Source organism: Demequina sp. TMPB413 (genome assembly GCF_020447105.2).
Taxonomy (GTDB): domain Bacteria; phylum Actinomycetota; class Actinomycetes; order Actinomycetales; family Demequinaceae; genus Demequina.
Map to the genome: position 1 here is coordinate 1189061 of NZ_CP096184.1, position 57671 is coordinate 1246731.

Here is a 57671-nt window from a genome sequence, read left to right on the forward strand (position 1 = left end):
CCTAGCGGCACGCCCTTGTGGTGCATGAGGGCCATGAAGGCCTCCATGGTCTCGTCCGCCGTACGAAGATCGGTGCCGTCCATGAGTTCAGACAACATCGAAGCAGAGGCTTGAGAAATTGAGCAGCCTTGCCCCTCCCATGACACCGACGCGATGCGGTCGCCGTCAAGGCCAACGCGCAGCGTGATCTCGTCCCCGCACGTCGTGTTGACCTGGTGCGATTCCCCCACCGATGGCGCATCTGGGGTCACGAGACCGCTTCCTCGCCTCGTCTTCGCATAGTCAAGCATGACCTGCTGATACATCTGCTCAAGGTCGCTCATGAGTTCACTCCAAAGAACGTCCTGACGGTACCAAGGACGTCAACAAAGGCCCTCGCCTCGTCCTCGGTCGTGTACACGTGTGCGCTCGCGCGGGTCGAGCTGACCACGCCGAAGCGCCGATGCAATGGCTGGTTGCAGTGGTGACCGACGCGCACGGCGATACCGGCATCGTCGAGGATCTGCCCCACGTCGTGGGCGTGGACGCCCTCAACCACGACGGCGGCGAGGCCGAGGACGTCGGCCTTGTCGACGTCCCCCACGGGTCCAAGCAGGCGCACCCCTGGCAACTCGGACACGCCCTCCCGCAAAATCTGCGCGAGCCGCGACTCGTGCCTGGCCACTTTGTCCATGCCGAAGTCCATGAGGTATTCGGCGGCGGCGCCCAAGCCAACGGCCTGCGCGACCGGCTGTGACCCCGACTCGAAGCGGTGGGGGGCGGCTAGCCACGTGGTGTCTTCCATCGTGACGGTCTTCACGCTGCCGCCGCCAAAGACGACGGGGGGAAGCGCGTCGAGCAAGTCTCCCCTGCCCCACAGCGCGCCGATGCCGGTGGGGCCGAGCATCTTGTGTCCAGAGAAGGCGGCGAAGTCGACGCCGAGCCTCTGGACGTCGACGGGCAGGTGCGGCACCGCCTGGCAGGCATCGAGCACGGTGAGAGCGCCCACCTCTCGCGCCCTGGCAACAATCGGAGCCACGTCGGTGACGATGCCGGTCACGTTGCTGGCCGCGGTGAACGCGACCACCTTGGTGGAGTCGTCGATCACGCTGGCGATGGACTCTGGCCGCATGCGGCCGTCGTCGTCCACCTCGATCCACGTGAGGGTCGCGCCCGTGCGGGCACACAACTGCTGCCACGGCACCAGGTTCGCGTGGTGCTCCGTCTCCGTCACCACAATCGTGTCGCCTGGGCCGACGCGGAACCGCGCCGACTCCGTGCCGCCGATGCCCGCTGAGGCATTGGCGATGCCGCCCGCCACAAGGTTGATGGACTGCGTCGCGTTGCCCGTCCAGACGATCTCTGCTGGTGCCGCAGCGTTCACCAAACGGGCGACGCTTGAGCGCGCGCCCTCGAAGGCCTCTGTGGCCTCTTCCGCGATCAGGTGCGCTCCGCGCTGGACAGCGCCGTTGTGGGCGCGCTCGAACTCCGCGACGGCCTCGAGCACCTGGCGGGGTCGCTGCGAGGTCGCTGCGGAATCGAGGTACACCAAGGGCTTCCCGTTTCTCACCGTGCGGCTGAGAATCGGGAAGTCGCCCCTGACGCCAGTCAGCGTGTCCATGACGGTGGTTACGCCTCCACCACGTAGCGGTCGTAGCCTTCGGCCTCGAGGCGCTCGGCCAACTCGGGGCCGCCCTCTTCCGCCACCTTGCCGTTGACGAACACGTGCACGAAGTCAGGCGTGATGTAGTTCAGGATCCGCGTGTAGTGCGTGATGAGCATGACGCCAAGACCGGTGTCTTCCTTCACTCGGTTGACGCCTTCTGAGACGATGCGCAAGGCATCGACGTCGAGGCCGGAGTCGGTCTCGTCAAGAATCGCGATCTTGGGGCTCAGCAGTTCCATCTGGAGGATCTCGTGGCGCTTCTTCTCGCCACCGGAGAAGCCCTCGTTGACGTTGCGCTCCGCAAACGCCGGGTCCATACGAAGCTTCTCCATTGACGTCTTGACGTCCTTGACCCAGTGACGCAGCTTGGGAGCCTCGCCTTCGATCGCGGTCTTCGCCGTGCGCAAGAAGTTGGACACCGAGACGCCAGGGACCTCGACGGGGTACTGCATCGCGAGGAACAGACCGGCACGCGCCCGCTCGTCAACGGTCATCTCGAGCACGTCTTCGCCATCGAGGGTGACGGTGCCTTCCGTCACGGTGTACTTGGGGTGGCCGGCGATCGAATAGGCGAGCGTCGACTTACCGGAGCCGTTGGGGCCCATGATGGCGTGGGTCTCGCCGGAAGAGATCGTGAGGTCGACCCCCTTGAGGATCTCCTTCACCCCCTCTGGCGTCTCGACGGTGACATGCAGGTTCTTGATCTCGAGGGTGCTCATGCGTTCTCCTTCACGGGAAGTCGGGGGTGATCGACGTCGACGAGCACGCGCTCGCCATCGATGGTGACGGGGTAGGAATCGACGGGGTCTATCGCTGGCAGCTCGGTGACGGCTCCATTGCGCACGTCGAAGCGGGCGCCGTGAGCCCAGCACTCGACCTCACAACCCTCCATCTCGCCCTCTGACAGCGGCACCTCGCCGTGGCTGCATACGTCGTTGATGGCGTAGAACTCTCCGTCATCGGTGCGTGCGAGAGCGACGGGAACCTCGACGCCGTCTGCGCGCGTCAGGAAGACCTGCAACAGGGAGCCAGGCTCCAGGTCGGCGACGGCGCACGCGAACTGTTCGCTCGACATCAGGCATCGCCCTCCTCGATCTGTGCGAGCTCAAGGTCGATCGCCCGCATGAGGCCCTCTTCCACCTCGGCCACGCCGATCTGGTGAACCAGGTCGGCAAAGAAGCCGCGGACCACAAGCTTGCGGGCTGCGTCTTCAGTGATGCCGCGAGAGCGCAAGTAGAACATCTGCTCCTCGTCGAAACGGCCGGTCGCGGAAGCGTGTCCCGCTCCCTCGATCTCGCCCGTCTCAATCTCGAGGTTCGGCACGGAGTCGGCGCGAGCGCCGTCCGTCAGCACCAGGTTGCGGTTCAGTTCGTACGTGTCAGTACCTTCTGCGGCGGCACGGATCAGCACATCGCCAATCCACACCGTGCGCGCCGTCTTGCCAGCGAGCGCGCCCTTGTAGGTCACGCGCGAGCGGCATCGCGGCGCGGCGTGGTCCACAAAGAGCTGGTGCTCTTGGTGCTGGCCAGAGTCCGCAAAGTACAGACCGTAGAGGTCAACGGAAGCGCCCTCTCCTGCCAGCGCTGCTGAGGTGTTCAGGCGCACCACCTTGCCGCCGAGAGTGACGACAGATTGGCGCAAGCGAGCGTCGCGACCGAGCCTAGCCACCACCTCGCCCACGTGGATGGCGTCGGCGTCCCAATCCTGGATCAGGACGAGGTTGAGTGAGGCGTTTTCCGCCACGTCGACCGAGATGAACTCGCCGACGACGGCTGAGCCCTTGCGCTCGATGATGACGGTCGCTTCAGCGTTCGCGCCTACCTCGAGCGCGATGGCCTCGCGCGCCGACTGGCCGCTGCCGGTCACGCTCAGGCGCAGTGGTTCGGCGAGGACGGTGCCTCGCGCGATGGTCAGGGCCATGGCACCGTCCGCACGGGCAGCCGCGACGGCGCTCGCCCTGTCTCCTGGCGCGCGCACCGCCCGCTCGCGGAATTGCGTGGGGTCAAGCGACGTGACGCTCACACCCGCTGGCAACTCCGGCAACAGCGTGTCGAGGCTCTCACCTGTCTGCTCGTCCACCAGCAGCGCGGAGATGTCCCGCATGGGCGAGAACCGCCAGTTTTCTTCGCGGCCCGTCGGCATTCCGAAGGCGTCGGCGTCGAATGACTGAAGCCTGTCGGCGCGCGACTTGTCCGGAACGGTCGTGCCGTTGTACTGGTGGCCGTGCGCCGCGTCGGCGGTGGCCTGACTGTGGTCTGTCGTGATGCTCAACCGACGGATCCTTCCATCTGCATTTCAATGAGGCGGTTCAGTTCGAGCGCGTACTCCATAGGGAGTTCGCGAGCGATGGGCTCGACGAATCCGCGCACGATCATCGCCATGGCTTCTGTCTCCTCGAGTCCCCTCGACATGAGGTAGAACAGCTGGTCTTCGCTCACGCGGGAGACCGTGGCCTCGTGACCCATGCTGACGTCGTCTTCGCGCACGTCGACGTAGGGGTAGGTGTCGGAGCGGGAGATCTGGTCGACCAACAACGCGTCGCACAGGACGTTCGACTTGGAGCCCTTGGCCCCTTCGAGCACTTGGACGAGCCCTCGGTAAGAGGTGCGCCCACCGCCGCGGGCCACGGACTTGGACACGATCGACGACGACGTGTGTGGGGCGGCGTGCACCATCTTGGCGCCGGCGTCCTGGTGCTGGCCCTCGCCCGCGAAGGCGATCGACAGGGTCTCGCCCTTGGCGTGCTCGCCCATCAGGTAGATCGCCGGGTACTTCATGGTGACCTTGGAGCCGATGTTGCCGTCGACCCACTCCATGGTGGCGCCCTCGGCGGCCGTGGCGCGCTTGGTGACCAGGTTGTACACGTTGTTCGACCAGTTCTGGATGGTCGTGTACCGCACGCGAGCGTTCTTCTTCACGATGATCTCAACCACTGCGGAGTGAAGCGAGTCCGACTTGTAGATCGGGGCGGTGCAGCCCTCGACGTAGTGCACGTACGAGCCCTCGTCGGCGATGATCAGGGTGCGCTCGAACTGGCCCATGTTCTCCGTGTTGATGCGGAAGTAGGCCTGCAGCGGGATGTCCACGTGGACGCCTGGCGGCACGTAGACGAAGGACCCGCCTGACCACACGGCCGTGTTGAGCGAGGCGAACTTGTTGTCGCCCGCGGGGATCACGGTGCCGAAGTACTCCTCGAAGAACTCGGGGTGCTCGCGCAGCGCGGTGTCGGTGTCCATGAAGATGACGCCCTGCTGCTCGAGGTCCTCGCGGATCTGGTGGTACACCACCTCTGATTCGTACTGGGCCGCGACGCCGGAGACCAGGCGCTGCTTCTCGGCCTCTGGGATGCCGAGCCTGTCGTAGGTCTTCCTGATGTCCTCAGGCAGGTCCTCCCAGCTGGTGGCCTGCTTCTCAGTCGAGCGCACAAAGTACTTGATGTTGTCGAAGTCGATGCCGGTGAGGTCTGAACCCCAGGTGGGCATGGGCTTCTTGCCGAAGAGCTTGAGCGACTTGAGGCGGAGCTTGAGCATCCACTCTGGCTCGTTCTTGAGCGTGGAGATGCCGCGAACGACGTCCTCGCTCAGCCCGCGCTTCGCGATGGCTCCGGCAGCGTCGGCGTCGTGCCAACCGAACTCGTAATTGCCCAACGACGCGATGGTCTCGTCTTGGGTCATGGGGACGTTGTCAGTGGGAGTGCTCATCGTCATCCTTCCTTGAGGGCCGGGGTGAGCGGGATGGTGGTCGTGCACACGTGCGCCCCCTGGGCGAGCGTGGACAGTCTTTGGACATGGACGTTGAGAACTGAAGAGAATGCCCTGGCTTCCGCCTCGCACCACTCCGGCGCGACTTGGGCGATTTCTTGGACGGGACAGTGGCCTTGGCACAGTTGGATGGTGTGGCCGCCTGGGCCTGGGCGCACCGACGTCGCGTAGCCGAGGTCGGCGAGCGCCGACGACAGCGCCTCCACCCTGTCGGCGATCGGGGCTTGGTGGTCGACGACGCCGGCAAGTGAGGCCTCTAGCCTCGCCGCGTGCGCTTCCACAAAGTCGGTCAGGTCGCCGCGATCACGCAAATAGTTGACGGCCTCCCTGGCAACCTCGGAGTACGCGGACTGCAAGGCTCGCTGGCCCTCGGAGGTGGCAACAAATGACCTGGCTGGCCTGCCCCTGCCGCGGTCCGCAAGGTGGGGAAGCTCGTGGTCGGCGATCAAGCCGTCGTCAATGAGGGCGCCGAGGTGTCGCCGCACGGCGGCCGACGTCAGGCTCAGCTTCTCGGCGAGCGCGGCGGCGGTGATCGGCCCTGCGGAAGCGATGAGGCTCAGGATGCGCTCCCTCGTGGTGTCTTTGCCCACGTGTGCCTCCTTCCGCCGCTTCTGAATGCCGCCCGTGTGGGCATCAGATAATTAAACAACAGTGTCGTGCCGAAAATGCCCGAGCGCAAGCAAGGCGGACCTAACTAGACCGCCCCTCCCCCCAGCAGACGTCGGTTGCTTTTCGCGCCCACGCATAAACTGTGGGCGTGACCACCGAAGCACCCGCGCCAGCGACCCGCAACCCTCTCCAGCGACTTCGCCGCTTCACGGCGCGTCACGGTCGGGGCCTCACCGTCGCGAACATCTTCACTCAAGGCGGCATCATCGTCACCGGCGGCGCGGTGCGGCTCACGGGATCAGGCCTCGGCTGCTCGACATGGCCTCAATGCGAGCCGGGAACGTTCGTTCCCGAACTGCGCAGCGAGCTCGGAATCCACCCCTACATCGAGTTCGGCAACAGGACCCTGACGTTCGTTCTGCTCATTGTGGCGATCGGCGTCGCGCTTGCCTTGTGGGACACCAGGCCCGACCTCAAGTGGTGGGGGCTCGTGCCTGTGCTCGGCGTCGTCGGCCAGGCCATCGTCGGCGGTATCACCGTCCTCGCCGACCTGAACCCCGTGATCGTCGCGCCGCACCTCTTGCTGTCGATGGGCTTGGTATGGCAAGCCGTGTGGCTCGCCCTCAAATACCGGGAGGCGCCACGCCGCGAGGGCCGGTGCGTCAAGACTCCCCTGCGCGTCAGTTCAGTGCTGCTCGTGGGACTGCTCGTGCTGGGCACCGTCACCACCGGTGCCGGACCACACTCGGGGGACGCCGAGGCGACCGAGCGGCTCGGCATCGACTTGGACACCGCAGCGCGCGCACACGCGCTCGTGGTCTGGGCCTTCGTCGCCATCGTCGCGTACCTCGTGTTCAGAGTGCGCAACGACCGCTCGTATGGCAACGTCGACGAGGTCGGGAAGGCGTGGAAGGTCCTCGTCGGCGTGACGCTGGCCCAAGGCGTCATCGGGTACGTGCAGTACTTCAACGACCTACCCGAACTCATCGTGGGTGCCCACCTCGCGGGAGCCGCGGTGCTCACCGCCGCCCATTCAGCGGCCTTCTACCTGCTCAAGAGGGATCGCTCACGCGTCATGGCCGAGGCGGCCGTCGCGGGCAACAACTAGGCCCCGGCGAGCCGCCTGTTGTCAGGCGGTAGCAGCCACGGCGCGTCGGCCGGCCGCAGCGTTGACCACCCGGAGAGCCTGGCCCTATCGGCCGCCATGGCACCTACTACCAGCGACGATGAATGCACCCTTCCGGCGGTGACCGCGTCGAGCACCTCTGCAAGCGGCACCCAGGCGCCGACCATGTCGCGCTCCTCTTCGGTACGCGTGTGCTGGTCCGCCGCTGGCACTGCAGAGAGGTCGCGCGCAAGAAACACGCGGACGGCCTCAGAGCTCCCGCCGCCCGACGGGTAGTAGTCGGCGAGCGCGTGCCACGTGGTGGCCGTGAGGTCAGCCTCCTCGTGCAGTTCGCGCTTGGCGGCGTCGACGGGTGCCTCCCCCGCAAAATCCATGAGGCCTGCTGGCGGCTCCCAGCATTCGACTCCTACAGGGTGGCGGTACTGGCGCACCAAGTAGATCTCGTCGGCGTCGTTGAGCGCGACGATGACGACGGCGCCGGTGTGCTGGATGAAGTCGCGGGTGACCGTGGCATGTTCCAGGTCGACCTCGTCGCTCACCACGTTCCACACTCGTCCGGTGAAACGCTCGTGCCTCGCGAGAATCGGCCGCGGCGCGGCGATGTCGGTGAGCACAGCGTCGTCGAAAGAGGGGGCGCCGTCCTCCGTCACGACGCGCGGGTGCTTGCCGCCGTGGCAGAGGCCACCGCGCCTGCTTGCTGAGCGTCAGAATCCTGCTCGCCTTCTGCAGAGGCGTGCTGACGCTCGATCGCGGCGCCAATCAGACCAGCGAACAGCGGGTGAGCCTTGGTGGGCCTCGACAGGAACTCGGGGTGCGCCTGCGTCGCCACGTAATACGGGTGAGCGGCTCTTGGCAGTTCGATGAACTCCACCAACTGGCGGTCGGGAGACTCACCTGAGACCACCAAGCCCGCCTCTTCCAGTTGTGGGCGGTACGCGTTGTTGACCTCGTAGCGGTGGCGGTGACGCTCGCCCACGGTCGCAGCACCATACGTCTGCTCGACCACGGAACCAGGCGTCAACACCGCGCGGTACTCGCCGAGTCGCATCGTGCCGCCCAGATCGCCCTTGCCCTCGACGAACTCGAGTTGCTCCTCCATCGTCGCGATGACGGGGTGGGCGGTGTCGGGGTCGAACTCGGAGCTGGACGCGCCGTCGAGGTCAAGCATCGTGCGGGCGTACTCCATGACCATGACCTGAAGGCCGAGACAGATTCCGAGCGTGGGCACTTTGTTCTCGCGCGCCCACCGAGAGGCGCCAATCTTGCCGTCGACTCCTCGCACGCCAAAGCCCCCAGGGATGAGCACGGCATCCACCCCGCCGAGCGCCTTCTGGGCCCCCTCACGCGTCTGGCACGTGTCGGAGGCGACCCACCGGATGTTGACGCGCGCGTTGTGGTGAAAACCGCCCGCGCGCAGCGCCTCTCCCACGGATAGGTAGGCATCGGGCAAGTCGACATACTTGCCAACGAGCGCTACTTCGACCGACTCCGCAGGGTGGTGGACGCGACGCAACACGTCGTCCCAGGCACCCCATTGCACGTCGTGGAACGGCAAGTCGAGCCGCCTCACCACGTAGGCGTCGAGTCCCTCGGAGTGCAGCACCTTGGGAATGTCGTAAATGCTGGGCGCATCCTTCGCGGTGACGACGGCTTGCGGCTCGACGTCGCACATCAGCGCGATCTTGTTCTTGACCGACGCCGGGATATCCCTGTCGGCGCGGCACACGATCGCGTCCGGCTGGATTCCGATGCTGCGCAGCGCGGCCACCGAGTGCTGCGTGGGCTTGGTCTTGAGTTCGCCGGAGGGGCCGATGTACGGCACGAGCGAAACGTGGAGGAAGAAGACGTTGTCGCGGCCGACGTCGTGGCGCACCTGGCGTGCTGCCTCGATGAACGGTTGGCTTTCGATGTCGCCGACGGTGCCGCCGATTTCGGTGATGATGACGTCGACGTCGGGGCCAGCTTGCGCGCGCATGCGGCGTTTGATCTCGTCCGTAATGTGAGGGATGACCTGCACCGTGTCGCCCAAGTACTCACCGCGGCGCTCCTTCGCGATCACCTGTGAGTAGACCTGGCCGGTGGTGACGTTGGCGTCCCCGGAGAGCTTGACGTCGAGGAAGCGCTCGTAGTGGCCGATGTCGAGGTCGGTCTCGGCGCCGTCCTCCGTGACATAGACCTCTCCGTGCTGGAACGGGTTCATCGTTCCCGGGTCAACATTGAGGTAGGGGTCGAGCTTCTGCATGGTCACGCGGATGCCGCGAGAGCGAAGCAATCGGCCGAGGCTGGAAGCCGTCAGGCCCTTTCCCAGGGAGGACACGACGCCCCCTGTGACAAAGATGTGCCGGGTGACATGGTCCGCACGGGACTCAAAACGAGATCTCTCCACGGACTTCAACAGTAACAGTCTTCGCGGGTCATCACGGTTGCTCGCGGGTCACGGTTGTGCAATGAGATCCAGATTTTCCGCGATTCCGTAGCTTCCTGCGCCACCATCGAGCTGTTCCACGACGGCCAACACCACTTGCGCGTCCACGAGTGAAGGCTCCGTCGCCACGACGACGCTGGGGCGAGCGTCGGCCGCGAGAGCCTCGCCTTGGGAGATGGCGTCCGTGGCGACCGAAGGGGCGGTTGCGGAGCCGAAGGTCACGATCAAGGTCGCCGGCACGTAGTTCTCCCACGCGCCTGCCGCCACCGCTGCAATGGTGCCAGCGCCTTCCGGACCGTCGGCGGTGACCACCACGAGTGCGGAAACTGGCGCCTCTGCGGCCCTGTCCACCGTGAGCAAGCCCGAGCGGGTCAACACCTCGAGCAGCACTTCCGCACCGTCGGCGGCGACGACGCCCTCGCCTGGCTCCGCCTGGACGTCACCTTGGCCGGCAACGTCTGCCGGCACGGCGCCGGGCACCAACGCCTGGATGATCGCGTGCTGGAGCAGTTCTGTGGAACTCAGGCCCTCTGCGCCGACGACGGACTGGGCGACTTGGTCTGCGATCTCGCCGCGGAAGGAGGCCAGCTCAGGTGTCCACCATTCGGCACTCAGCGACGCCTCGAGGCCCACCTGGGCCCCCGCGCTCTTGAGCGCCTGCGTGACGGCCTCGACGTCCTCAGCCTCGGCACCATCGGCCACGAGAACTCCCACCGACACGCCGTCGAGCCTGCCAGCAATAGCCGCGGCCGAGACGTTCATGAGCCAGTCCTCGAGTACGGCGACTTGCGCGAGTGCCTCGTCAGCAGCCTGGCCCCCCGTGGACGTCACGCGCGTCGCCTCCTGATCACGCGGAGTCGCGGTGCCTGCGACAAAGCCCACCGCAAGCGCCATCACGATCAACGCGGCAAAGACCAACCGTGCCGACATCACTCGGTACCCGTGAGGCGCGTGACAAGGTCTTGGACTTCTGGATGCAACGCCAACGCAGAGGCGAGCGCGAGAGCCGCGAAGGCCACTACCAGCCACCCTTGCAAGCGCGACCATCGCGACCTGTGGAGCCTCGCGAGCACGCGACCGTCAATCCAGGCCGGCCCCGCAGCGACCCTGGCCAACAGCGCCGACGCCCCGCGCGCCGAGTCCACCAGGTCAGGGATCGAGGTGTCGATGCCGACGGTCGCGATGAGCTTTGCTCCTGCCGTCGCTGCGAGGGCAACCGCAAGGTCAGCCGATTCGAGCCGCGAATCACTACTCACGTGCCTCACGCCCAAGGCCCCCAGGCGGGTGGTCGCCACAGCGTTCGACTCGCCGTGGACCACCACGCGCGAGGCGTGCGCCAAGACGTCGTCGGTGACGGCCTCGATGGGTCCGACGATCACGTCGATCCGATACTGCTCGGCCACGGTGTTCGCGGCATCCCCCGTCACGATCACGATGGGGTGGAGATCTCGAACCGCGCGCTTGAGCGCGGCCGCCTGGTGGCCGAAGCCTTGCCCGGCAGCGATCACGAGCACGTCTTTGTCTGCGAGGTCGAGGTCCAGGTGCGGAACTGCTTCACCGTCCACGAGCGCGGGCCCATCTCGCTGCACCAGATCAAGTGCGCTCGCCGTGAGCCTCGGCACACGGGACGCGGTGGCAGTGACGGCCTCCGCCAAGCGCTCATCGATCATCTCGGCGTCAACGACTCGGCACTCGACGGTTTCCTTGCCGAGCAACACCAGTGCTCGCGCGCCGTCGGCTCCAGGGTCGACCGTGAAATCGATAGTCGCTTCTTCACCGTCTGCTGCAGCGATGAGCGTGCGCTCGGCCGCGTCAAGCAGGGGAACGGAACGTGAGATAAGGGTCGACGCACCGCGTGCCTGGAACCGCCCCGTCAGGCTGGGCGCCACGTTGATGATGCACGCTGGCTCCCTGTCGGCAAGCAACTCCGCGGACGCTGCGTCCAGGTCGGCCCTGTCGATTACGGCGATTTCGCCGCGCCGCAAAGAACGCGCGAGTACCCGCGGATCGTGGCCCACGCGCACGCGTGCTGACAGGGTGGTGGGTGTGCTGGCCTTGGAAGAACGCCTCATCCCGTCATGGTGCCACGTGTGCGTTCTCCAAGAGCTCTACGGCATGCGCACGCGCCGAAGCAGAGTCTTCCTCTCCTGACAACAGGCGTGCCAGTTCCGTCACGCGATCCTCGCCATCGACTTCCCTCACGTGCGACACGGTGACGGCACCCTCCGACGATTTGGAGACCACCACGTGGTGCGCGGCGCAAGCGGCCACTTGGGCGAGGTGGGTCACCACGATGACCTGATGGGTGCGGGCGAGCGCAGCGAGCCGCTGGCCGACGGCTTGCGCAGCCTTCCCTCCGACGCCGGCATCGACCTCGTCAAAGACGAACGTGTGGGAAGGGCCCCCGGACTCGGCGAGCGCGACTTCGATGGCGAGCATGATGCGCGAGAGTTCGCCGCCAGAGGCCGCTTCCGTGACCGGTCGCGCAGGAGCGCCGGGGTGCGCGGCCAACAGCAGTGAGACTGAATCCGCACCGAAGGGACCTGGCTCGCGCGGTTCAACGAGAATCTGCACCGTGGCGTCTGGCATGGCCAGCATCGCCAACTCCTTCTCGACGTGGTCTGCGAGGCGCTTGGCGGCCTCGTGGCGTCCCTCGGAGACTTGTTGGGCGCGTTCTCGCATCACGGCCCGTGCGGCGTCGTGAGCGGCCCTCGCGGCGGCGACGCGGTCTTCCCAGTCGGCGTCTCCCCCGAGTTCCTGTTCGATCGACTGCCGGAGCGGTTCAAGCTCGTCAGCGGCGCGCCCAAAGCGGCGTTCGGCTGTGCTGATGGTGGAAAGGCGCTGATGCATGGCGTCGAGCCTGGCCGGGTCGGCTTCGAGTCGATCGAGGTAGGACGCGAGCTCTTGAGCCACGTCGGTGGCTCCATACAGGTAGTCGGCGACTCGCGTGGCGAGAGGCTGAAGGGAAGGGTCATGGCCTGCGGCATCGCCCAGGGCCTTGCGCGCTACCTCAAGCGACACGGCCGCGGTGAACTCCGACTCCCCCGCCAAAGCGTCGTGCGCCGTCACGCTCAACTCGCGCAAGGACTCCGCGTGCGCGAGAACCCTTCCCGTGGCCTCTAGTTGTGCGCGCTCGCCCGGTTGGACCCCCGCCTCCTCCAAGGCGGCCAGGTCGTCCCGCAGTCTGGTGATGCGGGCACGCTCCGCGTCCTCAGACTCGACCATCCGCTCAAGCGTCTTGGCCGCTTCGCTCCAGTCGGCCCACGCCTGCCTGTACTGCCCCAACGCCACACCGTGTTGCGGGCCGGCGTAGGCGTCGAGCAATTGACGTTGGCGTGCAGGGGTGCGAAGGCGCACCTGATCGGCCTGCCCGTGAACGGTCACGAGTTCTTCGCCCACTTGTGCGAGCAGTGCCTGGGGCACCGTCCTTCCGCCCAAGATGGATCGAGACCTCGTGGTCGAGCCGACGGTCCGCACCACCGTCACCGTGCCGTCGTCATCGATCACTGCGCCAGCCTCAACGGCCAGCGCGCGTCCCTCCGAAGACTCCGGAAGATCGTAGATCGCCTCGGCAACCGCCTCTTCTGCTCCGACGCGCACGGCGTCCGGCGTGGGCTTGCCACCAAGAATGAGGCCGAGCCCGGTGAGCACCATGGTCTTGCCCGCGCCGGTTTCACCTGTCACGACCGTGAGCCCAGGGCGCAACGGCATCCGCGCCGCCGAGATCACGCCGAGCGAGCTGATCGACAGTTCGTGGAGCATCGCTACTCCTTTGGCGTCCGGTTCGCCCCGCGCCAACCTTCGGTGTCGAGGCCAAACTTGCGAACCAGCCGATCGGTGAAGGGGGCATCGGACGTGCGCGCCAGCCGGACTCGTTCAGCACCAAGGCGCACCTCAATCCGCGCTCCGCGCCGCACCGCGATGGTCTCAGCGCCGTCGAGAACCAGAAGCCCGTCAGCGGGAGATCGGTCCAAGACCTCAACAGCGAACTTCGAACGAGGGCCGACCACGAGAGGCCTGGCGAAGAGCGCGTGAGCGGCGAGTGGCACCATCAACAGTGCCTCGACATCTGGCCACACCACGGGCCCGCCACCCGAGAACGCGTGGGCCGTCGAGCCCGTTGGCGTCGCGATCACAATGCCGTCGCAGCCGAAGCTCGCCAGTGGCCTGCCATCGACCTCAACAGCGACGTCGAGCGTTCGCAGCAACTCAGAGCGTTCGATCGCCACCTCATTGAGCGCCCAACCGTTCTCCACGGTGCCGTCCGGTTGCCGCACCACCACCTCGACGGTGCGGCGCTCCTCGACATCGAATTCGCCGTCCGCAAGGCACGTCACCGCGTGGGCCACGTCACCACGCTCAAGCTCGGCGAGGAAACCGACGTGACCCATGTTGACCCCCAGGAGTGGTGCACCGGTGCCTTGCACTTCCCGCGCAGCTCGGAGCATGGTGCCATCGCCTCCGAAGACCATGACGGCGTCAACGGCTCCCTCGCCGGTGTCAGCGCACACGGCGATGCCGCGCCGCTCGAGTTCCGCGCGCGCCACGTCGGCGGCTTGGAGCGTCTCGGGGCGATTCGGATTCGCGACGATGAGAATTCGGCGGGTCATGGAGTTCCTTCGACGAGCGTGGAAATTGCTGCACTCAAGGCATCACCAGCGAGCACGCGCTCCTGAGCCGCACCCCTAGCCTGCCATGTCTGGCTGAGCCAGACGAAGAATTCCACATTGCCGCTCGGACCAGGCAGGCTGCTGCGCTCCAGCGCGCGCACCACAAGACCCTGGCGCTGCGCGCTCTCGCACACCGCTGCGACCGCCTTGGCGCGTAGCGTCGGCGAAGAGACGACTCCGTGCTTGTCGAGCCCCGACTTGCCCACTTCGAACTGAGGCTTGACCATCAGGACGAAGTCGGCGTCATGAGCGACGACGGCCCGCAGGGTGCCGACCACCATGGTGAGCGAAATGAACGAGAGATCGGCGACCACGACCTGGGCGCCAGTGCCGGGCGAGCCTGGCTCCATGTCTCGCACGTTGAGGCCCTCGACGACCGACACCCGTGGGTCCTTCGCGAGCTCGGGAGCGATTTGCCCGTGGCCAACGTCAACGGCCGTCACGCGGTCCACCCCTCTCTCAAGGAGCACCTGTGTGAACCCACCAGTGGAGGCGCCGACGTCGAGAGCGTGTTTGCCTTCTACCGCGAGTCCGAGGGGACCGAAGGCGTCGAGCGCGCCGACGAGCTTGTGCGCGGCGCGAGACACGTAGTGGTCTGCCTCTCCGCTCAGGGTGATGACGGAGTCGGCATCGACCGTGCGGCTTGGCTTTGTTTCTGGCTCCCCGTCAACCAGCACCCCGCCCTTGGCGATGAGGTCTTGGGCGTGCGAGCGCGAGCGCGCGAGGGCGCGCGCGTAGACGGCTTGATCAAGCCGCATGGAAGTCGAGGCTCAGGATTCCTCGCGCAGGCGCGAGGCGAGCGAATCCTGGATCTTGTCGAAGAACTCGGCTTGCTCGTCCGCGTCCTCAGGGACCTCACTGACGGCCTTCAGCGCCTGCTCCACCTCTGGCGGGTAGTGCACCTCACCGAGTGGCTCACGGACTTCCTCAAACTTGCTCATGTCACGACCCTACTCCGAAGTCGGGGATGCTTCCACCATCGACAGGCTCCCCCGCGTCGGCTGCAGCCCATGACGCGGCACACGCGGCGCGCACCGCGTCGATCCCTGTCCCCTTGACGATGAGCTTCCCTGCATCGACCGACGCAGAGGCGGCGCCGACGTTCCACGTCGAGCCGTCCCTTCTGGGCTTGGGATGCGGTTGGGCGAGACATCCGAGGTCCTCGCCGACGTACGTGGGGCGTTGATCCCGTGGCGCCAAGACGGCGTCGGCGGGCGCAGAGACGCCAGTGAACACGAGCAACCCTGGCATCCCCGCGGCCCTTGCCCCTTTGAGGTCGGTATCGAGCCGATCGCCGATGGCCAGCGGACGCTCCGAGGAGACGGACGCGGCGGCGAGGTGGAAGAGCGTCGGCTCAGGCTTGCCGGCGGCAGTGGGAGCGACTCCCGTCGCGTTGACGACCGCTCCCACGAGAGAGCCATTACCAGGGGCGATGCCCCTCTCGTTCGGAAGAGTCAGGTCAAGGTTGGAGGCGAAGTACCTCGCTCCGCCTTGGACGGCGTATGCCGCTTCAGCGAGGTCTCGCCAGGAAATGTCGGGGACGAATCCTTGAGCGACGGCATCCGGGTTGTCCTGCGCAGATGCGACGAGGGAGAAACCCAGTTCCACGAGAGCGGTCCTCAGGCCCTTGCCACCGACGGCGAGCACCGTCGCTCCCGGCTCGAGGTCCGCTGCCATCAGGCGTGCTAGCGCTTGGGCGGCCGTCAAGACCTCGTCGGCCTCTGTGGGGATTCCAAGACTGCTGAGGTGCTCTGCGACCTCGTGGGGTTCACGGCTCGCGTTGTTCGTCACAAACACGAGGCCCATGCCCGCTTCCCGAGCGTCCTGCAACGCTGGCGGTGCCGTGGGGATGGCGTGCGGGCCACGATAGGCGACGCCATCAAGATCCACGAGGGCCGCGTCAAAAACATCCTGGAGGGGGCTCTCGCTCCCCTTGAGCATGGACTCAGGCATCGGGCTCTTCCTCGAGGTCGTAGACAATCACTTCCTCGTCGTCAACGCCTGGTAGAGCCTGGAGTTCCACGTCAGGCGCGGGCGCCCCTTGGCCGAAGGCCGCCTCAGCATCTGGGAGCGTGCCGAGCCCAGCCGCGGCGCGGATGGTCGCCCTAGCTTCGTCGACGCGTGCAGCCTGATCGCTATCGACAGCGACGATGCGGTCGAGCACCAGGAATGCGGCGTCGAACTCCTTGAGGTCCGCACGAGCGCCCGCCACGACCAATTCGAGCTCCGCCGTACCAGCCTTGTCGAGGCCTTTGGCTTCGGGACCGGAGGCGATCTCCAGGGCGCGAGCGGGTCTGCCGAGCCCGCGCTCACAGTCAGCGACAAGCGCGAGGTGCTCGTGAGACCCGCTCAAGCGGGTCACTGTACGAAACTCCCGCAGCGCCTCGGCATAGCGACCCGTGGCATAGGCGGTCAGCGCCGCTGCCTCACGCACGACGTCGACTCGCCCTCCGCGGGCCAGTGCAACCTGGGCGTGGCGGTAGGCGAGTTCAGGGTCATCGTCAAGAAGCCGACCGGCCATCACGAGATGCCTGGCGACATCCTCGGCGTTGTCCTTGCTTAAGGTGCGAAGTCTGCCGTGCGCGTCTCTATCGAGATCGCCACCAGTGACACCCTCTGGTACATCAGGAACGTCAAGACGCGTCTGGGAGGGACGCGCCTCACCACCGTCCCGCTCTCGACGGGGAACTCGCGCCTCGCGGTCCCCGGCATGGCCGGCGCCGCGGGAGCCTCCCCTTGAGGGCGCCCCAGCACCGCGCGCTCCCGCATTCGAAGGGCCTCCCTCACGACGGGGGCCGCCATCACGACGCGGACCTCCTTCACGACGGGGGCCACCATCCCGGCCAGACGCGCCATCACGACGCGGGGCCCCGCCGCGAGACGAACCCCCGCTTGCGCTGGAACCGTTGCGTTCTGAGTTTCCGCTCCCGCTTGAACCTGCGCGGTAGGGCCGCCGCTCGCCGCGCTGTTCGCGCCCACGTCCGTCTAGGGGCCCTGAGTCGTTGTCGGCCACGAGTTCACCTTTCACATCGCCGTTCGAAAACTGTACGCGCACCTGGAACGACACGCATTCGGGAACGCAAAAAATGCGCGAAGGGGCCGCCCATCATTGGGCGGCCCCTCGCGAATGAATGTCCGGCAGCGTCCTACTCTCCCACACCATCTCCAGTGCAGTACCATCGGCGCTGAGAGGCTTAGCTTCCGGGTTCGGAATGGAACCGGGCGTTTCCCTCTCGCTATGACTGCCGAAACTCTATGGAGTTACTTTCGGTTTCCCGACCGTAATTCGGGAACCGCACAGTGGACGCGTAGCAATGCATTTGAAATCTTGAGTGTAATCAAGTTATCGGCCTATTAGTACCGGTCAGCTTCAAGAGTCGTTAGTCCTCTCTTCCACATCCGGCCTATCAACCCAGTGGTCTTCTGGGGGCCTCTCGGACCGAAGTCCATGGAAACCTCATCTTGAAACGGGCTTCCCGCTTAGATGCTTTCAGCGGTTATCCCTTCCCAACGTAGCTAACCAGCCGTGCTCCTGGCGGAACAACTGGCACACCAGAGGTTGGTCCACCCCGGTCCTCTCGTACTAGGGGCAGCCTTTCTCAAGTTTCCTGCGCGCGCAGCGGATAGGGACCGAACTGTCTCACGACGTTCTAAACCCAGCTCGCGTACCGCTTTAATGGGCGAACAGCCCAACCCTTGGGACCGACTTCAGCCCCAGGATGCGACGAGCCGACATCGAGGTGCCAAACCATCCCGTCGATATGGACTCTTGGGGAGGATCAGCCTGTTATCCCCGGGGTACCTTTTATCCGTTGAGCGCTGGCGCTTCCACTTGCCACCAGCGGGTCACTAGTCCCGACTTTCGTCCCTGCTCGACCTGTCAGTCTCACAGTCAAGCTCCCTTGTACACTTGCACTCGACACCTGATTGCCAACCAGGCTGAGGGAACCTTTGGGCGCCTCCGTTACTCTTTGGGAGGCAACCGCCCCAGTTAAACTACCCACCAGGCACTGTCCCTGATCCGGATTACGGACCGAAGTTAGATATCCAGAGCGATCAGAGTGGTATTTCAACAATGACTCCACCAATACTGGCGTATCAGCTTCAAAGTCTCCCACCTATCCTACACAAACCGCACCGAATACCAATACCAAGCTATAGTAAAGGTCCCGGGGTCTTTCCGTCCTGCTGCGCGTAACGAGCATCTTTACTCGTAATGCAATTTCGCCGAGTTTATGGTGGAGACAGCGGAGAAGTCGTTACGCCATTCGTGCAGGTCGGAACTTACCCGACAAGGAATTTCGCTACCTTAGGATGGTTATAGTTACCACCGCCGTTTACTGGGGCTTAAATTCGAAGCTTCGCCTTGCGGCTGACCTCTCCTCTTAACCTTCCAGCACCGGGCAGGCGTCAGTCCGTATACATCGTCTTGCGACTTCGCACGGACCTGTGTTTTTAGTAAACAGTCGCTTCTCCCTGGTCTCTGCGGCCCTCAAACGCTCCGGCAGCAAGTGCCTTCACGCATCAGGCCCCCCTTCTCCCGAAGTTACGGGGGTATTTTGCCGAGTTCCTTCACCATAATTATCTCGATCGCCTTAGTATTCTCTACCTGATCACCTGAGTCGGTTTGGGGTACGGGCGGCTAGAACCTCGCGCCGAGGTTTTTCTAGGCAGCATAGGATCACCGATTTCCCGCTTACGCGGTTACCATCGGGTCTCAGGCTATATGAGCTGCGGATTTGCCTACAGCTCGCCCTACACCCTTAGACGTGGACAACCATCGCCACGCTCGGCTACCTTCCTGCGTCACCCCTGTTAATACGCTTGCCTACTACGGGTTTGGGTCGCGCGCTACTCCACCGCTCCCCGAAGGGTTAAGTGGCATCGGGCGCTTAGCATTACCTGATTCGGCATTGGCGGTTCTTCGCCGGTACGGGAATATCAACCCGTTGTCCATCGACTACGCCTGTCGGCCTCGCCTTAGGTCCCGACTTACCCAGGGCGGATTAACCTGGCCCTGGAACCCTTGATCATTCGGCGGACGGGTTTCTCACCCGTCTTTCGCTACTCATGCCTGCATTCTCACTCGTGTGGCGTCCACGGCTGGATCACTCCGCCGCTTCACTCGCCACACGACGCTCCCCTACCCATCCACACGCTTGGATCCGAAGACCAGGCAATATGTGAATGACACAACTTCGGTGGTGTACTTGAGCCCCGCTACATTGTCGGCGCGGAATCACTTGACCAGTGAGCTATTACGCACTCTTTCAAGGGTGGCTGCTTCTAAGCCAACCTCCTGGTTGTCTGGGCAACTCCACATCCTTTCCCACTTAGCACACGCTTAGGGACCTTAGTTGGTGTTCTGGGCTGTTTCCCTCTCGACTATGAAGCTTATCCCCCACAGTCTCACTGCTGCGCTCTCACTTACCGGCATTCGGAGTTTGGCTGACGTCAGTAACCTTGTAGGGCCCATCGGCCATCCAGTAGCTCTACCTCCGGCAAGAAACACGCAACGCTGCACCTAAATGCATTTCGGGGAGAACCAGCTATCACGAAGTTTGATTGGCCTTTCACCCCTATCCACAGCTCATCCCCTCGGTTTTCAACCCAAGTGGGTTCGGTCCTCCACGCGGTCTTACCCGCGCTTCAACCTGGCCATGGATAGATCACTTCGCTTCGGGTCTAGACCCAGCGACTCAATCGCCCTATTCGGACTCGCTTTCGCTACGGCTTCCCCACACGGGTTAACCTTGCCACTGAGCACTAACTCGCAGGCTCATTCTTCAAAAGGCACGCCGTCACCCCTGCTAGGGAGGCTCCGACGGATTGTAAGCACACGGTTTCAGGTACTATTTCACTCCCCTCTCGGGGTACTTTTCACCTTTCCCTCACGGTACTTTTCCGCTATCGGTCAGTAGGTAGTATTTAGGCTTATAGAGTGGTCTCTACGGATTCACACGGGATTTCTCGGGCCCCGTGCTACTTGGGATGACTCTCGAGAGTATGCGCCATTTCGTCTACGGGGGTTGCACCCTCTGTGCCGGGCCTTTCAATGCCCTTCGACTATGACGCATATTTCTGACTCTCTGCTGGATCGGCAGATCCAACTGAAAGGTCCCACAACCCCGCTAACGCAACGCCTGCCGGCTATCACACGCTAACGGTTTGGCCTTTTCCGCTTTCGCTCGCCACTACTCACGGAATATCTCTTCCTGTCGGTACTGAGATGTTTCACTTCCCGACGTTCCCTCCACGCGCCCTATGTGTTCAGGCGTGGGTCACTGGACATGACTCCAGCGGGGTTTCCCCATTCGGACATCCTCGGATCAAAGCTTGTTTACCAGCTCCCCGAGGCTTATCGCAGGTTACTACGTCCTTCTTCGGCTCCTACTGCCAAGGCATCCACCATGTGCTCTTAAAAACTTGATTACAGAAATCAAAGATGCTCGCGTCCACTGTGCAGTTCTCAAGTTACGGGCGGGCCCATCTTCCACCTGCGCCTACGTCGCAATAGCGACGGGGTTCGTCAGGATTCGATGGTCCGGCCGGCCGGTCTTTCGACCTGGCCTGAGGTGGGGCTTACGCCCGATCCCTCAGGACCCAACAGTGTGCCATGTAGTGATGTTCTTTCGCGGGAGCGTTCCAGCCCTAAGGCGTACTTGCTCTCGACGCTGTCTGCGTCGCTACCACGTCGATGTTCCATCCGTGAGCTCTCGCCGTTCTACGTATGAGAACGATGCGAGGCCTTGGACGCTCCGAAGAGCGCCAAGTGCTCCTTAGAAAGGAGGTGATCCAGCCGCACCTTCCGGTACGGCTACCTTGTTACGACTTAGTCCCAATCGCCAATCCCACCTTAGACGGCTCCTTCCCAAAAGGGTTAGGCCACCGGCTTCGGGTGTTACCGACTTTCGTGACTTGACGGGCGGTGTGTACAAGGCCCGGGAACGTATTCACCGCAGCGTTGCTGATCTGCGATTACTAGCGACTCCGACTTCATGAGGTCGAGTTGCAGACCTCAATCCGAACTGAGACCGGCTTTTTGGGATTCGCTCCACCTTACGGTATCGCAGCCCTTTGTACCGGCCATTGTAGCATGCGTGAAGCCCAAGACATAAGGGGCATGATGATTTGACGTCATCCCCACCTTCCTCCGAGTTGACCCCGGCAGTCTCCTATGAGTCCCCGCCATTACGCGCTGGCAACATAGAACGAGGGTTGCGCTCGTTGCGGGACTTAACCCAACATCTCACGACACGAGCTGACGACAACCATGCACCACCTGTATACGGCGCCGAAGCACTCCCTATCTCTAGGGATAGACCGTATATGTCAAGCCTTGGTAAGGTTCTTCGCGTTGCATCGAATTAATCCGCATGCTCCGCCGCTTGTGCGGGCCCCCGTCAATTCCTTTGAGTTTTAGCCTTGCGGCCGTACTCCCCAGGCGGGGCACTTAATGCGTTAGCTGCGACGCGGAACTCATGGAAAGAGCCCCACATCTAGTGCCCACCGTTTACGGCGTGGACTACCAGGGTATCTAATCCTGTTTGCTACCCACGCTTTCGCTCCTCAGCGTCAGTTGTGGCCCAGAGACCTGCCTTCGCCATTGGTGTTCCTCCTGATATCTGCGCATTCCACCGCTACACCAGGAATTCCAGTCTCCCCTACCACACTCTAGTCTGCCCGTACCCACTGCAGATCCGAGGTTGAGCCTCGGACTTTCACAGCAGACGCGACAAACCGCCTACGAGCTCTTTACGCCCAATAATTCCGGACAACGCTTGCGCCCTACGTATTACCGCGGCTGCTGGCACGTAGTTAGCCGGCGCTTTTTCTGCAGGTACCGTCACTTTCGCTTCTTCCCTGCTAAAAGGGGTTTACAACCCGAAGGCCTTCATCCCCCACGCGGCGTTGCTGCATCAGGCTTGCGCCCATTGTGCAATATTCCCCACTGCTGCCTCCCGTAGGAGTCTGGACCGTGTCTCAGTTCCAGTGTGGCCGGTCGCCCTCTCAGGCCGGCTACCCGTCGTCGCCTTGGTGAGCCATTACCTCACCAACTAGCTGATAGGCCGCGAGTCCATCCCAGACCGATAAATCTTTCCAGACGATGACCATGCGGTCTCGTCTCATATCCGGTATTAGCACCGGTTTCCCGGTGTTATCCCAGAGTCTGGGGCAGGTTACTCACGTGTTACTCACCCGTTCGCCACTGATCGCCCGGAGCAAGCTCCAGGGTCACCGTTCGACTTGCATGTGTTAAGCACGCCGCCAGCGTTCGTCCTGAGCCAGGATCAAACTCTCCGTAAATGTTTGATAGCAATCCGCCGAAGCGGGTTACAGTCTTACGAAGCGGTTCTCGAAAGAACCAGTTTAATCTCTAGCAAATGAACAAAATGTCACTGACATTTGTTTCGTTTACCAAAGGAATCCAACATCGATCAGGCGGAAGCCTTCACGACGCCGGAGGTTTTGGCATCGACATGTGGCACACTGTTGAGTTCTCAAGGTTCGGACGCGCACCGCATCCACGCTCTTTCGAGTTGGATTTGGGGCAACCCTTCTAACTTACTCCCCCCGAGCCTCCCTGTCAACTCGCCTCATCGGCGTGTCTCCGGTTTGGAGGGGGGTTCCCATCGTACCTCGTTCCGGGCGCTAGCGCGACCAGAATCTGATCCGATAAGAGGTGGCTGCCTGATGAAGTTCGCGGGGCCTTTTCAGTCCTCCGCGTGTTCGCTCCGTCTTCGGCAACAGGTGAAACATTACGGGCTGGTTAACCCCAAGTCAAATCGCCTGTATCTCGGGCGTGTCGCGCTCATCGTGCCTGGTAGACACCAAGTTGGGTACGCCCGAGGCGTCCCCCTCAGGAAGACGGCCGCACAAGTCCGATGGTCTTTTTTCCGCGCCTCAGCACGAACCATCCGCCTGCCAAGGCGCCGTCAGCTGCGAGGACCGCATCGGCGTCGCCGACCTTGACGTTGTTGACGTAGGCGCCACCTTCCGCAACGGCCCGTCGCGCTGCCGATTTCGACTCCACCACGCCGGACTGAACCAGGGCGTCGACCACCATCACACCGGCAGGCACCGCCACGCCGCCGAGCTCCTTCGCGCAGCCCTCAATGGTGGCGTCGTCGAGGGCGCTCAACTCCCCCCGCCCGAAGAGCGCGGCCGACGCATCGACCGCCCCCTGCGCCGCGGTCTCACCGTGCACGAGTGCGGTCACTTCCCATGCGAGGGCACGTTGGGCCTCGCGTGCGAAGGGCCTGTCCTGAACGGCCGACTCCAGTTCCGTGATTTGGGCGCGCGTGAGGAACGTGAACACCTTGAGGTAAGGGATCACGTCAGCATCGGCCTGATTGAGCCAGAACTGGTAGAAGGCGTAGGGACTCGTCAACTCCGGATCGAGCCACACCGTCCCAGACTCTGTCTTGCCGAACTTGGTGCCGTCGGCCTTGGTGATGAGAGGCGTCGCGAGCGCGTGGACGGACACGCCCTCTGCCTTGCGGATGAGTTCGGTGCCCGCAGTGAGGTTCCCCCACTGATCGGAACCACCTGTCTGCAACGTGCAGCCGTAGCGCCTGTACAGCTCGAGGTAGTCCATGCCCTGCAGCACTTGGTAGCTGAACTCGGTGTAGGAAATGCCGTCCTCCGAGTTGAGGCGCCGCGCCACGGTGTCCTTGGCCAGCATGGTGCCTAGCCGGAAGTACTTGCCCACATCCCGGAGCAGCCCGATCGCGCTGAGATCCTTGGTCCAGTCATAGTTGTTGACCATGCGCGCGGGGTTGTCCCCCTCGAACTCCATGAAGGGCTCGATCTGACGTCTGATGCGCTCCACCCACTCGTGCGCCACGTCCACGGGGTTGAGCGTGCGCTCACCCGCCATCTTGGGGTCGCCGATCAGACCGGTCGCGCCTCCCACGAGCATGAGCGGCCTATTGCCCGCGTTCTGGAGCCGGCGCTGCGTGAGGATCTGCACCAGGTTGCCTATATGCAGACTTGGCGCCGTCGGGTCGAACCCGCAATACATCGTGATGGGCCCTGCATCCAACGCCGCGCGAAGTTCATCGTCGCCAGTGGTTTGGGAGATCAGCCCACGCCAAGCGAGCTCGTCCAGGATGTGTTCCGCCGCAGCGTTGTCAGGAGCCATAATGCGGCCATTCTGCCAGCAGGCGCCGTGCACCAGCGATCACCCGCCGACGCTACGGCGAGTTCACAGCGGCAGGTCAACGCTCGCGACGGTCGCTGCGGCGAGGCGGGAAGGGTCGGGGACGGCCGCGAGCCCCGGTGACTCCGGGATCATGATGTGGCCGTCGACCAGATCGAAGGGCTCGGTGATGTCCTCCTTGTAGAAGCGTCCGGAAGCGGAAATGTCTCCTGTGAGGGTGAATCCAGGAAGGCCCGCGAGCGCCGCGTTCGCCGCGCGTCCGATGCCCGTCTCGAGCATTCCTCCACACCACACCGCCACGCCGTGCGCGCGCGAGATGTCATGGATCCGCCTGGCCTCTAGGTAGCCACCTACGCGCGAAGGCTTGATGTTGATGACCTGAGCGGCGCCCAGCTGGATGGCATCGGCCGCCTTGGTGGCCGACGTCACGGACTCGTCGAGGCACATCGGCGTGCGCATCCGGCGGGCGAGTTCGGCATGCTGGCGCATGTCGTCCTCTCCTAACGGTTGTTCGATGAGCAGCAGGTTGAACTCGTCGAGCCTCGCCAAGTGCGCCGCGTCGGCGAGCGTGTAGGCGGCGTTCGCGTCCACCTGGAGTGGAACGTCTGGGTGCGCGTCGCGAACTGCCCGCACCGGCGCGATGTCCCAGCCCGGTTGGATCTTGAGTTTGATGCGCTGGTAGCCCTCGGCGAGGTACGCGTCGACCGCGTCCATCAGTCGCGGGATCGAGTCCTGAATTCCGACGGAGACGCCGGAGGGCACCCTGTCAACGGTGACGCCCAGGTAGTCCTTGAAGCTGAGACCCGCCGCGCGCAACTGGGCGTCGAGCACCGCCATCTCCAACATTGCCTTGGCCATCCTGTGGCCCACGATCTTCTCCAGGTGCTCGGAGACCGTCTCCGCTGTCAGCGGTCCGACCGCCGACGCGGCCACGAGTCGCGGCAGCAGGTGCCTCGCGGTCACGTCGATCACGCCCTCGGTGTACTCCTCTGAATAGACGGGCTCGCTCAGCGCACCGCACTCCGCCCAACCCGTCACCTCTTGACCGTCAACGGCGGCCGTCAACTCCATGACCAGGACTCGTCGCTCCGTCTGGGTGGAGAAGGACGTGGTGAACGGCGTCACGAGTGGAAGCGCAAGGGTGTGCAATTGGACGCGGCGGATTCTCACAGTGCCTCCATCAGGTAGCGGCCATCCCGGCCGACGGCGGTGGGGCGCCAGCCTGCGGCCCACCTTTCCACCATGGCCTCTCGCAAGGCCATTCTCCAGCGGGCGGCCAACTCGAGGTGGTCGCGACGCATGGCTTCGATATCGGCTGGCACAACCACAGACACGGCCGACGCGCCGGATGGGACGGGGCCGACGACGGGTTCGAGGGCCTCGCCGACGCTCAGAATGGCTGGCGCTGGCTGGGGGTCGCGGGGCGCGGGGGGCAGGGGCGCGTCGAGCGCCCACCGCGCGAGGATGCGATCGGATCCCTGGCCTGCGTTCACACCGTCTGTCATCGCACCGTAGAAATCGACTAAGTACTCGTCGAGCGTCGCACCGAGCCTGCGCACATTGAACGCCGCGTTGCGCGCCACGAGGGGGTCAAAGGTCCACGTGACAGTCCCCACGTCGCGGTCTAGGCACCACGCGCGTTGGTGGAGCTTCATCGCCGTGCCGACGCCAGTACCTGCGAGGCCAGGGACGACGCCAGCCACGTGAGAGTGCATCGCGGCGTGCGCCGGTGGCCCAAAGAATCCTGCGGTCGCTCCGACGATGCGTTCGCCGACGAAGGCGCCGGCGACGTAGCCGCCCGCGTGAGACAGCGCAGTGAGCAGGTGGCGCTCCATCACCGGCTCGTTCCACACCGCGCGCCACACCTCAGTGGCTCGTTCCAACTCGCTTCCCGCGAGCACGCGCGCCTCGACGCCCGCCGCCGTCGCGGCCTCGTCGTAGTCCGCCCACGCGTCGACGCTCATGACGATTCCCCGGCGAGTAGGTCAGCCACCAGCAGGGCCAGCAGCGCGGTGCGAGGGACGATATGGTCAATCAAGACGTGTTCGTCGTCCGCGTGAGCGCCTCCGCCAACGGCACCCAGCCCGTCGAGCGTCGGCACCCCCAGGCCGGCCGTGAAGTTGCCGTCAGATGCGCCCCCCACCGCGATCTCGCCCAGGGCCTGTATCCCGACCGCTGGGGCAAGTGCCGCAGCCTTCGAATAGAGGGCGGCCGCGCTCGCCCGCTCCATGACCGGCCTGTTGATGCCGCCGGTGACTCGGAGCTGCGCGCCAGGCAGCACGGGAACGAGGGCGCTCATCGCGTCATCGACGCGGCGTTGCTCCGCCGCCGTCGTCGCCCGCACGTCCACGTCAACACGGGCGTGTGCCGGCACGGTGTTGACCGTCGTGTCAGCCATCAACCTGGTGGGAGTGACCGTTGTGCCCCGAGCGGCATCGGCCAGTGCCGCAATGAGCGGAATCTGATGCGCGATTTCGATGGTCGCGTTGACGCCCTTCTCTGGTTCGAGTCCAGCGTGAGCGGCGGCGCCCATCGCTTCCACCGAGTACAGGGAGACGCCCTTGCGCGCCGTTTTGAGTGCGCCTCCCGGGCCCGCCGCCTCAAGCACCAGGACCGCTTCGCAACCCGCCGCCTCCGCCTCGAGTAGAGCGCGCGACGTGACAGAGCCAATTTCCTCGTCACCCGTCACCAGCAGCGTCACGCCGTCCACAGCGTGCGCGCCGCTCGTCTCGACCAGCGCGCACAGCGCATGAACGGCCTGCAACAGCCCCACGATCATGTCGAAGCAGCCCGGCCCACGCATCACGCCGTCGCTCACGGTGAACGGCAAGCGTTCCAGGGTGCCGAGCGGCCACACCGTGTCGTGGTGGGCCAACAGCAGTACCCGTGCTGGTCCGTCGCCCCACCGCCACCGCACGTGGGGGCAACCGTCGACCACGATGCGCTCGGCGTCGGCCGCGATGCCCGCTTGGGCGAAGCGCTCCCCCACCACCCTGGCCACCACGTCGGCGCTTGCCAGGACCGCCTTGCGATCGTCGGAGGGAGACTCCTGCCTGATCAGCGTCCCCGCATCGTCAAGCAACGGGCCTAGGCGCGCGATGCTGGCGTCGACGATGCTCACCCTGCCATCGTGGCACGGCCCGGTTTCGGGCGGGTTACCAGGCGTCAGGAAGCCGCGTGTCACCGCTCACCACGGCGTCGGCGGCGTGCTCGGTTCCCTCCTCATACAGAAACTCGTCCTCCGCCTGGTGCCACGCCTCCCAATGGGGACGCAGTGCCTCGCCGTCGCGCTCGATGCCGCGACGAAGCCGCTCGGGCCACGGCGCGTCGACATAGATGAGCATGCTCGCGTACTGTCGCGCGGCGCGCTGGCCCACGCCGACCCCCTCGATGATGATGTACGGGCGTTGCGGGACGCGGATTGTGTGGGTGCGTTCCTCAAGCGACCAGTCCCACATCGCGAACTCGCCGCCCACCCCTCTCGACAGCGGTTCGAGGATCTGGTCGACCAAGACGCGGTCGAGGATGGGAAGCCCTCCCCAGCCCTCGTACATGTCATCGCCGTGGATGATCTGGACCGGCGCCGAGGCCGGGGTGCGGTGGTCAGGATCGTAGGTTCCCGAGCCCGCCGACTCCGCACCACCGAGTGCCACAGACAGCCGATTTGCCAGCGTCGTCTTGCCGCTTCCTGCAGGCCCGTCGATGAGGACGACGCGGGTGCCGCCAATCAAGGGTTCGCGGCGTAGCAGCAGGGATACCAGGTCCGACAAGGATGGCTGGGACATAGCAGCAGGCTAGCGCGCGGAGCGCTTTCGGGCGCGAGATAGGTGGGGCGTGATGCGTGCCTTCCGCCGCCGGTATCGCTACGTTGGTCGCATGAAGCCGGAGTCGCATCCCAAGGTCCAGCAGGTTCAAGCTGCGCTCCATGCCGGCGGCGTCGATGTCACGGTGCGCGAGATCGACAAGGCGACGCCCACGGCGCTCGCCGCCGCGGAGTACTTGGGTTGCGAGGTGGGCGCTATCGCGAATTCACTCGTGTTCCTGGCCGACGGTTCGCCGATTCTGGTGCTCACGTCAGGGGCGCACCGGGTCGATACCGCTGCGCTGGCCGGCCGCATTGGCGCCGACGCGATCACCAGGGCGACGCCGGACGACGTGCGGGCGGCGACGGGTCAGGTCATCGGCGGCGTGGCACCGGTGGGACATCCTTCCCCAGTGCGTACCTATCTTGACGTGGCGCTCAAGGCGTACGACGAGGTGTGGGCGGCGGCGGGCATCCCTGCGTCGCTATTTCCCATCTCGTATGCAGACTTGCTTCGGGTGACAGGGGCGACCGAGGTCGAGGTCGACTAGCCCGCGCGGGCGCGTGGCTTCAGTGACCTAAGCGGACGCCCACGGGCGGAAGTGACGCACCCGAGCACGCGCGGCCTTGCCCTGCTCCACCACCTGCTTGGGGGCCGTGCCCCCAGCGCCGTCGCGCGCGGCCAGCGAACCCTCGACGGTGAGCACCTCGAGCACGCCCTCGTTGAGCGCCTCGTGGATGCCAGTCATCTCGTCCAGGGTCATCTCGTGCAGTTCCTTGCCGCGCTTCTCGCACAGCCGCACGCACGCGCCTGCCACCTCATGGGCCTCTCGGAACGGCACTCCCTGCTTGACGAGCCACTCCGCCACGTCAGTAGCCAGCGAGAATCCGGCAGGGGCCAGGGCCGCCATGCGCTCCGGGTGGAACACGAGCGTGCGGACCATCCCGCTGAACGCAGGCAGCACGGTCTCCAAGGTGTCGACGGCGTCGAGCGCAGGCTCGTGCACCTCTTGAATGTCCCTGTTGTAGGCGAGCGGCAGCCCCTTGAGCGTGGTGAGGAGGCCTGTGAGGTCGCCGATGAGCCGGCCGGCCTTGCCTCGCGCCAGTTCCGCGATGTCGGGGTTCTTTTTCTGCGGCATGATCGACGACCCTGTCGAGTACGCGTCGTCAAGCGAGGCGAAACCGAACTCAACGGTGGCCCACAGGATGATCTCTTCCGACAGCCGCGACAGGTCGACGCCAATCATGGCCGCCACCCAGGAGAACTCGGCGATCACGTCGCGAGCCGCGGTGGCATCGATGGAGTTCTCGGTGGGCCCGGCAAAGCCCAACTCCGCCGCGACGGCTACGGGATCGAGCCCGAGCGTGGAGCCCGCGAGCGCGCCGGCTCCATAGGGCGACCATGCCGCCCGCGAATCCCAGTCGGTCAGCCGCTCGACGTCGCGCAGCAGCGGCCAGGCGTGAGCCATCAGGTGGTGGCCAAGGGTGACCGGCTGAGCGTGCTGCATGTGGGTGCGGCCGGGCATCGGGTCGTCAAGATGACGGTCGGCCTGCTCCAACAGGGCCTCCACCACGTCCAGCACCTGAGAGGCGATCGTGCGGGCGTGCCGGCGCAAGTACATCCGCGGCAGGGTCGCGATCTGGTCGTTACGCGAGCGGCCAGCCCGCAGCTTGCCGCCCAGATCGGCGCCGACGCGGTCGATCAGCAGCCGCTCGAGCGCACCGTGGACGTCCTCGTCGGCAGGCGACGGCTCGACCTTCCCGGCGGCCACGTCGGTACGCAGCTTGGTGAGCGCTTCGACCATGGAAGAGGTCTCCGCATCGCTCAGCAATCCCGCTCGCTGCAGAGCGTGAGCGTGGGCGATCGAGGCGGCCAGGTCGTCGTCCGCGTACCGCCAGTCAAAGTGTGTGGACACGCTCAACTTGGCGAGGGCCTCTGAGGGTCCCCCACTGAATCGCCCGCCCCATAGAGCGCCCTCGTTGGTGCCTTCAGCCTTTGCCATCGCCGTCCCCTTCGTTACACATCACGAGTGTGCCAGGAACCCGCCGCCGGATGCGCGGCGGCGGGTTCCTGGCATCGAGTTTCTTAAGAGTTGGCGACCCTCGCCGCGCGCGCCGCCGCCTGCTTGGCTGCGAGTCCGTAGATCTCGATGAAGCCACGCGCCGCGCTCTGATCGAAGGTGTCGCCCTCGTCGTACGTCGCGAGGTTGAAGTCGTACAGGCCGACGTCTGAGCGGCGGCCGGTCACGGTCACCTTGCCGCCGTGCAGCACGATGCGGATGTCGCCGGTCACGTATTGCTGGGTGTCCTCGATGAACGCGTCGAGCGACTTCTTGAGCGGCGAGGACCACATGCCGTCGTAGACAAGGTCGGTCCACTCCTGCTGGATGACGCGCTTGTAGCGGGCCTGCTCGCGTTCGAGCGTGACGTTCTCCATCTCGCGGTGCGCCTCGATCAGCGCGATCGCGCCAGGAGCCTCGTACACCTCACGGCTCTTGATGCCAACGAGGCGGTCCTCCACGATGTCGAGGCGGCCAACGCCGTGCGCACCCGCGCGGCGGTTCATCTCCTGAATGGCCTGCAGCGGCGTGACCTTCTGCCCGTCGATCGCGACGGGAATGCCCTTCTCGAACGAGATGATTACCTCGTCAGGCACCGGCGGGAACGCGGGGTCGTCCGTGTACTCGTAGACGTCCTTGGTGGGTGCGTTCCAGATGTCCTCGAGGAAGCCCGTCTCCACCGCGCGGCCCCACACGTTCTGGTCGATCGAGAAGGGGTTCTTCTTCGTGGTCGCGATGGGCAGGTTGTTGCGCTCCGCGTAGTCGATCGCCTTGTCGCGAGTGAGTGCGAGGTCGCGCACCGGTGCAATGCACTTGAGGTCGGGTGCGAGCGAGGCGATGCCCACCTCGAAGCGCACCTGGTCATTGCCCTTGCCCGTGCAGCCGTGAGCCATCGTCGTGGCACCAAACTCCCTGGCCGCCTGCACGATGTGCTTCACGATGACCGGGCGGCTGAGCGCCGAGACAAGCGGGTACTTGTCGTGGTACAGCGCGTTCGCCTTGAGTGCCGGCATGCAGTACTCCTCGGCGAACTCGTCGCGAGCGTCTGCCACGTAGGCCTCCACGGCGCCACAATCGAGCGCGCGCTGGCGGATCACCTCGAGGTCTTCCCCACCCTGGCCCACGTCGACGGCGACGGCCACGACCTCCGCGCCGGTCGCGTCGGCGATCCAACCAATGGCGACGGAAGTGTCGAGTCCGCCGGAGTAGGCAAGGACGATGCGTTCTTTCATGTGAGTGTCTCTCCTGGGTGTGAGTCGTGCACCGTGCCTGAGGCGCGGTCGAGGAACTTTTGGGCAAGGGCAGGGCCGCCGTCGACGTCCCTGGAAATTACAAACACGGTGTCGTCTCCGGCCACGGTGCCGACGACGTCAGGATCGTCATGTCCGTCGATCGCTGAGGCGAAGTACTGCGCGCCGCCCGAGGGCGTTCGCAGGATCGCGATGTTGGCCGAGCCAACCGCCGAATACAGCAACTCTGCGCACAGCCTGTTGAGCCGCCCGCCGGTGTCTCCTGAGGCCTCGAGCGAGGACTGCGTCGTGTAGACCATGTGACCAGAGGCGCCACGCACCTTGAGCGCGCCGATGTCGAGCAAGTCGCGAGACAGCGTCGCCTGGGTGACCGTGATGCCTTGAGACTCGAGTCTGATGGCGAGGTCGCCTTGAGACCTGATCTCTTCCGACTCGATGAGCCGCGCGATGAAGGCCTGACGAGCCGACTTGGTGGCTGGGATCGCTTGGCTCATCACGAGTCCTTGCCCGAATGGGCGGCCAGCCACGTCAGCAGTGCCTTCTGGGCGTGCAGACGGTACTCAGCCTCGAGCCACACGATGCTCTGCGGACCATCGAGCACTTCTGCCGTGATCTCCTTGCCGCGGTAGGCCGGAAGGCAGTGCAGCACCTGGGCACCAGGCGCAGCGATCTCGAGGCTGTGCGCATTGACCTGGTAGGACTCGAACTGACCGGCGCGCACGCCGAACTCGTTCTCATCGCCCATGGAGATCCAGGTGTCGGTCGCGATGATGTCGGCGCCACGCACCGCGTCGTCATGATCAGTCGTGACGGTGACGGAGCCGCCGTGTTCGGCCGCGAGAGCCTTCGCGTCAAGTACCACCGCCTCCGAGGGCATGTAGTCCTCTGGAGCGCCCACGCGCACGTGCATTCCCGCGAGCGCCCCACCCAGCAGGTAACTGTGCGCCATGTTGTTGGCGCCGTCGCCGACGTAGGCCAGCGTGAGGCCTGCGAGCGCGTCGACCCCGCCGCGTGCGTCGGCGACGGCCGCGAGGTCCGCAAGGATCTGGCACGGGTGGAAGTCGTCGGTGAGCGCGTTGACGACCGGGACACCCGAGAACTCGGCCATGTCCTCGACGCGATCCTGGCCAAAGGTGCGCCATACGATCGCGCTGACCTGGCGGCCGAGCACGCGTGCAGTGTCGGCGACCGACTCGCCGCGACCCATTTGCGAAGAGCCAGCGTCAAGCACCAGCGGGTAGCCGCCCAGTTCGGCGATGCCCGCCGAGAACGACACCCTGGTGCGGGTCGAGGGCTTGTCAAACAGGACGGCGACGGCTTGCGGCCCCTCGAAGGGACGGTGCAGATAACGGTTCTTGCGGAACGCGAGCGCGAGCTCGAGGACTTCGCGCTGCTCAGCGGCCGTGAGGTCGTCGTCACGCAAGAAGTGACGCACCATCAGGACTCCTTGGGTGAAACGCCGGTGGCGGCCAAGTGGTCGGCGAGCCATCGAACGAAGGGCTCGGCCTCGGCCTGCGTGAGGGTGAGCGATGGTGCGAGCCTGATGGTGTCTGGGCTGGGCGGGTTGATGATGAAGCCACCCTCGATAGCCGCCGCCGCAACGGCAGCCGAGATCTCCGCCTCGAGCTTGATGCCGAGCAGCAGCCCCTCGCCTCTCACCTCGACCACGCCAGGCAGCGCGCCGATGGTGGCCTTGAGCCACTCCCCCATGACCTTGACGTGCGCGAGCAGGTCGCGGGACTCGATAGCGTCAATGGTCGCGAGGGCCGCGGCCGACGCGAGGGCGTTGCCGCCGAACGTCGTGCCGTGCTGGCCTGCCGTGAGCAGCGTCGCGGCCGTTGTGCCGTACGCGACGACAGCGCCAACAGGGAAGCCTCCTCCGAGGCCCTTGGCGAGCGTCACGACGTCGGGCATGATGCCGTGGGCCTGCATGGCGAGCCAGGTCCCCGTGCGGCCGATGCCGGTCTGGACCTCGTCCGCGATCAGTAGGACGCCGTGGGCGTCGCACTCGTGGCGGACGGCCGCGAGGTACTCGTGGGTGAGAGGCTTCACGCCCGCCTCTCCCTGGATGGGCTCGATGAAGATCGCGGCGACGTCGTCCGACATGGCCGCTACTAGCGCGCCGATGTCATTGGGTTCGATGAACTCGACGCCTGGGGCGAGCGGGGCGAAGGGGGCGCGATACGCCTCCTTGTGGGTCAGCGTGAGCGCGCCAGTCGAGCGCCCGTGGAACGATCCAGTCAGCGCGAGCAGTCGGGTCCGACCGGTGCGGCGCGACATCTTGAAGGCCGCCTCGTTGGCCTCGGTGCCGGAGTTGGTCAGGAAGACCCGCGAGCCCTCGGGGGCGCCGCAAATGTCCAACAGCCGCTCCGCGAGCGCGATCTGGGGTTCGGTCGCGAAGAAGTTGGAGACATGGGTGAGCGTGCCCGCCTGAGCCGCGATGGCGGCGACCCATTCGGGGTCGGCGTGACCGAGGGCGTTCACCGCGATGCCGCCCAGCAAGTCGAGGTAACGCTGACCGTCGGCGTCCCAGACGTAGGAGCCCTCGCCCTTGGTCAGCACCCGAAGCGGGCGCCCGAAGGTGCCCATGAGGGCGGACTGGTAGCGGTCGAGTCCCTGCTCGCCCAGCACGTGGGCGCCTTGCGGGCCGGTCATCCCCACAGCTCCACGTCATCCGGCCGGACCATCGTGCCGGAACCGGACGAGGTGAAGATCTCCGTGAGGATCGAGTGCGCCTCGCGGCCGTCGATGATGTGGGCCTGGCTCACGCCTCCACGCACGGCGCGCAGGCACGCCTCCATCTTGGGCACCATTCCCGACATGAGGCTGGGAAGCAGCTTCTCCACGTCAGTGGCGTGGATGCGTCGCACGAGAGAGGAGCGGTCTGGCCAGTTGGCGTACAGCCCCTCCACGTCCGTCAGCACGATGAGCTTGCGGGCGCGAAGCGCCACCGCGATGGACGCGGCCGCCGTGTCCGCGTTGACGTTGAGCACCGTGGTGGGATCGTCGAGGTCAGGGGCGACCGTGCTCACCACGGGGATGCGGCCGGCCCCGATGATGTCCTGGATGGCGGCGGGGTTGACCTTGACCACGTCGCCTACCTGGCCGACGTCGACCTTCTTGCCGTCGACCATCGCGTGGCGGCGCTTGGCCTGAAGCAGCCCAGCGTCCTCGCCTGAAAGGCCAACGCCGAGCGGGCCGTGGTCGTTGATGAGCCCCACGAGCTCGCGAGACACCTGGCCCGTGAGCACCATGCGCACCACGTCCATCGCCTCAGGGGTGGTGACGCGCAGGCCGCCCTTGAACTCGGACTCGATGCCGAGCCTGCCGAGCATGTCGGTGATCTGCGGGCCGCCTCCGTGCACCACCACGGGCTTCAGGCCCAATAGCCGCAAGTGCACGATGTCTTGGGCAAAGGCGCGCTTGAGCGTCTCGTCCACCATCGCGTTGCCGCCGTATTTGATGACGACGACGGCGCCCTTGAACTCCTCAATCCACGGCATCGCGTCGATGAGGACGCTGACCTTCTGTTGAGGGTTGAGGTCGGGAGTATCTATCAGTTCGCTCATGAGCTATACGCGCTGTTCTCGTGGACGTAGTCGTGGGTCAGGTCGTTGGTCCAGATGGTCGCGGTGGCATCTCCCGCGTGCAGGTCGATGACGATGTCTACCTCGCGGCCGCTCAGGTCGACGCCCTCGCGTGGTTCGCCCACGCCCGCGGCCTTGCAGACCTGGACGCCGTTGATGTGGACATCGATGAGGCTCGCATCGAAAGGAGCGACGTCCTCCGGCACCGTGCCCGCTGCGGAAATGATGCGGCCCCAGTTAGGGTCGCGGCCGAATATTGCCGCTTTGAAGAGGTTGGAGCGTGCCACAGCGCGGCCAATGGCCTCTGCTGCATCCTCGGTGGTGGCACGCACGACGGTGATCGCGATGTCGTGCTCGGCCCCCTCCGCGTCGGTCAGCAGTTGCTGCGCCAAGTCGTGGCATGCGCCCGTCAGCGCCTCCTGGAACGCGGCAAGGTCAGGCTTGACTCCCGACGCGCCGGAGGCCATCAGCAGCACGGTGTCGTTGGTCGACATGCAGCCGTCTGCGTCGAGCCGGTTAAGCGTGGTGCGCACTGCCTCCCTGAGCGCAGCGTCCGCCTGGGCAGCGTCGACGTCGGCATCCGTGGTGATGACGCACAGCATCGTCGCCATTCCAGGGGCGAGCATGCCAGCACCCTTGGCCATCGCGCCGATGGACCAACCGTCTTTGTCAACGACAACGGTCTTGGCCACCGAGTCGGTGGTCAGGATGGCGTGGGAGGCCGCATCGCCACCGTCGGCCGCCAACTGCCCCACAGCGTCGTCAACCCCGGCAAGCAACTTGTCCATCGGCAATCGCACACCGATCAGCCCCGTCGAACACACGGCAACGTCTCCTGCAGAAACGTCCTTGCCCGCCGCCTGGAGTGCGTCGGAGACGCGTTCGGCGGTGGCGTGCGTGTCCGCGAAGCCCTCGGGGCCCGTCGCGGCGTTCGCTCCGCCGGAATTGAGGATGACCGCATCGACGCGGGCGTCGGTGACCACCTGACGGCACCATGCCACCGGCGCCGCGAACACCCTGTTCGTGGTGAAGACCCCTGCCGCCACAAAGGACGGGCCCTCGTTGACCACGAGAGCGACGTCAGATGCGCCCGTCGACTTGAGTCCTGCCGCTACCCCAGCGGCGAGGAATCCTTGCGGGTGTGTGACGCTCACGGAGCCACTCCAATCTGGTTGAGGCCGGTTTCTTCCGGCAATCCGAGTGCAATGTTCATGGACTGCAGCGCCGCGCCTGCGGTTCCCTTCACGAGGTTGTCGATCGCGCAGATCGCGACGACTCGACGCGCTTTCGCGTCGACGGCAACCTGCAGGAGCGCGGTGTTCGCACCAATCACCCCCGCCGTAGAGGGCCACTGACCCTCGGGCAGGACGTGCATGAAGGGCTCGTCGGCGTAGGCGTCCACCCAGGCGGCCCGCACAGCGTCGGCGCTTGTCCCTGCCACCAGCGGAGCCGACACCGTCGCGAGAATCCCGCGCGACATCGGCACGAGCACCGGCGTGAAACTGAGCCGCACGTCGTCCGCTCCCGCGCTTTGCAGGTTCTGGACAATCTCTGGGATGTGACGATGCGTGCCAGCGACAGCGTAAGGCGCGGCAGCGCCAAGGCCCTCAGAGGCGAGAAGGTTCGTGGCCAGCTTCTTTCCCGCCCCCGAGTACCCCACCGCGAGCGTCGCGACAATGTCGGAAGCGTCAACGAGTCCCGCAGCGATTCCTGGCTGCATGGCGAGCGTGACCGCCGTGACGTTGCAGCCGGGGACGGCAATCCGGCGGCTGCCCGCGAGCGCATCGCGTTGGTGACCGGCGGGCGTGATGAGTTCAGGCATTCCATACGGCCAGGTACCGGCGTGCTCGCCACCGTAGTACTCGGCCCACGCCGCGGCCGACGCGAGGCGATAGTCGGCGCCGCAGTCCAGCACGAGCGTGTCTTCAGGCAACTGTGCGGCAATCTCTCCCGATGCGCCGTGTGGGAGGGCGAGCACCACCACGTCGTGACCGGCGAGTGCCTCCACGGTGGTCGGCGCGATCACGCGGTCGGCTAGCGGAACCAGGTGGGGGTGGTGAGTGCGAATGGTGTCACCGACTGACGAGTGGGCCGTGAGCGCGCCGAACTCGACATCGGGGTGTGCACTAAACACGCGCAGCACCTCTCCCCCCACGTATCCGGACGCGCCAGCAACTGCCACAGAGAGAGCCATATGCATAACTATACACCACTGTGCATGAAATTCGGCACACTCGAGCCACCCGTGACGTAAGGGACCTATCCCGGAAACACTGTGCGTGCACAATGGCGGTATGCAGAACCTCCGCATGCGCGTCATGAACAGTCAGGACATTCCCGCTGTCACTGTTCTCAATAGTTCCGCGTATCCAGCGGTCACCCGCCTCACCGAGGAGGAGATGACGCAGCTGTTCGACCTATGCAACATCCGACTGGTCGCTACGAACAGGGATCGCCAGATCACCGCGTTCCTGCTGAGCCTCGGAATGGACAAGGACTACGACTCCGAGAACTACCAGTGGTTCGAGAAGCGCGGGGTGCGCCACCAGTACATCGATCGCGTGGTGGTGGGTTCCTCTGCGAAGGGCACCGGCATCGGCCGCGCCCTGTATGAGTCGGTGTTCGAGCACGCGCGACAGTGCGGAGCAAACGAAGTGACGGCAGAGGTGAATTTGCGTCCGCCAAACCCAGGGTCGGTCGCCTTCCACGAGCGGCTCGGCTTCCGCAGGCTCGCGGAGCAAGACACCAAGGGCGGCACCATCACGGTCGCACTGCTCGCGCGCTCCGTCTACTAGCGCGCAGCGCCACCACCACTACTCCGCTACGGCGCGGCGGCGCCCTCGCCCCACGGAACGTACGATCGCCCCATGCGCATTCTTGTGGTTGGCGGTACCGGTCTCATCTCTTCTGCCTTTGCGGACGCGTGCGCCGCCCGAGGGGATGATCTGACCCTCATCACCAGGGGGCGGCCAGGCCGCCAGCCTGCTCCGCCGACGGCGAAGACCATTCACGTGGATGCAACCGACGCCCCTGCGTTGCGCGCGGCCTTGCGCGGGCCGCGGCTTCGCGGCGAACGATGGGACGCGGTCGTCCAGTTCATCGCCTTTTCGCCCGAGCAGGTGCACGACGACGTCGAGACGTTCGCTCCTGTCACCGACCGCTACGTGCTCATTGCGACGGCGGCCGCCTACACCACGTTCGACCACTTCCACCCGCTGACAGAAGACACTCCCCTGAGCAATCGCTTCTGGGACTACGCGCAACAGAAGATCGCTTGCGAGCAGGCGCTCGTCGCCGATGCCCCTGCCGCCGGTCTCGGCTACACGATCGTGCGGCCAGCGCACACCTACGGCGACTCCAAGATCCCTGCCTACACGGGCAACTCTCGGCACCCGTGGACGATCGTCGACCGCATGCGGCGCGGCGCCGACATCATCATTCCGGGCGATGGCACCGCGCTGTGGACCGTGACTCACGCCTCCGATGTCGCCGCCGGCATCAGGGGGCTCTTGTCGGCCGATGCTGCGGTGGGACGAGCGGTCCATGTGACATCAGACGAGGCGCTCACGTGGACGGGCTTGTACGCGGCAATCGCCAGGGCGGCCGGATTGACCGCGGAACAGTTCGCGGCTCAAGCCGTGTACGTGCCTTCCGACGCCATCATCGCGGCCGCTCCCGGCCAGCTGGGTTCGATCAGAGGGGACAAGATGCACAGCGCGGTCTTTGACACCTCGCTCGTCAAGGAGTTGGTCCCCGGCTGGAGCGCCGCAGTGCCGTTCTCGCAGGGAGTCGCCGACGCTATCGCCGCCTTCGAGTCACATCACGATTGGTGCACGGTCGACGACGACGCCAACGCGATGTTCGATCGCCTTGGCACGATCTACCGCTCGGCCCTTCGCTCGGTGACGGAGGGCTAGCGGGACCGGGTGCCGGCGTCAGGGGCGCACTTTCGGCCTGCCGATCACGCGCCATTGTGCGACTCTATGGACATGCACCGTCCCCGTGTGATCGCGCTTGCCGCCGTCGTCTCTATGTCTCTTGCCGGCTGCGCTTCAGGCTCTCCTGAGCCTTTGCCAACGAACGTCGCCTTTTCCCCACAAGCGACGGCGACGGCAACGAGTTCGCCGACCCCAAGTGCCTCGCCGACGCCGACGCCCACGCCATCGGCCAGCACGCCCGTCGCGTCTGGGCCGCCTGCCGGCAATCCGTGCAGCAACCCTGGAACGACCGCAAGCGGGCTACCCGCCATCGACTTCAATCGCTATGCGAGCATTTGCCTGGGGATGTCCTTCACCGAAGCCTCCACCGCGATGCCGGGACCGCCTGTCGCTGGCCGGGCCGACTGCCCTTGGTACGCAGAGGTGCTCGCGGTGGACGACCCAGGTCTTTACGTCGCGGCCGTCACCTATCCAGAGAATCCAGGCGACGAGATCTTCCTGTTTCGCATGAACTGGCTGGGCGATCCCGCGTCGGCGGCCTCTTTCGATGCCCCGACCACCCAACAGGGAATCTCGGTCGGTTCCACCACGGCCGAGGTGAAGAAGGCGTATCCCGCCGCCACTTCCGTCACTGTCGAGGACCCCGCGCGGGGGCCGAGGAGTCAACTGGTCATCTCAGGAACCGGTGGGTATTCGCTCGTCTTTGACGTCACCGCCGGCCACGTGGACACCGTGTACTGGGGCGCTGGCGTGAGCCAGGGAGCGGCAGGAGAGCTGTGCGCGCTGTAGCCCATCTAGCCGCTTGACGGTGCATATAGTGGTGGGGCGGTCTCGAGAAGTCTCGGGAAGGGGCGCCGCGCCGTTGCTGTGGTGGAGGTCTCGATGCGGGTGCTCTTTCTAGGAGGAACCGGGCTCATCTCGTCTGCGGTGTCGCCCCTTGTAGTCGAGCGCGGTCATCAGCTGACCCTCGTGACGCGAGGCACCTCTGCCAAGGCGGGCGTGCCCGCAGGAGCCAGCACCATCGTCGTCGATATCCACGACACCGAGGAGTTTCGCGCTGCGATCAAGCGAGACGTGGCCAAGAACGGTCGCTACGACGTCGTGGTCCAGTGGATCGGCTTTTCTCCCGATCACGTGAGCGACGACATCGACACGTTTGACGGCATCACCGATCAGTACGTGTTCATCTCGTCGGCATCCGCCTACGCGACGCCGCCTGAGCACTACATCGTCCGTGAAGACTCCACGCCCCTGTACAACCCTTACTGGCAATACAGCCGCGACAAGGCCGAGGCCGAGCGGCGGTTGAGGGTTGCCTATGGCGAACGCGGATTCCCGTTCACAGTGGTGCGGCCGTCACACACTTATGGGTACGCGGACGTGCCGATGGCCATCAACTCGTGGGTACACCCGTGGACCATGGTCGATCGCCTCCTGAACGGCAAGACCATCATCACGCCAGGCGACGGTTCGAGTCTGTGGACCCTCACCGACCACCGCGACTTCGCCTACGCCTTCACCGGTCTGTTGGGACACCAGGGCGCGATTGGCGAAGAGTTCCACATCACGTCAGACGACGTCCTGAGCTGGAACCAAGTGCATGCCATCGTCGCGGGTGCCGTAGGGGTCGGGCCCGAACAACTCCACGACCAGACGCTCTTCATCCCGAGCGAACTCCTCGCGCGCTTCGACCGCGAGGCCTTCGAGGGCCCGCTACTCGGCGACAAAGCGCACGCCGGCATCTTCGACAACTCCAAGGTGCGCTCGCTCGTGCCGGACTATGCGCCACAGCACCACTTCGAGCAGTCCATCCACGAGTCGATCGCGTGGTTCATGGACGATCCGGCGAGGCGAACCATCGATAGCGACGCTGATGCCTTGTGGGACACGGTGTCGGAGCGCTACCTGCGGGGCGTCGACGCCATGTTTGATTGACGCCGCTTCTCCCACGCCCCGCGTCGGCCCCAGGTGCGCAACAGGTGAGCTCTACTGGCCCGCCATCGCTTCCTTCACGTGGTCAAGGAGTTCTTGCCACGAGGCGACGAACTTCTCGACTCCCTCGTCTTCCAGTGCGGCAGTCACGTCCGTCATCGATACGCCCGCCTCTTCGATGGCCTTGAGGGTGGCGCGAGCGGAATCATAGGTGCCGCTGACCGTGTCCCAACTTGCGGGGTCCGACGGCGCCTGGCCGTGATCGCCAACGGAGTTGAGCGTCGACATCGGCATCGTGTTGACCACGCCCTTCGTCACCAACTCGTCGACGTACATGGTGTCGGGGTAGGCGTCATCCTTGACGGATGTCGACGCCCACAGGGGTCGCTGCGGGTGAGCGCCCTTGGCCGCGAGCGCGGCGAAGCGTTCGGTCTCAAGCGTCTGCTCATGAAGTTCCATGGCGAGGCGAGCATTGGCGATCGCGGCGGCACCACGCGCTTGGTGTCCTGGCGAGGCCTCGTCGAGCAGCGCGTCGACCTTGGAGTCGACGCGGCTCACAAAGAAGGACGCGACCGACAGGATCTTCGAGACGTCGTGACCCGCGGCATCGGCGCGCTCCATGCCCTCGAGGAACGCATCGATGACCTCTCGGTAGCGCTCGAGCGAGAAGATCAGCGTCACGTTGACACTGATGCCCTCCGCGAGCGCGGCCGTGATGGCAGGTAGTCCCTCGCGGGTTGCGGGGATCTTGATCATGACGTTGGGACGGTCAACGAGCCACCATAGGTAGCGCGCCTCCGCGATCGTGGCGTGCGTGTCGCTCGCGAGGCGCGGGTCGACCTCGATGGACACGCGCCCGTCAACGCCGTCGGTGCGGTCAAACACGGGACGCATGACGTCACATGCCTCCCTCACGTCCGTCGCGGTGATGGTGCGGACAGCGTCGTCGACGGTGACGCCCCTGGCAGCGAGGTCGGAAATCTGAGGGTCGTACAGGTCGGAACCGGAGACCGCTGCGGCGAAGATCGAGGGGTTGGTGGTGACTCCCACAACAGACCGCTCCTCGACGTCCTGAGCGAGTTCGCCGTCCCTGATGCGATCCCGGCTCAGTTCATCGAGCCAGACCGACACTCCCGCTTCGCTGAGCGAGGCAAGTGCGGTGGAGGTGTGTGCTTCGGTGGCCATGTAGTGCTCCTTCGGTCGTCGAGGGGGCCTCGCCATGGTCGACGGGGCGACAGTTCGTGAACGCTCAACAGGGGTGGCATGCTTCCCCGCCCCGCCCCAAGCTCCGCCGCCGGGCCCGATTCGCCGCGACTTCTCGCCGCGAGCGAAAGGGTTGGATGCGGACAGACGTCTCGGCATAGGGTCGAAACAAGCAGGATGCCTCGCGGCTGTCCCTCCTGCACGCTTCACCTCATGTCCCGCACGTGACCCAGAGGAGCATCATGCGTTGTCCCCATTGCCACCTCGTCGTCTTCCGCGAGCGCGAAGGGACGGCATCGTGAACCAGGAACGCTCGGACGCCTTCGTCTTCTTCGGCGCGTCAGGCGACCTGGCACGCAAGCAGATCTTCCCTGCGTTGCATGCGATGGTCGCTGCGGGAGAACTCGACGTGCCGGTGGTGGGTGTCGCGCACTCGGGATGGACTACCAAGGACTTGAGGGACAGGGCGCGTGAGTCGATCCTCGACAACGGCGGCAAGGACGATCGCCACCTGCAGGTGCTGCTTGAGCTCTTGACCTACGTCGATGGCGACTACCGCGAGAAGGCCACTTTCGCTTCGTTGCGCGAGGCCCTGGGCAACGCGACGCGGCCCGCTCACTACTTGGCCATCCCGCCGTCGCTGTTCGGCACCGTCGTCGATGGGCTCCGCAGCGTCGGCCTGCACGAGAACGCGAGGGTGATTGTCGAGAAGCCCTTCGGCCGCGATCTCGAGTCCGCCCTCGAACTGGACGCCGTCATCTCGCGCGCGTTCACCGAGGACGCCGTGTTCCGGATCGACCACTACCTGGGCAAAGACGAGATCATGAACCTGCTGTACTTCAGGTTCGCCAACTCGTTCCTTGAGCCGGTGTGGAATCGTCACCACATCGACCACGTCGAGGTCACGATCGCTGAAGACTTTGGTGTTGAGGGCCGCGGAAGTTTCTACGAGTCGGCTGGCGCGTTGCGCGATGTGATCGAGAACCACATCTTCCAGATTGTCGCCCTCCTGGCCATGGAACCGCCCACCTACCAGGGCTACGGCGCCGTGCAGCACGCTAAGGAAGCCGTGTTCCGGTCCATGCGTCCGCTGACGCGTGACGACATGGTGCGCGGCCAGTTCGTGGGCTACAGGGACGAGCCTGGCGTCGCCCCCGATTCCGACGTGGAGACCTTCGCGGCCGTGCGGCTCTTCATCGACTCGTGGCGATGGGCAGGCGTGCCGTGGCTGCTGCGTACTGGCAAGAACCTCGAGGCAAAGGTGGCCGAGGTGCGGGTGTACTTCAAGCGCCCTCCGCAAGTGTTGTTCGACGATGCCGAGGCAGACGAACAGCCCAACTACCTGCGCTTTCGCCTGTCCCCCGTTTCGGAGATTGCACTCGCCGCCCGCGTCAAGACCCCTGGCCAGGAGTTCACAGGAACGCAAAAGGAGTTGCTCATCCACACGGAAAGCGACGACGAACGCGAACCCTACGAGCGGCTGCTGGCCGGCGCCATGGCCGGTGACAGGGCACTCTTCACCGCGAGCGGGTCCGTCGAGGCGGCCTGGCGCGTTGTCGACGCGGTCCTGACGGATCACGACGCCGCCATCCCGTACGACGTCGGCTCGTGGGGTCCGGCTGAAGCCGATCGCCTCGCCGCCCCCTACGGCGGTTGGGATCATCTCCACCCCGACCCAGCGTCGTCCCCCGCCCATCCGAGCGCCGCCCCCGAGCAAAAGGAGAACTGACGATGACGACCGAACAGCCAATGCGAATCGGCATGGTGGGACTTGGACGCATGGGCGCCGGCCTCACGAGGAGATTGCTCGCCGACGGCCATGAAGTCGCGGTGAACGACGTCAACGCCGACGCTGTCGACGGCTTGGCTGCAGAAGGCGCCATCCCCGTCTACTCGGTAGCCGAGTTTGCGACCGCTCTCGAGAGCCCCCGCACCGTGTGGGTCATGGTGCCCGCTGGCGCCGTGACCGACGCTGTGATCGCGTCGCTGGCCGCGGTGCTGGAGCCAGGCGACACGATCATCGATGGTGGCAATACGTACTACCGCGACGATCTGCGCCACGCTCAGGAGTTGGGCGAGCGGGGCCTGAACCTGATTGACGTGGGCACCTCTGGTGGCGTGTGGGGCGCCGAGAGGGGCTTCAGCTTGATGATCGGCGGGGAGCAGGACGCCGTCGACAGGCTCGGACCCGTGTTCCGTACGCTCGCCCCCGGTCTCGATGCGGTCGTGAGGACGCACGGCAAGACCGGCGAACCGCTCGCTGGAGAGGAAGGCTGGTTGCACTGCGGGCCGGTGGGCGCAGGGCACTTCGTCAAGATGGTGCACAACGGCATCGAGTACGGCCTCATGGCAGCTTACGCAGAGGGCTTCAATCTGCTCAAGGCCGCGAACGCTGGCACGCCGGGCTCGCCAGCCTTTGAGGCCCAGACAGCGCCCATGTCGAATCCCGAGTACTACCAGTACGACTTCAACGTCGGCGAGGTCGCGGAGGTGTGGCGCCGGGGCTCCGTCATCGGATCCTGGCTGCTAGACCTCACGGCCGACGCGCTTCACAACTCCCCCGACCTGGAGGAGTTCTCTGGCCACGTGTCGGACTCTGGTGAGGGCCGCTGGACGTCAATCGCCGCGATCGATGAAGGTGTGCCCACTCCCGTGCTCACTACCGCTCTGTACTCGCGGTTCGCCTCACGCGACCTTGACGCCTACGCGGAGAAGGTCTTGAGCGCCATGCGTAAGGGCTTCGGGGGTCACGCGGAATCGAAGCCGACGGGCGAGTAGCGGCGCCTAATCGTCCTTGGTCTCGCCTTTTTCCGCACGTGTCTTGTTGACCGTCGCCGCGGCGATCTCTTCTGCACGGTCCTCCGAGCGACCCCTGTCGAGTTCCGACTCCTTGATGTGCTTGTACTGCCGTTGCCGCTTGTCTGACCATGCTTCTGGCATGTCGCACCTCCTTCTTGACATCGCCAACGCTCCCCACCGCCTGGTCTATCCCGTTTTTCGCTCCTGGCGAGACCAAGGTCCCACCTCGTCGGCCTCGCACAACGGCAAACTCCCGGTAAAGAAAGGGTGTGCTCACTACCGGCGCGCCCTCGTTGCAAGGGAGCCCCCATGAGCACCAGTCTCGACCACGCCGTACCTTTGACCGTCGACCTGGCGCCAGCCTTGCGCGCGGCGCTGGAGGCAAGCCCCAAGGTCGTCGTGCCCGCGACGCGTGCGGAGCTGTACCAACTCGCGCTCGGCCCCGAAGGCGGACCGCTGTTCTCGGTTGACTACGAAGCCGACGGCGAGATCGTGACGGAGGCAACGGTCACTCGCTGCCGCAACGGCATCGCGGTGAACTACCCAGAGGACTACATGCGCAGGCGCGATCCCAAGTGCATGCACATTGCGGATGACCGCCCCACCGACAAGACGCGCTACGCCGACGCCTTTGGCGAGAGCTTCGACAGGGTCAAGCAAGAAACCCTCGACTGGTTGGCCACTCAAGAACTCGTCGTAGTCCCCTTCAAGGCCGGAGCGCTCAGGTTTGGCTCCCCGTCACTCGCAGTAATGCCGATCAACTCGGCATTCTTTGCGCTCACCCTGATGGACCTGCAGGGCTGGACCACGTTTGACGAGCTGGGCCCGTACACGCCGCGCTCGATCCTCTACGTCGCTCCCCCGTTTCGCCAGACCCACTTTGCAGGCAAGCAGGTGGTCGTGCACGACCGCAGCGAGACGCTGCACGAGATCTTCGCCTACAACCTGTACCCGGGCCCGAGCGCCAAGAAGGGCGTCTTCTCCGTCCTGCTTGACGTGGGTGAGCAAGAGGGCTGGATCACCGCTCACGCCTCCTCTGTCCGAGTGACCACGCCTTACGACAACGAGACCATCGTGATGCACGAGGGCGCTTCCGGCGGCGGCAAGTCGGAGATGTGCCAAGACCTACGCCGTCAGGACGACGGGCGCATCCTGCTCGGCACCAACGTCGTCACGGATGAGCCTTACTACATCACCCTCAGCGAGTCTTGCGAACTCGACCCCGTCACCGACGACATGACCCTGTGCCACCCGTCGGTCCAGACGGGCGACGGCCGCATGGTGGTCGCCGACGCGGAGGACGGCTGGTTTGTGCGCGTCGACAACCTCAAGCAGTACGGCGAGGACATCTACTTTGAGCGGGCCGTCATCCACCCTGACGAGCCGCTGGTGTTCTTCAACATCGACGGCTCGCCCGACGCGACGGCGCTGCCGTGGGAGCACACGCTCGACTCCAACGGCAAGCCCTGCCCCAACCCCCGCATCGTGATTCCCAGGTCTCACATCCACCGCATCGTCAACGAGCCAGAGGCAGTAGACGTGCGCACCTTCGGCGTCCGCATGCCAGCTTGTACCAGGGACAACCCGACGTACGGGATTATGGGCATGACCCACTTTGTGCCGCCGGCCATCGCATGGCTGTGGCGCCTCATCGCGCCGCGCGGCGACAAGAACCCGTCGATCGGCGAGGCGGCCGACGCCGTGGCAAAGCTCGAGCACGGCGGCATGGTTGCCGAGGGCGTCGGTTCCTACTGGCCCTTCTCCACCGGCACCAAGGTCGCGGCCGCGAACCTGCTCCTCAAGCAACTCCTGGAGTTCAACCACACGCGCTACGTGTTGACGCCCAACCAGCACATTGGTGCTTACCACGTGGGTTTCTCGGCCGAGTGGCTCACGCGCGAGTGGCTCGCCCGCAAGGGCGCGGGACGCATGCGTGCCGATCAGTTGGAGCCCGCGCGCTGTGCGCTGTTCGGCTACGCGCCCAAGGAAATTACCCTTGACGGCCAGCCGGTGCGGCGCACGCTTCTGCGCCCGGAGACGCAGTCGGCGGTGGGAACCGAGGCCTACGACAAGGGCTGCGCGATCCTGACCGGCTTCTTCAAGGCCGAACTCGAGCAGTTCCTCACGGACGACCTCGACCCGCTTGGCCGTCAGATCATCGAGCTGTGCATGCGTGGCGGCACCGTCGAGGACTACGAGGCGCTCACCCCGATGTTCCTGTAGGGCGCGCAGTGATCATTCCGGCGAAGGGCCCGGCGAACACGTCGGGCTCTCCGTCGCCTGCAACCCAGAGCCGCGAAATCTGGCCGTCGAGGTAGAGCGCGTCTTCGCAACCGAGTTGGTCCCTGAATAGGGTGGCGAAGTCGTGGAGGTTGGTGAGCGTCCACGACAGTGCCAGGTACACCGTGGCGCCGTCGGGACTGACGCCGACTCCCGATCGGAATGCCAGGTTGGTGGAGCCTTCACGGAATTCCGGGTGCACCTGGCCGTCGAGCAATAGCGCGGGTCCTGACTGGGTCGCGTGACGCACCCCCTCGCCTGTGTACTGGCTGGACTCGACGACGGCGGCCGTACCGTCGTCGGCGATCTGGAAGACGGCGTTGGGCTTGAGGTGGAAGTTCCCGCCGCCGTCGGCGAGGTTGAGGTCAACGAGGGTCACGCCGTCGCTCACCAGCAACCCTCCGGGAGCAAACACTGGCGTGAAGATGCCGGCGTTGGTCGCCACGGCGATATCGGGATCGGCTGCGAGGACATCGGCGAGCATCACGCCGCCAGCGTCGGGGTCCCAATCGACCCTGACGTCCCACTGCTCCAGGGGCAACGCCACCACTTCATAGCGGTTGCCCTGGTGCTCGACGATGCGCACGTCTACGGCCGCGTCCGCTTGGGTGGGTTGCTGCGCGGTGGGGCTGGGCGACGCCGCTGGCGTACTCGACGCAGGGGCTGGCACGGTGACCACGATCACCGGCGGCCCATCGGGGGACGTGCACGCAGCCAAAACCGCGCCAAGCACCACCACAGCCAGTGCCGCCTTCAGGGTCCGCCCAAGCCCTCGAGGTGACATGGAGGTGCGCATCCCGCAAGCGTAATCCGGCACTCGGCCCTCGCCGTGCGCCTAGACTCGCGCCATGGCCGTGTCGAACCTGTCCGCCTCGACGCAGGACTATCTCAAGTGCGTGTGGAACCTCCAGGAATGGTCGGGAGGCACCGTCTCGGTGACCGCCCTGGCGGAGCGACTCGGCGTGCGAACCTCAACCGCCTCTGACGGAGTCAAGAAGCTGGCCGAACAGGGACTTGTCGACCACGAGACCTACGGCGGGATCACCCTCACCACCGCCGGAGCGGCCCATGCGATCGCGATGGTGCGACGCCACCGCCTGCTTGAGACCTACCTGGTCCAGGAGTTGGGCTACGGCTGGGATGAGGTCCACGACGAGGCCGAGGTGCTCGAACACGCCGTATCCGATCGGATGGTCGCGGCCATCGACACGTTGCTGGGCCACCCCACGCGCGACCCGCACGGCGACCCGATTCCCTCGGCCGACGGTGCCGCCCACTTGCCCGAGGCGGCGCCGCTTTCCTTGGCGAAGCCTGGCATCGTGACGGTGGTGAGGCTGTCGGATGCAGATCCGGAGCGTCTTCGCCGCTTTGCCGACGCTGGGCTCACCCCCGACGTTCAGGCGACGGTTCGGGATGATGGCGCGGTGGAAGTTGCCGGTGTGGAGGTGGCCCTCGACGCCGCCGACGCTGCGGCGGTGTGGGTCACACGTTCGTAGTGCTTGGGGCCTGGACTGCAGGGTCGACGTGACGCGCCGGGCCCTGTTGCCGAATCACCAGCGACAGCAGCGCGACCGAGGCCGCGATGGCCGCCGCGATCCACGCCAAGAGGGCATAGCTCGAGGCGCTGACAATGACGCCAGAGATGCCACCGCCGGCAGCTCCAGCGGCAGCGACAAAGAAGTCGGCGCGGCCTTGGAGTTTGGCGCGCACCTCGAGGGGCGGGGCCACGCTCAACACCTTGGTGCCAGCCGCCACGCCAAGACTCCAACCGAACCCCAGCAGGATGAGACCCACCCCCATGGCGACAGCGCTGCTCGCCGGCGCAAGCGCCACGACGACGCTGGCCCCGATGAGGACGGCCCCTGCGCCGACAAACACAGGAGGCGCCCCCCACCTGTCGACCAGCGAGCCGGACAAGGGCGCGGGGAGGTACATGGCCGCGACGTGGAGCGAGATGACGGCGGCAGAGACTTGGAGCGAGTGACCGTGCGCGACCATGTGGACCGGCGTCATGGTCATGACGCCCACCATGACGGCTTGCACCCCCACCAGAGCCGCCACAGCGACGACGACGCTGCGGCGCCAGTGGGGCAAGGGGCTGGCCGCCCCCGAGGAGACATGGGTGGCGCGCACCCGATCGGGTTGCGCCGTCTGCGACGCCCGAGCCGTTGCCATCGCCGTCAAGAGCGGGTCGGGCCGCAATCGCCAGGCCAGCACCACGGCGCCGACGGTGTAGGCGAGTCCCGCGACGAGAAAGGGTCCAGAAAGCGGCGTCAGCCCCCACCCCTCGACGAGGCCTCCCGAAACGTCGGCGAGTTGAGGTCCTGCGACGGCACCGAGCGTCGTCGCGACCAAGACGACCCCCGCTGCGCGACCGCGCTCCGACGGCTCCGCGAGATCAGCCCCTGCATACCGCGCTTGCAGGTTAGCGGCCGACCCGGCTCCGTAGATCACGAGCGATCCCAACAGCAGGGGCAGTGACGCGAGGGACGAGGCGAGCACCACGCCGATCGCGCCGACCGCTCCCACCCCGTATCCCCAGGCAAGCCCCAAGCGACGCCCCCGCCGCTGGGATGTGGCACCAATGATCACGGCCGCGCCTCCCGCTCCCAGGGTGGAGAGCAGTGCGGGGATGCCCGCCGCGGCTTGAGACTGGAAAAGGTCGGCCGCGAGCAAGGCGCCGACGGTGACTCCCGCCGCAAGGCCCGCACCGGAGAGGACCTGAGCAATCACAAGCGTGCGGAGTATCCGCCGCTGCAGCTGCGCGGCGTCTTGTGCAGACGGACCCCCTGCGTCTTCCAGAAGATCTGACGCGGGCCCCGAGGAGCTTTGCGGCGCGGTCATGAGGTCACCAAGCGGCCCGCTGCACGCCATTCGAGCGCGCCAGCACGCGCCACGCGCACGTCGCGGCCGTGTTCGCGCAGTATCTTCGCGGCGTCGTACGAGAGCGTGCAGAAGCGGTCGCGGCAGTACACGACGTAGCGCGCCTCGACGGGCAGTTCCGGCATCCGACCCAGCAGGTCCTCCACCGGGACGTTGAGGGCGCCTGCGAAGTGGCCGTGGGCGTACTCAACCTCCGGGCGCACGTCGAGCACCACCTCGTCGGCGAGTGCCTCGTGATCATCGGGCGCGGGACTGACGGCGTCGTAGAGCTGGGTCAAGAGTGCCAAGACTCTCGGGCCTGCGAGGCCGTAGGTGACGGCTGGGCCTTCGCGCCGCGTCACCACAAGTCCGGCCTCCTTGAGCACTTGAAGGTGCGCCGACGCCGTGGTGAGTTTGAGCCCGGCGACGCTCGCAAGATCGCCGACGTTTCGGTCGGCTTGAGCGAGCAGCTCAAGGAGTTCGACCCGTGAACCGTTCGACAAGGCGCGGCCCACCCTAGCCACAGCGTCCCGCGAGGGCGGGCTCGGGTCGAGAAATCCGCTATTCCATGGATTCATGGAATGATCGTAACGCACATGCCGCGCCGCTGACGTGCGCCCGCGTGCGGCGACGCCCGTCCACTCTGCGTCGGTCAGGCTCCGGCGAAGGTGATCACAAGCAGCGCCACGTTCAAGGCGACAATGAGGGCGACCACCAGCCACGGCACCACCTGAAGGCGCCCGGAGGTGGCGTGCGCGCCCATGACCGCTCGCGACGATGTAAATCGCACGAGCGGCACCAGGGCGAACGGGATGCCGAGACTCAGCACCACCTGGCTCAGGACCAGCGCATACGTCGGGTCGGTGCCAACGGCTAGCACCAGGAGCGCGGGGATGAGGGTCACCAGTCGCCTGAGCAAGAGCGGAACTCGCCTCTTGATGAGGCCGCCCATCACCACGGAGCCCGCATAGGCGCCAACGGAGGTCGCGGCGAGGCCTGACGCGAGCAGCCCCACGGCAAAGACGATGCCGATCGCCGGGCCAAGAGCATCCTCGATCGCGCCGTGGGCACCGCTGATCGTGTCGGTGCCGCCCACTCCTCTGAGCGAACCCGCTGCGAGGAGCAGCATCGCGATGTTCACGGAGCCCGCAATGACGAGCGACCACAACACGTCGACTTTGGTGGCGCGAAGCAGCCGAGGCAGGCCCGCCCTGTGGGCGTCGACCTCGTCCGCAGTGGCGTCGGCCAGCGAAGCCGGCCCTTGCTGATCGTCCCGACGGGAGCCGTCAGGCCCAAAATGCGGCAGGTGCCGGTCGCGAGACAGCGCCGAGTGGAGGTAGATCGCGTGTGGCATTACGGTTGCACCGAGCATTGAAGCCGCCAAGACGACCGTGCCCGCGCCGTCGAACCTGGGCGCGAGGCCGCCGACCGCGCCCATCCAGTCGACCGGGCTGACAAAGAGTCCTGCGAGGAAGCCGACGGCGATCACCGCGAGGAAGCCAATGATGACGAACTCGAAGGGCTGCTGACCGCGCCGCGACTGGATCGACAGGAGGACCATCGAGATCGCACCGGTGATGAGCCCGCCGATCACGAGCGGAAGGTCGAACAGAAGGCTCAGGGCGATGGCGCCGCCGACGACTTCAGCCACGTCGGTCGCAGCGGCCACCACTTCGGCTTGCACCCAGTAGGCAAGTCGCGGCCACCGGCTGAGGCGCGTACCCAGGAGTTCGGGCAACGAGCGGCCAGTGACGAGCCCGAGCTTGGCGCTGAGGTACTGCACGAGCACCGCCATGGCGTTTGATGCGACGAGCACCCACACGAGCAGATATCCGTGCTCTGCGCCCGCGGTGAGGTTTGCGGCGACGTTGCCGGGATCAACATAGGCGATCGAGGCGACGAAGGCTGGCCCGAGGAGGCGCCAGAGCCCACGCTCGGGATGAGGCACCGCCTCCTTGCGCACGTCAGCCACGGCATTGTTCGGCATGCCGAACAATCTAACACCGCCCCGTGGCTGGCGCGGTCATCTCAGGATCCCGGTGCGGCGACTCAGCCCGTGTTCTTGCGTTCTGGGTCTGTCCACTTCTTCTCGGCGTCGCGGGTGGTCAGGTAGTCGTCGATTTTGTTGTCGGGGATTTGGTAGTTGAGGATGCCGTCTCCGTCGGGGTCGAACACGGTCTTCTGGTTCCCACCACCTTGGGTGCCGTTGACACAGTTGCCGTCGAGGTCGCAATCGACCCGGTGGGTGTGGGGGTTGTACACGTGCACCGTGGTGGCACCGGATGTGGTGGTCGCGGTGCCTGGTGCGTCCCTCCAGGTGGCGCCACCGTTGGTGGTGAACTCACCTCGCCACGTGGTGGTGAGCGTGAAGGTGGTGCGGTGTTCAGGTGTGCGGGGGAACGTGAACGGTTCACCCCCGTCCGCATAAGGCTTGCCAGGGTCGGTGGAGGTCCACACCGTGCCGTCAGTGTTGGTCCACGTATACAGAGTGGGCACGGCCCGAATCGTGACGGGGGTGCCCAGCAAGGTGACGTCCATCGTCCGCGGGTTCGTATCCACGATCAGGTTCACACCGAGCTCAGCGACCGCATACCCGCCCTCGGGTTGCACGTCGTACGTGTTCGGCGCAATCGGCATGGACGCCCACGCCTGAGCGACTTGCGTGTACAAGATGTCGGAGGTGCACTGGTGCCCGCCCGTTTGCCTCCACGGACCATAGACACCGTCACCAAGGTGGCGGCTGACCCACCAAGGTGCAAGGGCGACCTCACCGTCAGGACAGAAGTTCGGCGGCGGAGGCAATACCGTCGCGCACTCAGGGATCTCGTCGTCCCACACACCCGGAAACATCTCTCCCGTCAACTCCACCGTGAACCACTCGCGACACAACTCATGCCGCATCCAGCGATCCGAGGAACTCGCGCCAGCTGTCGGGGCACCTAGTTGGGCCGCCGCCTCGGTGCCGTGAGAAATGATCGAGTCGTCAGTGGTTTCGCCGGTGATCGAACCCGCCGTAAGCGTCAGGGCTACCGCCACCGCGACCAAGACAGGCACGCACCTTCCGGCCCACGAAACGGAATCACTCATCGGCCTGGAACTCGGCGCCTAACACTACCCAGTGGTCTCGTGCGTACTCGAGCCGCACGCCAAACGTTCCGTGAAACCCGCCCTCCTCATCGACAACCGTGCCTTCGCCGTCCAGCGTCCTCACCCCGCCAATATCTCCCTCGAGATTGATGTAGGTGGATCCGTCATCGGCAAGCCCGCCGGTACCGAACTCGGAAGACCACGTGAACTCGTTCCCTTCACGGTATCGACCGGCGTTCGCATCGTCCTTCGCACTCTGAATCGCACTCGCGCAGAACTTGCAGGCCTCATCGGAGATCACCTCCCAAAGCGCCAATGCTGAGGTGCGATCCTCGCCCTCATCAAAGAGCCGAGGGTACTGGGACCAGAAGAACTTCGCGAAGTTGCTCGCACTCTGGAAGTCCTCCCCCCGTGCGTTCTCGGGGATCTGTTCCAGCAGTTCCTCTTCAGGAGTCACGCTCGGCGTCGGACTTGGAGACGAGACAGGCTCAGCAGTCACAGGGACCGTCGGAGTGGTCGTCACGATCGCCCCAGGATCGTTCGAACAAGATGACAGAACAGCAGCCGCGCCCCCCACGAGGACAGCGACCGCTGCAACACGCAGCAGTCGAGTCATGCCCAGACCATACCGACCAAACCGGACTCCCGGTACCCCAAGACTGGGGGCTGTGGAAAACATCGCGTGGCGCGGCAAAAGCTAGATCGTGCCTCCTAGAATCCACACGAGCGCGCCAACTCCGACTGCCAGAGTCAATCCTGCGAGCATCGCGAGCCGCACCTGGGGCTTGGCCACCGTGGCCTTGCCCCGCCGGTTCAGATGCCCGCCGCGACCGGTCGCCTCGCCGTACGCATGACCTGCCGACGCGTGGACGAGGACGCCCACCGCAACGCCGACCACGCTCGCGATCACCACTCCGATGCCAAATCGGTCGGTCAAGAGCCGAGCCGCAACAATCCCCAGCACCGCCACCTGCAGCGCCGTGCGCCGCCATGCAAGCAAGGTCTGCCCCGCCGCGAGGTGATTGGAAGAAGGCGTCTCACCAGCGTCGGCCGAATGAAGGCCGTTCCTAACCGCCATCCCCGCCCCACAGTGCTCCCACGGCGAGGATCACCACCGCGACCACCACGCCTCCCGTGAGGTACACACCGACACGTAGCGCCGGGAGGTCTTCCCCCGCCGCAAGGGCGCGATCGGTAGCGCGCCACCCGACCCAAGCCTGGACCGCGGCGACGATGCCGAGGCCAGCGAGCACGGCTCCTGCCGCCGTCCGCCATCCTTCGGGAACCGGCATGCTGAAGGCGGTGAGCGCCGCACCAGAGACGATGAGTGCGAGCGCGGTACGCACCCACGACAGGAACGTCCGCTCATTGGCAAGCGCCACTTGCGGCTGCGCGGCACGGTGGCCAGCCTCGTTGCTCGCCCCCTCGTCGTCCACGTCCGTCATCTCGACACCTCCATCAGGGATACGCACAAGCGTTGCGCTGGGAAAACAACTATCACCCATTGCCACGCCTTCCCGCGAGAGGAGCAACCCGCTTCACTCACCGCGAAACCGGTCCGCGAACGGATGACGACGGCGCCTACAACGGTTGCATTCGATACCGGACAAATCGCCCGCGACCCCGATGCAGGGAGGCAGCATGTCATTTGACCAGTTGACGCACGACAACCCCGCCGAGCGCTTCGCCAACATTGAGCCCAAGGCGCAGGGCCAGGAGTTCCCCGGCAAGGATGCGGACCTCAAGCCGCACGCCGAGCTCGGCGAAACAACGTATCGGGGCACCGGCCGCCTGATCGGTCGCAAGGCGCTCGTCACCGGCGGAGACTCGGGAATCGGTGCGGCGACGGCGATCGCCTTCGCGCGGGAGGGCGCCGACGTTGCCCTCAGCTTTCTTCCAGAGGAGCAGGAGGACGCGGAACACATCGCATCCGTGATCAGGGAAGACGGCCGCAAAGCGGTCTTGCTACCGGGCGACATTCGCGACGCCGCGTGGTGCCAGTCGCTCGTCGATCAGGCGGTCGAAGCCCTCGGCGGCCTGGACATCCTGGTCAACAATGCGGGGCGCCAAACCTATGTGAACAGCATCGAAGAACTCTCAGACGAGGAGTTCGACGCGACCATGAAGACCAACATCTACGCGATGCACTGGATCACCAAGGCCGCGATGCCTCACTTGAAGCCCGGCGCCGCCATCATCAACACCACGTCGGTGCAGGCGTACAAGCCGTCGCCGATCATCGCCCACTACGCGGCGACAAAGGCCGCGATCAAGGCATGGACCAAGGCGATGTCGCAGGACCTGGCCCCCGAGGGCATCAGGGTCAACGCCGTCGCGCCTGGCCCCGTGTGGACGCCGCTGCAGGTCACCCAGGGCCAGCCGCCAGAGAAGCTCGAGGGCTTCGGCCAGAGCACCGCGCTTGGACGGGCAGGCCAGCCGGTCGAGATGGCTCCAGCCTTCGTGTTCCTCGCTTCGCCCGAGGCCAGTTTTGTGGTGGGCGAGGTCGTCAACGTCAACGGCGGCCAACCGACCCCGTAGAGGGGTCGGCGGCCGCCGCTTGTGACTGAAACTTAGCGCGAGCGCCTGCGCGAGGAACCGCTCGCAGAGAAGGCGGCCGCTCCCCCATGGCCACCGCGGTGTCCACCGGTGCGAGCCTGAGCTGGCCTGGCTTGCGAGGAGCGTCCGTCGGCTGAGCGCACCTCGGATGACCGGCCCTGGGCAGAACGCCCAGCGGACTGACCCTGGCGAGGGGCGCCAGCAGCGCCACCGGCACCACGGCGTCGTCCCCTGCCGGGAGCACCGCCCTGACGCTGGGGCTGATCGGCCACCGGGACCGGCTTGACGTAAGGAGCAGTCTCCCCGACCAAGGACGCGACCTGGGCGGACGAGGCGCTGACGGCCTGCGGCCGCACCTGAATGCTGGCGCGGCGAAGCAACTGGTCAGTTTCCCGACGCTGCTCTGGCAGCACCACGGTGACGACGTCACCAGCAGAACCGGCGCGGGCCGTGCGACCGGAGCGGTGCAGGTAGGCCTTGTGCTCGGCCGGCGGGTCGACGTGGACCACGAGTTCGACGTTGTCGACGTGCACTCCACGCGCGGCGACGTCGGTGGCCACGAGCACGCGGTGCGTGTCTCCCTGGAAGAGCGCGAGGTTGCGGTCGCGCTGACCCTGCGAGAGGTTGCCGTGCAGGTCAACAGAAGGGATGCCAGCCTCGGTGAGCTGCTTGGCAAGCTTCTTGGCCTGGTGCTTGGTGCGCATGAACAGAATGCGGCGACCAGTGCCGGAGGCAAGGGCGTGAACCAACTCGCGCTTGGCGTCGGCGCCGCCCACGTGGAACACGTGGTGCGTCATGGCCTCGACGTGGCTGTCTTCGTTGTCCACCGAGTGCGTGATGGGGTTGGTGAGGAACTGGCGCACCAACTTGTCGACGCCGTTGTCCAGCGTCGCGGAGAACAGCAGTCGCTGGCCGCGAGCAGGCGTCGCCGTCATGATGCGCGTGACGCCTGGCAGGAAGCCGAGGTCGGCCATGTGGTCGGCCTCGTCCAGCACGGTCATTTCGACGGCGTCGAGGGTGACGTGGCGCTGCTTCATGAGGTCTTCAAGGCGGCCGGGGCAAGCGACGACGATGTCGACGCCCGCGCGCAAGGCGCGCTCCTGACGCTGCTGGCTGACGCCACCGAAAATCGTGGTGGTGGTCAGTCCATATGCCTTGGCGAGCGGCGCGATGACGGCGTCGATCTGGGTGGCGAGCTCACGCGTCGGCGCGAGCACGAGGGCGCGGGGGCGACCGGGGCGAGACTTGCCGCCGCTGCGGCCCAGGCGGGCGACGATGGGCAGCGAGAAGGCGAGGGTCTTTCCAGAGCCCGTCTTGCCGCGGCCGAGCACGTCGCTACCAGCGAGGGTGTCGGGAAGCGTGTCCTCTTGAATGGGGAACGCCTTGGTCTTACCTTCGCGCTCGAGCACGTCGGTGAGTTGAGTGGGGACGCCGAGTTCGGCGAAAGAGCTTGACAAGGAAGTGGTGCCTTTCGGGGCATGGTGCCGGGCGCGCGTGTGCGCTATCCGTGATTGTCACGGCACCGGCATTGGTGGCGAATCGCGAAGGTGTTCGCGTCCGTTCGCCGAAGAGAAGTTCTACGAGCCGCGCGGCCACGAGGGCTATTGCGCTGGCGAGAAGGAGAAGCAATCTGCGACGCAGGAGGGCTTCGGAGGCCCTGCAAGTGTTCCCTAGCGTATCAGGCCACTCGCCAAGCCCCTAGCGCGCCCCCTAAAGCCACCCCTTCTTCCTGAAGATGACGAAGAGCGAAGCGCTCGCCACCAGCATCAGGCCCACCGCCATCGGATACCCGAGGCGCCAATCGAGTTCCGGCATGTATCGGAAGTTCATGCCGTAGATCGATCCGATCATCGACGGCAGGTACAGGATGGCCGCCCACGCCGAGATCTTCTTGGCTTGCTCGTTCTGGGCGATGCT

54 protein-coding genes and 3 rRNA genes (2 of these 57 running past the window's edge) are annotated in these 57671 nt (G+C 65.5%); 11 read left to right on the plus strand and 46 right to left on the minus strand.

The features are described 5' to 3' along the window. The 7 genes in view from sufU to LGT36_RS05755 are tightly spaced (at most 8 nt apart) and all read right to left on the minus strand, a layout consistent with a single transcriptional unit that may run on beyond the window. Nucleotides 1–323, minus strand: partial view of a Fe-S cluster assembly sulfur transfer protein SufU gene (sufU, locus tag LGT36_RS05725; RefSeq protein WP_226096993.1) — the 5' portion only. The gene continues 151 nt to the left of window position 1, outside the view; only the first 323 of its 474 coding nucleotides appear in the window; it begins with the start codon at nt 321–323; its stop codon lies off the left edge, out of view. After that, complete coding sequence (locus LGT36_RS05730) at nt 320–1600, minus strand: SufS family cysteine desulfurase (RefSeq protein ID WP_226096992.1); 1281 nt, start codon at nt 1598–1600, stop codon at nt 320–322. The genes sufU and LGT36_RS05730 overlap by 4 nt, the downstream gene beginning before the upstream one ends. An 8-nt stretch (nt 1601–1608) precedes the next feature. Further along, nucleotides 1609–2364 carry a Fe-S cluster assembly ATPase SufC gene (gene sufC / locus LGT36_RS05735; RefSeq protein ID WP_226096991.1) on the minus strand — a complete coding sequence of 252 codons (756 nt, stop codon included), beginning with the start codon at nt 2362–2364 and terminating at the stop codon, nt 1609–1611. Beyond that, a complete protein-coding gene (locus tag LGT36_RS05740) occupies nt 2361–2720 on the minus strand; it encodes a non-heme iron oxygenase ferredoxin subunit (protein ID WP_226096990.1) in 360 nt (119 codons plus the stop codon). Before LGT36_RS05740 ends, sufC begins: the two co-directional genes overlap by 4 nt. Continuing rightward, nucleotides 2720–3916, minus strand: coding sequence for a Fe-S cluster assembly protein SufD (gene sufD, locus LGT36_RS05745; protein WP_226096989.1), 1197 nt, complete (start codon nt 3914–3916; stop codon nt 2720–2722). Before sufD ends, LGT36_RS05740 begins: the two co-directional genes overlap by 1 nt. After that, nucleotides 3913–5346 (minus strand): Fe-S cluster assembly protein SufB, encoded by a 1434-nt coding sequence (sufB, locus tag LGT36_RS05750; RefSeq protein WP_226096988.1) that lies wholly within the window; start codon nt 5344–5346, stop codon nt 3913–3915. The genes sufD and sufB overlap by 4 nt, the downstream gene beginning before the upstream one ends. A gap of 2 nt (nt 5347–5348) precedes the next feature. After that, the gene (locus tag LGT36_RS05755; protein ID WP_226096987.1) at nt 5349–5996 is read right to left on the minus strand and encodes a metalloregulator ArsR/SmtB family transcription factor; all 648 of its coding nucleotides are present in this window, start codon (nt 5994–5996) and stop codon (nt 5349–5351) included. A gap of 167 nt (nt 5997–6163) precedes the next feature. On the opposite strand from LGT36_RS05755, the gene LGT36_RS05760 reads away from it, so the two are divergent. Beyond that, a complete protein-coding gene (locus LGT36_RS05760; protein WP_226096986.1) occupies nt 6164–7123 on the plus strand; it encodes a heme A synthase in 960 nt (319 codons plus the stop codon). Here the strand turns inward: LGT36_RS05760 and LGT36_RS05765 are convergent. The 19 genes from LGT36_RS05765 to LGT36_RS05855 all read right to left on the minus strand — a co-directional run bounded on the left by LGT36_RS05765 (nt 7120) and on the right by LGT36_RS05855 (nt 28183). After that, on the minus strand, nt 7120–7791 hold the full coding sequence (locus tag LGT36_RS05765; RefSeq protein ID WP_226096985.1) for an NUDIX hydrolase: 672 nt from the start codon (nt 7789–7791) through the stop codon (nt 7120–7122). The genes LGT36_RS05760 and LGT36_RS05765 overlap by 4 nt on opposite strands. Then, complete coding sequence (locus tag LGT36_RS05770; RefSeq protein WP_226264701.1) at nt 7788–9527, minus strand: CTP synthase; 1740 nt, start codon at nt 9525–9527, stop codon at nt 7788–7790. The genes LGT36_RS05765 and LGT36_RS05770 overlap by 4 nt, the downstream gene beginning before the upstream one ends. A 48-nt stretch (nt 9528–9575) precedes the next feature. Then, on the minus strand, nt 9576–10496 hold the full coding sequence (locus LGT36_RS05775; RefSeq protein ID WP_226264700.1) for a copper transporter: 921 nt from the start codon (nt 10494–10496) through the stop codon (nt 9576–9578). Further along, on the minus strand, nt 10496–11638 hold the full coding sequence (gene steA, locus LGT36_RS05780) for a putative cytokinetic ring protein SteA (RefSeq protein ID WP_226096142.1): 1143 nt from the start codon (nt 11636–11638) through the stop codon (nt 10496–10498). Before steA ends, LGT36_RS05775 begins: the two co-directional genes overlap by 1 nt. 4 nt (nt 11639–11642) lie before the next feature. After that, nucleotides 11643–13328, minus strand: coding sequence for a DNA repair protein RecN (gene recN / locus LGT36_RS05785; protein WP_226096140.1), 1686 nt, complete (start codon nt 13326–13328; stop codon nt 11643–11645). A 2-nt stretch (nt 13329–13330) separates the two neighbouring features. Beyond that, on the minus strand, nt 13331–14176 hold the full coding sequence (locus LGT36_RS05790) for an NAD kinase (protein WP_226096139.1): 846 nt from the start codon (nt 14174–14176) through the stop codon (nt 13331–13333). After that, nucleotides 14173–14994, minus strand: coding sequence for a TlyA family RNA methyltransferase (locus LGT36_RS05795; protein ID WP_226096138.1), 822 nt, complete (start codon nt 14992–14994; stop codon nt 14173–14175). The genes LGT36_RS05790 and LGT36_RS05795 overlap by 4 nt, the downstream gene beginning before the upstream one ends. Nucleotides 14995–15006: 12 nt before the next feature. Further along, nucleotides 15007–15177, minus strand: coding sequence for a hypothetical protein (locus tag LGT36_RS05800; RefSeq protein ID WP_226096137.1), 171 nt, complete (start codon nt 15175–15177; stop codon nt 15007–15009). 1 nt (nt 15178) lies between these two features. Further along, the gene (locus tag LGT36_RS05805; RefSeq protein WP_226096136.1) at nt 15179–16189 is read right to left on the minus strand and encodes an HAD-IIA family hydrolase; all 1011 of its coding nucleotides are present in this window, start codon (nt 16187–16189) and stop codon (nt 15179–15181) included. After that, the gene (locus LGT36_RS05810; RefSeq protein WP_226096134.1) at nt 16182–16757 is read right to left on the minus strand and encodes a hypothetical protein; all 576 of its coding nucleotides are present in this window, start codon (nt 16755–16757) and stop codon (nt 16182–16184) included. The genes LGT36_RS05805 and LGT36_RS05810 overlap by 8 nt, the downstream gene beginning before the upstream one ends. Nucleotides 16758–16795: 38 nt before the next feature. After that, nucleotides 16796–17059 carry a hypothetical protein gene (locus tag LGT36_RS05815; RefSeq protein ID WP_226096132.1) on the minus strand — a complete coding sequence of 88 codons (264 nt, stop codon included), beginning with the start codon at nt 17057–17059 and terminating at the stop codon, nt 16796–16798. Nucleotides 17060–17369: 310 nt separating this feature from the next. Then, nucleotides 17370–17486, minus strand: a 5S ribosomal RNA gene (gene rrf / locus LGT36_RS05820). 84 nt (nt 17487–17570) lie between these two features. Continuing rightward, nucleotides 17571–20668, minus strand: a 23S ribosomal RNA gene (locus LGT36_RS05825). A gap of 351 nt (nt 20669–21019) precedes the next feature. Then, nucleotides 21020–22543, minus strand: a 16S ribosomal RNA gene (locus LGT36_RS05830). Together the 16S, 23S and 5S rRNA genes form the textbook arrangement of a ribosomal RNA operon. A 553-nt stretch (nt 22544–23096) precedes the next feature. After that, nucleotides 23097–24380, minus strand: a complete 1284-nt coding sequence (tyrS, locus tag LGT36_RS05835) for a tyrosine--tRNA ligase (protein WP_226096131.1) — start codon at nt 24378–24380, stop codon at nt 23097–23099. A gap of 63 nt (nt 24381–24443) precedes the next feature. Next, entirely contained in the window at nt 24444–25568 is a 1125-nt protein-coding gene (menC, locus tag LGT36_RS05840; protein ID WP_226096130.1) for an o-succinylbenzoate synthase, read from the minus strand. Then, a complete protein-coding gene (locus LGT36_RS05845) occupies nt 25565–26362 on the minus strand; it encodes a hypothetical protein (RefSeq protein WP_226264612.1) in 798 nt (265 codons plus the stop codon). The genes menC and LGT36_RS05845 overlap by 4 nt, the downstream gene beginning before the upstream one ends. Continuing rightward, nucleotides 26359–27519, minus strand: coding sequence for a M20/M25/M40 family metallo-hydrolase (locus LGT36_RS05850; protein WP_226095166.1), 1161 nt, complete (start codon nt 27517–27519; stop codon nt 26359–26361). Before LGT36_RS05850 ends, LGT36_RS05845 begins: the two co-directional genes overlap by 4 nt. A gap of 34 nt (nt 27520–27553) precedes the next feature. Next, the gene (locus LGT36_RS05855; protein ID WP_226095165.1) at nt 27554–28183 is read right to left on the minus strand and encodes a uridine kinase; all 630 of its coding nucleotides are present in this window, start codon (nt 28181–28183) and stop codon (nt 27554–27556) included. Between the two features lie 91 nt (nt 28184–28274). Here LGT36_RS05855 and LGT36_RS05860 point away from each other — a divergent pair, with 91 nt between their 5' ends. After that, nucleotides 28275–28751, plus strand: a complete 477-nt coding sequence (locus tag LGT36_RS05860) for a YbaK/EbsC family protein (RefSeq protein WP_226095164.1) — start codon at nt 28275–28277, stop codon at nt 28749–28751. Nucleotides 28752–28778: 27 nt separating this feature from the next. Here LGT36_RS05860 and argH read toward each other — a convergent pair whose 3' ends face one another. From argH to argC, 8 genes are all read right to left on the minus strand, one after another. Then, entirely contained in the window at nt 28779–30203 is a 1425-nt protein-coding gene (gene argH / locus LGT36_RS05865; RefSeq protein WP_226095163.1) for an argininosuccinate lyase, read from the minus strand. Between the two features lie 83 nt (nt 30204–30286). Continuing rightward, nucleotides 30287–31492 (minus strand): argininosuccinate synthase, encoded by a 1206-nt coding sequence (locus LGT36_RS05870; protein WP_226095162.1) that lies wholly within the window; start codon nt 31490–31492, stop codon nt 30287–30289. After that, a complete protein-coding gene (locus LGT36_RS05875) occupies nt 31489–32004 on the minus strand; it encodes an arginine repressor (RefSeq protein WP_226095161.1) in 516 nt (171 codons plus the stop codon). Before LGT36_RS05875 ends, LGT36_RS05870 begins: the two co-directional genes overlap by 4 nt. Beyond that, on the minus strand, nt 32004–32948 hold the full coding sequence (gene argF, locus LGT36_RS05880) for an ornithine carbamoyltransferase (RefSeq protein WP_226264613.1): 945 nt from the start codon (nt 32946–32948) through the stop codon (nt 32004–32006). The genes LGT36_RS05875 and argF overlap by 1 nt, the downstream gene beginning before the upstream one ends. Further along, entirely contained in the window at nt 32948–34165 is a 1218-nt protein-coding gene (locus LGT36_RS05885) for an acetylornithine transaminase (protein ID WP_226094605.1), read from the minus strand. The genes argF and LGT36_RS05885 overlap by 1 nt, the downstream gene beginning before the upstream one ends. Beyond that, nucleotides 34162–35079: an acetylglutamate kinase gene (gene argB / locus LGT36_RS05890; protein ID WP_226264614.1), complete on the minus strand. Its 918-nt coding sequence runs from the start codon at nt 35077–35079 to the stop codon at nt 34162–34164. The genes LGT36_RS05885 and argB overlap by 4 nt, the downstream gene beginning before the upstream one ends. Then, on the minus strand, nt 35076–36251 hold the full coding sequence (gene argJ, locus LGT36_RS05895) for a bifunctional glutamate N-acetyltransferase/amino-acid acetyltransferase ArgJ (RefSeq protein ID WP_226095712.1): 1176 nt from the start codon (nt 36249–36251) through the stop codon (nt 35076–35078). The genes argB and argJ overlap by 4 nt, the downstream gene beginning before the upstream one ends. Continuing rightward, nucleotides 36248–37297 (minus strand): N-acetyl-gamma-glutamyl-phosphate reductase, encoded by a 1050-nt coding sequence (gene argC / locus LGT36_RS05900; RefSeq protein ID WP_226095713.1) that lies wholly within the window; start codon nt 37295–37297, stop codon nt 36248–36250. Before argC ends, argJ begins: the two co-directional genes overlap by 4 nt. 94 nt (nt 37298–37391) lie before the next feature. Between argC and LGT36_RS05905 the strand changes: the two genes are divergently transcribed. The 4 genes from LGT36_RS05905 to LGT36_RS05920 all read left to right on the plus strand — a co-directional run bounded on the left by LGT36_RS05905 (nt 37392) and on the right by LGT36_RS05920 (nt 40970). Continuing rightward, entirely contained in the window at nt 37392–37892 is a 501-nt protein-coding gene (locus tag LGT36_RS05905; RefSeq protein ID WP_226095714.1) for a GNAT family N-acetyltransferase, read from the plus strand. Between the two features lie 72 nt (nt 37893–37964). Next, a complete protein-coding gene (locus LGT36_RS05910; protein ID WP_226095715.1) occupies nt 37965–39014 on the plus strand; it encodes an NAD-dependent epimerase/dehydratase family protein in 1050 nt (349 codons plus the stop codon). A gap of 72 nt (nt 39015–39086) precedes the next feature. After that, complete coding sequence (locus LGT36_RS05915; protein ID WP_226095716.1) at nt 39087–39824, plus strand: hypothetical protein; 738 nt, start codon at nt 39087–39089, stop codon at nt 39822–39824. Between the two features lie 93 nt (nt 39825–39917). Continuing rightward, nucleotides 39918–40970 (plus strand): NAD-dependent epimerase/dehydratase family protein, encoded by a 1053-nt coding sequence (locus tag LGT36_RS05920; protein ID WP_226095717.1) that lies wholly within the window; start codon nt 39918–39920, stop codon nt 40968–40970. 51 nt (nt 40971–41021) lie between these two features. Here LGT36_RS05920 and tal read toward each other — a convergent pair whose 3' ends face one another. Further along, nucleotides 41022–42152: a transaldolase gene (tal, locus tag LGT36_RS05925; protein WP_226095718.1), complete on the minus strand. Its 1131-nt coding sequence runs from the start codon at nt 42150–42152 to the stop codon at nt 41022–41024. A 316-nt stretch (nt 42153–42468) separates the two neighbouring features. Between tal and zwf the strand changes: the two genes are divergently transcribed. Next, nucleotides 42469–43899, plus strand: a complete 1431-nt coding sequence (gene zwf, locus LGT36_RS05930; protein ID WP_226095719.1) for a glucose-6-phosphate dehydrogenase — start codon at nt 42469–42471, stop codon at nt 43897–43899. 2 nt (nt 43900–43901) lie between these two features. Next, nucleotides 43902–44948, plus strand: coding sequence for a phosphogluconate dehydrogenase (NAD(+)-dependent, decarboxylating) (gene gnd / locus LGT36_RS05935; RefSeq protein WP_226095720.1), 1047 nt, complete (start codon nt 43902–43904; stop codon nt 44946–44948). A 6-nt stretch (nt 44949–44954) separates the two neighbouring features. On the opposite strand, the gene LGT36_RS05940 is transcribed toward gnd, so the two are convergent. After that, entirely contained in the window at nt 44955–45110 is a 156-nt protein-coding gene (locus LGT36_RS05940; RefSeq protein WP_226095721.1) for a hypothetical protein, read from the minus strand. Between the two features lie 168 nt (nt 45111–45278). Between LGT36_RS05940 and LGT36_RS05945 the strand changes: the two genes are divergently transcribed. Continuing rightward, entirely contained in the window at nt 45279–47192 is a 1914-nt protein-coding gene (locus tag LGT36_RS05945) for a DUF4914 family protein (protein WP_226264615.1), read from the plus strand. Here the strand turns inward: LGT36_RS05945 and LGT36_RS05950 are convergent. Then, a complete protein-coding gene (locus LGT36_RS05950) occupies nt 47173–48045 on the minus strand; it encodes a phosphodiester glycosidase family protein (RefSeq protein ID WP_226094761.1) in 873 nt (290 codons plus the stop codon). The two genes, LGT36_RS05945 and LGT36_RS05950, sit on opposite strands and share 20 nt — an antisense overlap. Before the next feature lie 52 nt (nt 48046–48097). On the opposite strand from LGT36_RS05950, the gene LGT36_RS05955 reads away from it, so the two are divergent. Beyond that, nucleotides 48098–48745, plus strand: coding sequence for a metal-dependent transcriptional regulator (locus LGT36_RS05955; protein ID WP_226094762.1), 648 nt, complete (start codon nt 48098–48100; stop codon nt 48743–48745). Here the strand turns inward: LGT36_RS05955 and LGT36_RS05960 are convergent. The 7 genes from LGT36_RS05960 to LGT36_RS05990 all read right to left on the minus strand — a co-directional run bounded on the left by LGT36_RS05960 (nt 48732) and on the right by LGT36_RS05990 (nt 54643). After that, entirely contained in the window at nt 48732–50093 is a 1362-nt protein-coding gene (locus LGT36_RS05960; RefSeq protein ID WP_248642180.1) for an MFS transporter, read from the minus strand. The two genes, LGT36_RS05955 and LGT36_RS05960, sit on opposite strands and share 14 nt — an antisense overlap. Then, nucleotides 50090–50689, minus strand: a complete 600-nt coding sequence (locus LGT36_RS05965; protein WP_226264384.1) for a metalloregulator ArsR/SmtB family transcription factor — start codon at nt 50687–50689, stop codon at nt 50090–50092. The genes LGT36_RS05960 and LGT36_RS05965 overlap by 4 nt, the downstream gene beginning before the upstream one ends. A gap of 74 nt (nt 50690–50763) precedes the next feature. Continuing rightward, complete coding sequence (locus LGT36_RS05970; RefSeq protein WP_226094620.1) at nt 50764–52098, minus strand: Nramp family divalent metal transporter; 1335 nt, start codon at nt 52096–52098, stop codon at nt 50764–50766. Between the two features lie 62 nt (nt 52099–52160). After that, nucleotides 52161–53165, minus strand: coding sequence for a hypothetical protein (locus LGT36_RS05975; protein WP_248642182.1), 1005 nt, complete (start codon nt 53163–53165; stop codon nt 52161–52163). A gap of 25 nt (nt 53166–53190) precedes the next feature. Then, nucleotides 53191–53814 (minus strand): hypothetical protein, encoded by a 624-nt coding sequence (locus tag LGT36_RS05980; protein ID WP_226264536.1) that lies wholly within the window; start codon nt 53812–53814, stop codon nt 53191–53193. A gap of 81 nt (nt 53815–53895) precedes the next feature. Next, nucleotides 53896–54276: a DUF202 domain-containing protein gene (locus LGT36_RS05985; RefSeq protein ID WP_226097176.1), complete on the minus strand. Its 381-nt coding sequence runs from the start codon at nt 54274–54276 to the stop codon at nt 53896–53898. Continuing rightward, on the minus strand, nt 54266–54643 hold the full coding sequence (locus LGT36_RS05990; RefSeq protein WP_226097177.1) for a YidH family protein: 378 nt from the start codon (nt 54641–54643) through the stop codon (nt 54266–54268). Before LGT36_RS05990 ends, LGT36_RS05985 begins: the two co-directional genes overlap by 11 nt. Before the next feature lie 196 nt (nt 54644–54839). Between LGT36_RS05990 and LGT36_RS05995 the strand changes: the two genes are divergently transcribed. After that, nucleotides 54840–55736, plus strand: a complete 897-nt coding sequence (locus tag LGT36_RS05995; protein WP_226097178.1) for an SDR family oxidoreductase — start codon at nt 54840–54842, stop codon at nt 55734–55736. Nucleotides 55737–55768: 32 nt separating this feature from the next. On the opposite strand, the gene LGT36_RS06000 is transcribed toward LGT36_RS05995, so the two are convergent. Next, nucleotides 55769–57211, minus strand: coding sequence for a DEAD/DEAH box helicase (locus tag LGT36_RS06000; protein ID WP_226097179.1), 1443 nt, complete (start codon nt 57209–57211; stop codon nt 55769–55771). A 253-nt stretch (nt 57212–57464) separates the two neighbouring features. After that, nucleotides 57465–57671, minus strand: partial view of a magnesium and cobalt transport protein CorA gene (locus LGT36_RS06005; protein ID WP_226097180.1) — the 3' portion only. Its footprint extends 798 nt past the window's final position; only the last 207 of its 1005 coding nucleotides appear in the window; its start codon lies beyond the right edge, outside the window; the stop codon is at nt 57465–57467.

Coding starts and splice junctions, on each gene's coding strand:
- LGT36_RS05980 (WP_226264536.1), bottom strand. CDS start 53,814: ATGACTCGACTGCTGCGTGTTGCAGCGGTCGCTGTCCTCGTGGGGGGC.
- LGT36_RS05940 (WP_226095721.1), bottom strand. CDS start 45,110: ATGCCAGAAGCATGGTCAGACAAGCGGCAACGGCAGTACAAGCACATC.
- LGT36_RS05905 (WP_226095714.1), top strand. CDS start 37,392: ATGCAGAACCTCCGCATGCGCGTCATGAACAGTCAGGACATTCCCGCT.
- LGT36_RS05990 (WP_226097177.1), bottom strand. CDS start 54,643: ATGACGGACGTGGACGACGAGGGGGCGAGCAACGAGGCTGGCCACCGT.
- LGT36_RS05855 (WP_226095165.1), bottom strand. CDS start 28,183: ATGTCCCAGCCATCCTTGTCGGACCTGGTATCCCTGCTGCTACGCCGC.
- LGT36_RS05775 (WP_226264700.1), bottom strand. CDS start 10,496: ATGTCGGCACGGTTGGTCTTTGCCGCGTTGATCGTGATGGCGCTTGCG.
- LGT36_RS05740 (WP_226096990.1), bottom strand. CDS start 2,720: ATGTCGAGCGAACAGTTCGCGTGCGCCGTCGCCGACCTGGAGCCTGGC.
- LGT36_RS05845 (WP_226264612.1), bottom strand. CDS start 26,362: ATGAGCGTCGACGCGTGGGCGGACTACGACGAGGCCGCGACGGCGGCG.
- LGT36_RS05965 (WP_226264384.1), bottom strand. CDS start 50,689: ATGAATCCATGGAATAGCGGATTTCTCGACCCGAGCCCGCCCTCGCGG.
- LGT36_RS05730 (WP_226096992.1), bottom strand. CDS start 1,600: ATGGACACGCTGACTGGCGTCAGGGGCGACTTCCCGATTCTCAGCCGC.
- sufB (WP_226096988.1), bottom strand. CDS start 5,346: ATGAGCACTCCCACTGACAACGTCCCCATGACCCAAGACGAGACCATC.
- tyrS (WP_226096131.1), bottom strand. CDS start 24,380: ATGGCTCCTGACAACGCTGCGGCGGAACACATCCTGGACGAGCTCGCT.
- LGT36_RS05950 (WP_226094761.1), bottom strand. CDS start 48,045: ATGCGCACCTCCATGTCACCTCGAGGGCTTGGGCGGACCCTGAAGGCG.
- argF (WP_226264613.1), bottom strand. CDS start 32,948: ATGGTGCGTCACTTCTTGCGTGACGACGACCTCACGGCCGCTGAGCAG.
- tal (WP_226095718.1), bottom strand. CDS start 42,152: ATGGCCACCGAAGCACACACCTCCACCGCACTTGCCTCGCTCAGCGAA.
- LGT36_RS05985 (WP_226097176.1), bottom strand. CDS start 54,276: ATGGCGGTTAGGAACGGCCTTCATTCGGCCGACGCTGGTGAGACGCCT.
- LGT36_RS05810 (WP_226096134.1), bottom strand. CDS start 16,757: ATGGCCGGTCGGCTTCTTGACGATGACCCTGAACTCGCCTACCGCCAC.
- LGT36_RS05790 (WP_226096139.1), bottom strand. CDS start 14,176: ATGACCCGCCGAATTCTCATCGTCGCGAATCCGAATCGCCCCGAGACG.
- argC (WP_226095713.1), bottom strand. CDS start 37,297: ATGCATATGGCTCTCTCTGTGGCAGTTGCTGGCGCGTCCGGATACGTG.
- LGT36_RS05875 (WP_226095161.1), bottom strand. CDS start 32,004: ATGAGCCAAGCGATCCCAGCCACCAAGTCGGCTCGTCAGGCCTTCATC.
- LGT36_RS05795 (WP_226096138.1), bottom strand. CDS start 14,994: ATGCGGCTTGATCAAGCCGTCTACGCGCGCGCCCTCGCGCGCTCGCGC.
- argH (WP_226095163.1), bottom strand. CDS start 30,203: ATGGCAAAGGCTGAAGGCACCAACGAGGGCGCTCTATGGGGCGGGCGA.
- steA (WP_226096142.1), bottom strand. CDS start 11,638: ATGAGGCGTTCTTCCAAGGCCAGCACACCCACCACCCTGTCAGCACGC.
- LGT36_RS05970 (WP_226094620.1), bottom strand. CDS start 52,098: ATGCCGAACAATGCCGTGGCTGACGTGCGCAAGGAGGCGGTGCCTCAT.
- LGT36_RS05885 (WP_226094605.1), bottom strand. CDS start 34,165: ATGACCGGCCCGCAAGGCGCCCACGTGCTGGGCGAGCAGGGACTCGAC.
- LGT36_RS05960 (WP_248642180.1), bottom strand. CDS start 50,093: ATGACCGCGCCGCAAAGCTCCTCGGGGCCCGCGTCAGATCTTCTGGAA.
- LGT36_RS05915 (WP_226095716.1), top strand. CDS start 39,087: ATGCACCGTCCCCGTGTGATCGCGCTTGCCGCCGTCGTCTCTATGTCT.
- LGT36_RS05800 (WP_226096137.1), bottom strand. CDS start 15,177: ATGAGCAAGTTTGAGGAAGTCCGTGAGCCACTCGGTGAGGTGCACTAC.
- LGT36_RS05955 (WP_226094762.1), top strand. CDS start 48,098: ATGGCCGTGTCGAACCTGTCCGCCTCGACGCAGGACTATCTCAAGTGC.
- gnd (WP_226095720.1), top strand. CDS start 43,902: ATGACGACCGAACAGCCAATGCGAATCGGCATGGTGGGACTTGGACGC.
- argB (WP_226264614.1), bottom strand. CDS start 35,079: ATGAGCGAACTGATAGATACTCCCGACCTCAACCCTCAACAGAAGGTC.
- recN (WP_226096140.1), bottom strand. CDS start 13,328: ATGCTCCACGAACTGTCGATCAGCTCGCTCGGCGTGATCTCGGCGGCG.
- LGT36_RS05870 (WP_226095162.1), bottom strand. CDS start 31,492: ATGAAAGAACGCATCGTCCTTGCCTACTCCGGCGGACTCGACACTTCC.
- LGT36_RS05920 (WP_226095717.1), top strand. CDS start 39,918: ATGCGGGTGCTCTTTCTAGGAGGAACCGGGCTCATCTCGTCTGCGGTG.
- sufC (WP_226096991.1), bottom strand. CDS start 2,364: ATGAGCACCCTCGAGATCAAGAACCTGCATGTCACCGTCGAGACGCCA.
- LGT36_RS05995 (WP_226097178.1), top strand. CDS start 54,840: ATGTCATTTGACCAGTTGACGCACGACAACCCCGCCGAGCGCTTCGCC.
- LGT36_RS05945 (WP_226264615.1), top strand. CDS start 45,279: ATGAGCACCAGTCTCGACCACGCCGTACCTTTGACCGTCGACCTGGCG.
- LGT36_RS05910 (WP_226095715.1), top strand. CDS start 37,965: ATGCGCATTCTTGTGGTTGGCGGTACCGGTCTCATCTCTTCTGCCTTT.
- LGT36_RS05805 (WP_226096136.1), bottom strand. CDS start 16,189: ATGCCTGAGTCCATGCTCAAGGGGAGCGAGAGCCCCCTCCAGGATGTT.
- LGT36_RS05860 (WP_226095164.1), top strand. CDS start 28,275: ATGAAGCCGGAGTCGCATCCCAAGGTCCAGCAGGTTCAAGCTGCGCTC.